The organism is Pseudomonas sp. PLMAX (genome assembly GCF_046042685.1).
Taxonomy (GTDB): domain Bacteria; phylum Pseudomonadota; class Gammaproteobacteria; order Pseudomonadales; family Pseudomonadaceae; genus Aquipseudomonas; species Aquipseudomonas putida_AE.
Genome location: NZ_CP064950.1, coordinates 623,272 through 674,214 on the forward strand (window position 1 = coordinate 623,272; position 50,943 = coordinate 674,214).

Below are 50,943 nucleotides of genomic sequence, written 5' to 3' on the forward strand. Positions count from 1 at the left end.
ATATCCTGCTTTTCAACAGGCTTTGCTTGCTTCTGCGGTTCAGCAGGAGCCTTTTGAACTTCAGGGGCTGGAGCCGCGACCGGGGCAACTGCTTCTTCAGAGAAAGCCTGAGAGCAAAAAGCCGCAGCAACGATGCCCGCCAGTAGTGCTTTTTTGAATGAATGCTTCATTGTCGACCTCATAAGTCTTGCAGTGTCCCGGTGAATTTCCAAACAAAGGCGCCATCGACTCGACTTACATCGATTGTTTCAGGCGTCATGTTATCAACTTGCTGAAGTATGTTCATAAGCTTGATGTAGCTGTCTACATCTTGGCCGCTGATTGCAAACAGCCACTTCTTGACCGTTAACTGAGGAACGCTTTCCAGGTTCTTATCCTTCAACCCTTCAATAGTGCTCTTTCGCTCCGTCTTAGTCGTAACAGTGACTCCGAACTCCAGGTTTTCTGCGAGGAATATGTCCACCAGAGTGTGCTGACGCATACCGCGAGTTTTCAGGAACGCTTCAATGTCCTGAATGCCTCGGTCTCCCAGGCTGATCTTATGGCTGGCATTCGCCTGCTTGAAGTCCGAGGAGAAGAAGACATTACCCTTGCCGGCCAGCGCGTCCTTGATGCCCTTGAGATTACCGCCGTCCCGCTTCCAGGCCGTGCGAAGCTCTCTGAGGTTCTCGCTATTGAACGAAATACCCTGAAGCTCCCAGCCTTCCTCACGGATTGGCATCGTGCTACTCAACACGTAGACGTGCTTGAGGGAGTTGATGAGGTTCTTTTGATTGAACTCGTCGCGTAACCAGCCAACCTCTTCCTCTCTGGCTTTCGCCAGGATTTCATCGTCCGTTGGGCCCTTTTTGATGCCGGCCAGGCGTGCTTTCTCAGCCGCCTCAGCCTCCATCGCTTCGAGCGCCATTTGCTCTTCATATTCGCGCTGACGGATCTGGTCGGTGTACTTCCAATACCCCCCACCGCCAACCAGCATGATGCCGATGATCGCGCCCAGAATCGTGGTGTTAGAAACGCCCACCAGGTTCTTTAGCTTGAGGTTATCGCCCGGTGGCGTAGTCTCAAGCAAGTCGAGGGGACTGATATTCTCTACAACACGGCCAATCGATAGCGTTTGGGCGACCTCTTCGGTCATCACAAGACGCATGTAGTCGAGCTGGTAGTCTTCCGCGAGATCGTTGAACAGCCGTCTGACCTCAGAGTCCGACGCAACTGCGTCATGCCCTGGCAATACACGGCCATTGTCTGTCACGCACAACCAGTAGAGGTCTTCACTCAACCGGTCGATTGCGATCATGGAAGGGGAGATGTTGGCCAGCTGTGCAGCACCAGCCAGAATCACCCCTTTGACTTTCTTCTGAGCAAGACCGGCTTGGTGGATTACCTGCCCATCACCGGTGTTGATCGTCCTCAGAAGCCCCAGGGGGCTCTTGCGAGCCTTGGCCAGGGTTCTGGCAGCCAGCAGGGGATCACTGCCTGAGAGAGGGTTCCACTCAAGCCCAATGATGTACCGCTGGCCACCTACCTCGAGAATTTGCTCCATGAGGAATCTCTTATTTCTGCATGATGTAAGGAGTCAGCACGATCATGGTCATGATCTTGCGCTTGCCGCCTTTCTGGGTACCGCCGAGGAACCAGGAGTAACGACCCAGCATCGAACCGATCTGTGCAGTGTTCTCGGTACGCTCAAGGCCGGCGATCATCAACGGCTCACCACTGTGAACAGCAACCAATTGTTGGTATTTGTTCGTCGAGCGGTTTGGCAGCTGGATCTTGCCCTGCTGCTCGGTGCCGTACTCATCGATGGAGTTGATCCGCGAAGAGTCGACAGCGAAGTTCATCATCACGCGACCGTCCGAGAGGATCCTTGGGAGAATCATCATCGAGAAGCCTTGGCTGGTCTTGCCAGGGGTCAGAGAGGACTGAGGGTTCACGTTCTCGCCCTGGGTCACAGTCACCTGTGCAAGGTAGCCGATCTCGTCCATCTGCTGGAACGGAGTAGCTTGGCCGTTCATGGCGTAGATGGTCGACGAAGTCACCAGGCTGGCGTTCTTGTTCGTGCGCAGCAGGTTCACCGCCGCATCAGCTTTGGTGAATTGGTTGTTGTTCGTCGTGTCGCGGTTGCCTTTACCGATGGTCAGCTTACCGCCATCGACGCCAATGTTCAGGATGCCTTTCCAGTCGTACAGCGCAGTAATGCTGCTGTCGAAGTCGCCGTTTTCATCGGAGGTGATCTCGAACACGTCAGCCTTCACAGCAATTTGCTTGCTGGAGATGTTGTTGATGCTCTTGATGAACTCAGCAACACGAGTCTGTACCTGAGGGGTATCCGTGACCGTGATGGTGCCCACGGCTTCAGCGAAGGCCAGTTTGCCGCTCTCACTGAGGATCGTGTTGAGCGACTTCTCAAGCGACTCCCAGGCGCCGTCAGGCTTGATCTCGCTCTTGGTGCTGTGAACCGAGCTACCGGTCTTGTCATCACCAGAGGCGAGGTCGGACTTCATCTCGGCTTCGAATTCGGTCTTGCCAGGCGTGATGTCCAAAACATAGGTCTTGGTTTCATTACGCTTGATCACGATCTCGCCGTGTTCCCAGCGCCAGAACAAGCCTGTTTTGCCAGAGATCACGTCAAGAAGCTGTGCGACCGAGCCTTTGAAGTCCAGGGTAAATTTGGTGTCAGAGGCCAGGGACGAACCGGTCGACATTTGACCGAAAACGCTGGACTCAGCATTCCCGCCAGGGATTACTGCTGGAGCGTCAGACTTTTCGTTCGCTGGATCGCCGCCACTATTGGTCGTCCTCGAGGTGTACTCGATGGCATCCTGGGTCAGAATGATCTTCACGCCGAGGTCGACGCTGAGCATCGTGACCAGTTCGCCGACAGAAATCGGGTCGATCTGCTTGAACGATACAGTGCGCTTCAGGACTGCAGGCGCGTTCTGTACGTCGGAAATCTTGAAGGCTTCGCCACCCAACCAAATATCGTCGGTCTCGAGCACGGAAGATTTTTTGACTGCGCGGTTCTTGGCGATTTCCTTTTTAACCCCGCCCATGTCGTCACGGACGGTGTCATAGGATTTGTCGACCACGGAGCAGCCGGCCAGGAGCATGGCAGTAGACAGCGCTGAGAGGGTGGCGATCTTCTTGATTGTCATTCTTCGGTACCTTGAGCCTTATAGAGATTCATCAACTTCAACGCGGTCAGCTTTTTCGGCCTTGTAGCCAGCTTCCCCGATGACAACCACGTGGTTTCCGCTGTAGAAGTGCCCGATCAGAGGGGTCTCACGGTTGCTTGTCGCATTCAGCAGGCGGTCAACAACGCCACCTTTGCCCGAGAACTGGCCAACCATGGTGGCCGGATGGTCGATTGGGTAATCGACCATGGTCGACGACCAGTCAACCTGCCATCCAGCTTGCTTGCCCCATGCGATCAGGTTTTCACGCAGCGATATGCCCGACTTCAGCTGCCAAACGTTGGTGCCTGGCTGAATCAGCTGGTTGGCCATGGCAGGGGAGAAGGACACAGCGAGACGCTTGGCCTGCTCGTTCATGCCGATGGTCATGTTGTGGTTGTTGCCAATTTGTTTGATCGCATCACGCCAGTCGCGAGCACCTTTCCAGGAGACCTGGCGCACTTCAGTGCCCGGCTCATAGATCACTGTCCACGAAGAACGGTCTGGCACGAGGTTTTCCAGCGCCACGGATAGCGGAACGCTCTTCCCGTACAGGGAGCCACCCTCAAGCGATGTGACAGGCGCCTTGATCGTCGCAGGAATAACCGTCGCCGTTACGGGCGCTACAGGTGCCGGAGCAACGGGCGTAGGTGCTACTGCCACAGGGGCAATTTTCGGCAATTGTTTGATCGGGGCAGGCGCGGAAACAGCCGGCTGAACAGCGGATCGCAGAACAGGGGAGATATACAGCTCAGCGCTTGCCTGTTGAGCACAAACCAGAGCGGCCAACGCGGCAGCAATCATACTTAACTTGTGGGCCATTCCGGATGTCCTCTTATTTAATTGGCTCATAGTATTATGTAAGTTGAAATAAGCAAAGTTCATTTTTGCATAGCAATTGGCCTTCTCCACGGAGATCTAATGCCTCTTCGCTCACCAACTATCCAACGACGGACAATGCGACCCATCATCATGATGTTGATTCCCTTCTTCGACAGATACCAAAGAAAGATAACCATGAATAGAAAGAGATAGAGCGTCCACATCCTCGGGTGCATCATCAGCAGCAGAAGAGGGTAAACAATCTGGGCATCAATAGGCCCGAGGCGAGCACGGCGAGTTACGTAGTGAGCGACCATGATTAAAACCCCACCTCTGCAGCGTTCGACTTGTGAAAGTCCAGCACTTGCGCCATTTCCTCATCCGAAATCCAGCCCTTTGCATGTAGCTTTAGGGCGGAGACGTAGAAGCTTTGTCCGTGGGTCTGGCTGAGAACGTAGGCCGTTTTCTTGAGGTTGTCCGAGTCAGCCAGGGCCTGCAAGAGCTCTGGATCAAGGGCCAGGAACTCGCGGACGGCGACTTTTTTGCCATCTTTGCGGGTCAGCAAAAACTGCGAGACGACCAGCACGTTATGCAGCCTTGGCAGTTGCGATTTGTCGATCAACTCGCAATAGCGCTCCAGTGACGAAGCCACTGAATATGCATGCAATTCCGCAATAGCTTTAGTGCCAGACAAAGCAATTTGAGTCGACCAGTTGCCCTTGGCTTTATCACGAATTTCACCCAAAAAGATAACATCCGGGTCGTTTGCCATCGCCGCACGAATTAGTCGCTGATATGGATCTCTTGCGACTTCGATGGAGATGACACTGCCTGAATCAGCATCGTTATAATCATAGCGATTTGATACATCAATCGCCCTATGCCAGGCATTCGCCTTACTGCATTCAACCATCAGGTTTGTGGCAGTTGTGGTAATTCCTGAGAACCCAGTGCCGCCAACCAGGATCAGCCCAACTGGGTACTTGCTGGCCAACTCAAGAAGTTCAGGTTCGATATACGTGTGATCGTAATTAGCCATCTTAAATGAGCTCTTTTTTCGTAGCGTTGTAGTTCAGCTCCATGCGCTTGAACGTCTCCTCGCTGATGATCCCGTCCTTAAATTTCTGGTAGGCATCGGCAACCATCGGCTTGCCCTTTGACTCCACAAGCTTGAAGGCTTCAGCCGCCATATCCTTGGCAGCAAGCAGGCGCTCTTTGTCTTCCTGGTCGAACGCGCAGATTTCCCTGCACGCTGTACGCCGGCCATCCACGGTCGGAATCAGACGCTGGGCCATTATCAAGCTCATCGGCTGCAGGACGTCGAGCTTTGCCTGGGTCTGCATGTTGCCTGGATATGCGTATACGAGACGCTGGAACGTTGAAGGGATGTCATTCGCGTGCACGGTCGAGAACACGGTGTGGCCCGTCATAGAGGCTGACAGAGCCGCCTGTACGGTCTCGAAGTCACGAGCCTCACCTACCAGGATCACGTTAGGCGCCATACGTAGGGAGTTTTTAACGCCGTGGTAGAAGCTTTCCACGTCGAGACCTACCTGCATCTGGGTGATCAATGCGGTTGGTGTGTCGACCTCGTCGTACACGAATTCGATAGGCTCTTCGATTGTCACGAAGTTGGTGTGGCTGTTCGGGCCTTCAACACGATCTCGAAGAATTGCGCCAAGGGCCGTGGACTTACCGTTACCGGTGGCCCCGACCATCAGGATCAGGCCCTGGTCGAGGTTACGGGTGACCTCGATGATTTCCTTCTCGATTCCGTACTTCTCCCAGTGGGGAGGGGTCGACGGAATGGTACGCATCGTGATCGTGAGGCTGTTTCGACTATTTCGCAGGCAGCCCACGGCGTTTACCCGGAAACGGTACCGCGTGCGCAGGTACTCATCGCCTTTCTGCTGTTCGACATAAAACTCGTAGGAGGTGTCGATAGGCTTGGCGGCGCCGAGCATGGAAGGGGCGTTGATGTTGTAGATCTGGCCCAGCAGGCTCTGGACTTCGTTATCACTGAGCCGGCGATTGGTCAGCTTGTACTTGCGGCCATAACGAGAGACCCATACCTCACCGCTTCCGAGAAGGAACATGTCGGATCCGCCGATTTCAACCATGTGCTTGAGCAGCATGTTGACGGTGTCCAGGGAGTCCGCACGAGGCGGCACTTCAATTCGAAAATCTTCCACGGTGAAGGCCTTTTGTTTTTATTTTTATAGGCTCGGGCGTATCGGTGTAGCGGTAAAACAGGTGTAACTGGCAATTAATTGCCATTGTTTATCGCACGAACCTCATCAGGTGTTCTGTAACCGGCGCGTGGATCAAGGTTTAGCGGTACCCAGTCGTTTTCGTTGCCGTTGAACGCTGCCGGCGCTGTAATCGCGAAGGCACGCTGGTTCAAGTGCATGCTGCTGCCCTGGTTAACCCGGTTTCTGTACTGCGATGCCACGTAGGATGGAGTCATGCTGCCCGATTTCACCAGGCGCAGGTATTTGGCCATCCCTACGAAGTCGGTACCCAGGTTACGCACTCGCGCAGCCATTTCAGCGTTGGCCTGGAGGATGCCAGCTTCCCAGCCCTCTGCGGCCCAGTCAGACCACTGCTGTTGCTCTGCTGGTGTTTTTGGGAGCAAAGCACCAACCGGCTTAGAGACGTCCACGGGCAGATCGATCATCAGGTACTCACGCCAATCAGGCGGGTTGGTCACCAGGCGTGATTTCTTCAAGATCTGGTAGTACTTACCCGAGACCAGGATCCGGTTGTTGTCATCGGAGTGTGAAGTCACGTCATCCGACTCAATGACCACTGGCGGCAGGAAATACAGAGACTTCTCACCAGGAGTGGCCAGGCGCATCAAGTCTTTAAAGACCCAAAGGTTGTCCAGGCTCTTGGCCTCGGCGTTCCAACCCATGCGCAGATCATTCATGGTCTTCACGTAAGCATGCTGAGCACCGAAGGCCATAGCGGCATCGTGCATCGCCTTAAGCCGCTTGTTCGCCATGTCGTCATCGCCAGCCATCGCCATGCCAGGGGAGTAGTGCAGCCCCTGAAGCTCTTGCAGCGACATACCACCAGACTGAACGCCCGGCACCATTTCAGCGAACGCAGAGGTAGAGCCGATCATCAGACCGATTGCAATTGCCAAGGGCTTAAGCATGCTCAACCTCATTTTTTGTAGACCAAGACCATACGCGGAGGCGTGCTTTCTTCGTGGATCTCAATACGCACGGCAGTACCGGACTGAACGCCAAGCTCTTTCAGGGCTTCGTTCAGAGGCACCTGATTGATACCGATGGTCACCCATGGCTCGTTAGGCGTGCGCTCGCCCAGGGTGCGGAACTTGTAGCCGGCAACCTGTGCCAACGCGGCTGCAGCCTTGCTCACAGGGCCGGTATAGGCGAACTGCGAGATCTTCTCGAAACCAAGTGGCACATGAGCTGACTGGAACTCACGCTGTGCGATCTGCTCCTTGGTCAGGCTTGGCGCGGTGGTGGCATCAGAAATTTTGGCCAGCAGGCGAAGCTCATCACGAGCCTCGACAGCAACCGCACGCATCTCCGTAATGGGGTCAGCCGGAGGCGTAACCATGACGTTCGTAGCCCGAATGGTTTGATTCGATGCGCATCCGGACAGTGCAATTGCAGCTGTGATCGACGAAATCAGGAAGCGAAGTTTCATTATTATGTTCACCTTGAAGAGCTACAAACTCTCTCTTGTCAATAGCCGCAATATTAGGGGATAGAGAACTATCCAGCAACCGAGATTTTTGCGGGGTCAATTAAGTCCGCATGCTCCTTGATTAATCTATCGACAAGAACATCAAACAGGTTGAGATCTTCATCTCCGGATTCTAGATCAGCCGCGTTTTCCGCCAGGATTTTCTGGATATCCGCTTTAGCGGAACCTTTTGGATACGCTTTTGATAGCACTTTAAGTGCATTACTCAAACCAATTCGGTCAGACATCCTTTTACGCAAAGATACGTCTGTCGGGGTTGTTGAGTACGCCCAGATCTCGGTAGGGCCGAGCGTCAAACGCAGCACCTGTTCGATCTTCGGGGCCGTCTCCGACGTCAGCTGGCCGATGTACAGCATGCTGGAGCCTTCAGGGCCAGGGCCCGTCAGCCAGCGGTTCATGTACTTGATGGCGTCCTCGGATGGTGCGAAACGCGCTCTGATCTCGTTGAGCGACATCTCGGAAATACCCTTGGACAGGATGATGATGTTGTTAACCAACTTCACCATCGAGTCATCGAAGTCTTCCAGCAACTGAGAGAGCAACGACACGTGAACGTCGTATTTACGGCCTTCACGAATGTCAATTGCAGCTTGTTTACGAACTGCTGGCACTGCACTAGTACGGTGGAATTCGTCCATGCAGAACTTTTTAGGAACTGCTTCATCGCGCTCAATGATTTTACGGTGATAGCTTTTGTACTCTTCCGGAATTTCCGGAATCGTATAGATGGCCTTTCGATAGAAGTCTTTCGAAAGAATCTGGCGACCCAGCAAATACATTACAGCGGTCTTTTTCTCCGCTTGTGCAGAGCCATCACGCGCAACGCTCATCAGGTCGATGGACACGATTCGCGCCTCGCCCAGGAAGAACACGGTCGGCTGCGACAATATTGGGAAATCGTTTACCGATGAGGTGATCATCGTTTGCAGGTACTTGATCAGCGATTCCTGGCCGTTGTCGACCATCGACTCGCCATACACGTCCTTAATGCTGCTCGACCTGGCAAGAACGGCGGTCGCATCGTTGAGCGTCGGCACAGCGAAGCGCTGAGCCAACGTCGCCTCATGCGATAGCCCCTTCAGGTGAAGGATACGAACCAACTTCCACCAGCTGACACCGTCATGCAGCTTAAGGTTGTGAGCCTCAATGGCCTCATCGACCTTAGGTACTAGCCCGCGCTCGTAGATGTTCGGGTTCTTCTCCTCGGAGAAGTACTCGTACATGGCGTCCACAAGGTTGGATACCAGCTCAGAGAGCCTTCCAGGAGCTTCCTTGCCTGCCGGGGTGCAGAGCAGGGTCATCATGTTGACCACAAACTCACGGTCAACCTTCAGCGGGATCTGACAGCCCAGTGGGGTGTCGAAGAAGTTAACCGCGTAGCGACGATCCATTTCCAGGCGGAAGGACTGTGCAAGGTGCTTCTGGTTCGGCGGCAGGGCATCACGCACCATGTCCACGAACATCGCACTGGAGAAGCCGATGTCGAGGATACCGATACGCGGCAGGATCTCGTTACCAGGCCGTGTGATCAAACCCATGTTGGCCGCAGCCAGATAGAACGACTTACCGAAACCTGGTGGTGCGAACACGAGCTCCATGTTCGCGTTCTGCAGGTTGGAGCCTGGCAGGTACGGGAACACCTTCTCGTCGATTGTCCGGTACAGCATTGTCCCGTCCGCCCACGGCGATACAGGACGGGTTAGCGGTGCCAGGCCGAGTGCCTCAGTAACCGTGAAGGGGATCGGAGTCGCAAGGTGGTTCGCAGAGAAGCCGGGAAGGGTGTTAAACCAGGCCTCGATGGCATCGCCACGCTCTTCGATGATCTGGAGCTGGCCCCAGGCCTCGACCGCAGATTTGAGCTTGGAGCGGTTACGGCGGGTATCTTCCAGCGAGCGGCCCCAGGTGGAGAACGTGATCTGGCCAGAAACCAGGGTGTTGTCCGTCGCAGCTTGAAGCAGGATCTCTGCAGCATCGCGAATGAGCGCGTTCTCACTGGACGCGAACGCCACGAATGAAGCGAACGTCTTGCGCTTGGAGATCATCGATTTGATGCGCTCGTGGCCAGAGTCGATAACAAGCGACATCTGCCACGGCACGTTACGGTCAATCGAACCGAACAGATCCGCGAAAGGCTTAGGATCCTGTGGACGCTGGTCAACCATCAACGGGGCAATGACCCAGTCACCGATGTCCACCAGGGTGCTGTCCTTCTCATGAGTCTTAGGCTCACGCGTGAACAGTTGATGACTTACCTCTGGCCACAGCAGGTGCGATAGATCGCCAGCCGCTGGAACCTCTTCAACAAGCCTGTTGGATGGAGACTGATCGCCGAACAGCGTAGCTTTCCACTGGTCGCTGGTATCGAACTGGGTGATCTGCTTTTTGATGAGGTGGACGAACTGGTGCGCATCCATTTCACCGATGGAGATCTTCTCCTGAAGCTTGGAAATGACCTGGGTAGTAAAACCCGAGTGAATCATTTCAAGGCCCGGCATCTCGATGTTCGGCGACTGAGCCATTGCACCTGGCTTCAGACTGCCGTTTTTGAGGCTGTTAGCCGCCCGCTCTTTACCAGATTCCTTGAGGATGTCCGGGTGCAAGGCAGAAGGGTAGGTGGTGATCACCAGGTGACAGGTTTCCAAAACTGTCTTGCGCTCAAGGAGAGAACCGCGTTCGGTAATCATCCCCTCAAGGTCAAGGTTCAGCTTGGTCATCGTTTGGATGGCGCCCCTGATCGACTTACGCAGCGCTTCCTTCGAGTTCATTGGGTCTCGGCGGAAGATGAACTGCAGGCGATGGCCAGGCCTGGACAAGCCGGAGGATAGGCCGTTGACCATCGACTCCAGTTGCTGCAGGAAGGCGTTCTCACCAACGATCCCGAAGGTACCCTTGATCTCATAGATCGACATGAGACCGCCTTCGCGAGTCACCAGGTTGTTCTTACCTGACGAGGTCTCGATTTGGCAGTAATTCATGACGTTGTTTTTGAGGACTTTGCTGATCCAGCTGGAAATCGTGTACCCGATACTCATTGCGCTTCCCCTTGGTCAGCTACGAGATTTAAAGATTTGCTCAACAGCTCAGCCACGAGCTTCTCTCGCGCATCTGGGTCAAGCACCAGGTCTGCCGGGTAGTCGGAGATCTGGTCAAAAGCACCAAGGGCCTTGAGCGAAAGCGCATTCGCCTCAAGAGCCTTGACCAACATGAAACTGGTACTGGCTTCGCAGTTTCCTTTCAGCGCCAGGAAGGACTCATCAAAGCTGTGCATGCTCAGGCTCCTTCGCAAGCGGTGGAATCATGCCCAGCTCAAGCGCCAGCTTTGCAGCTCGCTCCCGCTGGCCATCGTTGAGGAACAGCAGCACACGACCTGAGCTGTAGGAGCCGACCACAAACCCTGCGTTGTGGAATGCAGCCGCAACACGACCACAAGCAGCACGGTCATAGGCCCTGATGTAGGCCCCCAGAGCCGTATTGCGCTTGTTTACGGGCGAGGCGAGGGCAACGTAGAGGTTTTCGAACAAAAGGCCCTCAGCGATGCCAAAGCCCGTTGCTTGGCAAAATTCAGGCAGATGCTCACGAATCGTGCCGGCACTCGTGCTCAGCGATTCGAATACCTTGACGACGGAGTACTCCAGAAGCTCTAGCAGTTCCGGCCAGGTCACCCAAACACGAGGATCTCTTGAGCCAGCACCGAAGGTCGCGAACGCCCGGTGAGAAGCCTCGTGGCTCATCACGGAAATGCGGAAGAACGTAGCCCTGGCATTATTCTTGAAATAATCACCGATCTTTTTGATGAACGTGTCGGTCAGAGCGATCTTCTTGCCGTCTCGGGTGCCGATGGTGAACTCACGGTTGATACCGTCGTTCTTCCACACGTTGCCAACCGGGTAGACCCTGGAGAGCAGCCATTGACCATAAGCATCCCGTGGGAAGCAGAAGGTAACCGGGCTGGAGCGATCCGGGCGCTTTACGCCGGTCATCGCTTGGTTCTCTTGCGTCGAGTGGTCGATCACCAGTTGAACCGCAGCCTGATCCAGGCCCTGAATCGGCTCATGCATCCCAGGCACGTGTAGCCTTGAGCTGAGTGCCTGGTGATAGCGGTAATTGAAGTTGGTCGGATCTACGCCAAAGAACGACAGCCCGGCCTGAGCGGTTCTGGTGAACAGCTTGGACAGGAATTTCGCGAGGTTTTTGTGATCGGTGATGCCGAATTCAGACTGAAGCAGTCTCAGGCTCGTCCTGAAATATTGGTCTTGGGTCAGATGACGCAGACGCAGAAGATTGAGCTCCTTAAAAATCGGGAACTCGAGATTGGTGACCCAAATGGTCTCGGTGCTTAGTTCGTGATAGCCCGCAACGTAAGTAGGATCACTACCATCGACAGAGCAAAATCCAGCACGCGGAGCCTTGGGGTCATCGAATATGCATACACCTATTGTTATTCTTTTCATATGCAATCGGACGCTGATCAATCATTGTCCGATCCTCCAAAATGAGGCCCTACAATCTCCATCTACGTGGAGTCATGATCACCGGGGCATGTTATAGATTTTCCGACCACTGCGCAAACTTCTCAGAGGCTTTCTTCATCCAGTCATCCGGGCCAAATTGTTTTGCATCTTGAACCCAGAGTTTTAAGTACGCGGTATAAGCCGACTTCTTTGGTAGCAAATAGACACCAGCAAGTGCTTTATCGCGAGCGAGATAATCTTCCTCTTTCATGCTGGACATGAAATCGCCCAAAACACTTGGATTTGAAGTGCCAATCACTTGTGTTGCGAGTATTTCACCGCGTTCTAGGCGAGAAAGAATTTGGGATGCCGTACTCTTAAGATCACCCCTGGCCAGCTCCTCGGCGATCCACAAGGTGCGCACGAGTTGGTTAAGCCCGCCCTGGTCGATTTCAGCCTCGTGCAGATAGATCAGAGAGCCACGATCCCTGGTGCCGGCAAACGCAATGTGGTGCGCCATATGGCAGAGGACGCAGGCCGTGATCAGGTTCTGCTCAGAGTGGTCGTCATGGTTGTCGTTCGCATGGTGGGTTTCGTTCTTCGGGTGTCTGAACCCGCAGAACTGGCAGGTGAAGTCATCACGTTTGAGGACAACCTGCCGTGCCGCACGGTAGACAGCGTCGGAGCCTGGAGGGGAGGGTTCATCGGAGCGGAAAGCCCCGCGTTTAACGGAGAGTCTGATTGGACGTAGATTCACTTTGATCACCTCATATGAAAAAGGGTGGCCAAAGCCACCCTTTTTTTAACACTGGCCTTAGATATCGGAGCCCTGTGTTTTCGTAACTGCCTTGTCACCTTCACCGGTCGCAACCGATTCAGTGAACAGACCCAGGAGCCACGGGATGATCATCAGGCCGGTACCCACGAACATGGCGATGATGCCCGTCTTGAGGTGACCCTGACCTTGCTGTTTGTTGTCTTTGTAGAAGTAGAACAGGCCAGCGGCGAACATGAAGAAGCCGACAACACCGAATACCAGCTTACCGATACCCAGAATGGCGTTGAGTTGGACTTTCCACTGACCGCCGACAGCAGCCATGTTTTGAGCAGCGCTCGCGTCACCGGCAAACATAGCCAGACTGGCACCGACAGCAACCGCCGTCAGCACAGCAGCATGCTTTTTGGACATATACATAGATAAAGCCCCTCTTTCTTATTGTTTTTATGCAGGTCTTTAGCAGAACTTCAATATAAGCTAAATCAAACTCTTTGTATTGGCAATAGGCATGTAAACAAAAAATCTGCTTACATGCCTTAGTTAACTAAATCAGTAAACTGATTCGATAACGCAATCACCAGCGTTCAAGTTTCCGGCGCCATCAAGACCTTTAACAACACCAACACCTGGCATGTTATCGCCGACCTTGTAGCTATTGAAATCACCGGCACTTGAGACCACACCGAACGACTTACCTGCGTCGTAAACGGCGTTCAGAGTGAATTTGCGGCACTGCGCTACCGGCGTTGGCTTCGCCTTAACCTCAGGCTTAGGCTGAACCTCACGCTTAACCGGCGCCTTCTTGGCCTCAGCCTTCGGCTCTGGCTTAGGCTCTGGCGCAGCCGCAGCCTTGGAAGAAGACGACCACTCTTCGGCCACGGTGTCGATGTAGTACTTGTCGCCGAGCAGCAGCAACGAGCCTTTCTCCAGGACTTCGGTGATCTTGAAGTTACCCTTCACGGTGCCGATGTTCTCACCCTTGAACATGGTGAACACGCGACCGTTCGAGACCTTCTTGACGATGGACATATCGCCATTTGGCGTCGTGTTGACCACCTGGAGCCCTGGGATACGCGTACGACCTTCGGTAAGCGGATTGGCAGGGGCCACCGCAGCAGGAGTATCGTTCGTTCCGGCTGGAGCCGCAGAAGGGGAGGTGGCTTGGGCGACGACGGGCTTAGCCGCAGGCTTGAGACTCTCTTTGATCTCAACGACCTGCTCAGACAGAACAATCTGCGCTTCGCGGGACTTCTCAACCACTTTAGAGAGCTTGCTGAGCGCCTGGGTGAGAGCAGCATTGTTTTTCTGCAGCTCTTCGGTCGTTTGCTGCTGTTCAGCAATTAGCTTCTTCAGCTCCTCCTCATGAGCAGACACCACCGGAGGCAGGGGTACCGGCACCGGAGCAACCTGTACAGCGACAGGAACGGTTTCAAAGCCCTGAGGTTTAACTTCAGTCAGGTTAAGCACCTGAGCAGCTGACTTCTCAGGAGTAACAACCGCTGGCTTAACCTCACGGGCCTCGGCAGAAACAACAGGTTCCTGCTGTCCGCCACCGAAGTCGACTTCCGGTGCTGGGTCGTGTTTAACCGGCGCCGGGGTGACTTCGCTGGAGGAGTCGGTCATGTCCTCGCTCATAGGCGGATTCGTGACCTTGTAAGCCGTGACACCGACGCCTACGACGCCCAGAACCGCTACACCACAGATCGCCATACCGAATGGGGTTTTCAGGAATGGCTTTGGCTGCGCTGGAACTTGGTTAGCCGGAGCGTTGTGCGCCTGGGTTTCGTCGTGTTGAGCCGATTGGTCAGGCTCGAAATCCGACACGGGCTCATCAGGGAAATGGTCATCAGACTGCAAAAACGCCTGATCATCATTTTGGGGCGTGTCGCTGTATTCATCGGCAAATTCAGCACCGAACTCGTCATGCTGGTTTTCAGCCGGAGTCGTTGGAATGTCAAACGGATCGTCTAATTCATTGGTACTCATGAGTACTCCAGCCAACAGCGTGTCAATTTATGGATATTAATCATCTTTGCAAGTCAATACAACAGAGGCCAAATGATTGGCCTCTATTGCCCTGGAGGCTACATTTCTTTGTCCAGATCGACTTCCTGCATGAACATGATGATGATGTTCTTGTTCGGCTCGACGGTCACTGTTGGTGGACGATCAAACTCTTTCTGGAAAATCGGAGACATTTTCCGGCCAATCTCACCGATACCCACTTTGACTTGCGACGAGGAATCCGGCAGAGGATCCTTCGTCTGAGACGAGGAGCCGTCCGTATTGGTCGTGGTTTGCGTGCCAGAGAGCGCATCGCCATAACCCTGAACGAAGGACGAGATGAAAAGCTTCGAGTAACGTTCAAAGGTGTGGTTGTCGACGCCATCAGCGATAGCCGAACGGTAGGTATCAGGATCCAGGGCAATCGCATTGACGTTGTAGCTACGTCCTTTGAGGCTCATGCTCGTAAAGGTCAACATGGCCTTTTCGCCGGTACGCTTCGGCTCACCGGTCAACACAGCGCCTTCCAGACGACCTTTCTCGATAGACACTGCACGGATCGGGCTGATCTCGTCAGTGTTAACTCCAATCTGGAGCACCGAGTAGAAGGTTTGGCCCACAGGGATCTTCCCGGTAGCGACCGGCGCCCTAACGGTAGCCTTGGCAATTCGCTCACTCGGGTAGTCCAGTTCGTCCTCAACCTCTTCCTCGTCCTCGACAGCCTGAACCGCACGTGTCTTCTTGTGGAGTGCCACCTGTGGCTGCTCGCCACGAAGAGAGCGTTGAGCGGAACCCTGAACAGGCTCGTTAACGTTGGAGTTGCCGGTCAGGTATTGCTCGTAGCCGCCACTCGAGGACGATCCGCCAGACGACCCGGATACTGACCCACGGGCGCCGGCTTTACCGCCAGCTTCGTTTGCCATGGCATCGTAGTTCGGAGTCGGCAGAGGTTTTGCAGCCTTCAAACCCGTGATCGCGGAAGACAATGCGGTCTCGTAGTCCGCGTACTGGGCTTTCTCAGCGTCCAGGAACGACTTCCAAGGGTTTTCCTGGAAGACAGTCTGGGATTGCCTGGCAGCCTGGCTTTGCTGCTCACGCTGCGAAGCCTCTTCGGTTTTACGACGCTCAGCCTTCAGCATGTCGAGCTTCGACTGCGCGGACTCAACCGGCTTAACGGGCTCTGGAGGCTTAACCGTCTCTTGATCCAGGCGTAACCGGATCTCGTCCACATGACTTGTGTTTTTCTTGAGCGCCGTTTCAGCACGGTTCTCTTCGTCTTGCTTGTAGATCTGGCCAACAGCCGATTTGTCGTCAAAACGGACTTTATCCAGCGGCTTGTCGCGACTGATTTCTTCTTTGGATGGCGGCAAGTTCAGCTTCGCAACACCATCGCTGTTGGTAGGGGCCCCAGAGCTGCCAAGGCGGATAAACGAGTAGCCAACCACTCCGACGATACCGACGACGGTAAGTCCAAGCATCATCCGGGCTTTGGGCGAGATGTTATTTTTAAGATTACCCAAGGTGCTCATTTATTATTGTTCCTTGTCGAAAACGCTTCTAGCTCTACGGATTTCCGTCGAGAAGACGGACTCAATTGTTCCGCCCTTCCTCTCACCATTCACAGAGACCGTGATGTACGGAGTAGGGGAGACCTTGTAGAGGTATCTGCCCGTAGGTGAAACGGAGCTACTGATTGGAGGCGGTAACAGCAACCGGCCAGGCAGCGCGAGGTAGAGGTATGAACCGTCGTACCAGGACTCTGCATTCGGGATACCCGCTACGCGCAGCGGCTTACTGCCGGCAGGCGCGTTACCCCCTTGCAACCTTACGAGCTCAGGTGACACGTTCTCGATCTCGTTTTGATAGATCGGCATGATCTCGGCGTTAGGCCCAAGACGAGGCAGTGTTACCGTCATACGCCCATCGACCGTAGACTCCGTGCCCTGCAGCAAAACAGGAATCGAAGCTGATAGGCCTTCCAGGACTACAGAAGCGTTGGACTGCTTGTAATTTCGACTGAGGGTAAAAGAGGCGATGTGCCTGGTCTCACCCATGATGCGCTTGGAGAACGATTCACTATCGCCGACGACACCATCCTTACGGATCGGCCAAGGTTTGCCAGAAGAATCGTAGAACTCGACCTGGGCCGAATAGCCTGGCGCGACGGAAATCGATAGGGGTTTATTGGCATCCGGATCATAGGTGATGTTACGAATCCGGAAGGAAGTATCGCCATTTATTGGCTCGTTCGTGGCCTTCTCGACCTTTGCGAGCTTTTTTCGCAGGGCGCTGATCTCATCCGGCTCAAGAGGCATTTCTTTGCGAATGACTTTCTCTTTCGCCTTGCGCACCTCTGAGATGTCGAGCAATTTCCTGAGATCCTTCATCTGCTCGGCCTCATAAAGAGTACCGGTCAGTGCGGATTTCTTACCCGCCGTCATGTCTTTATCCCAATTGCTGACATCGTTGGGATTGATCTTCAACTCTTGCTCAGGTCGTTCAGCGGCAGCAGCCCCCAGCGCCTTGTCGAAAGTATCGGCAGCATGCGAGAGCGTCCCATAAAGGGTTAAAGCCATCGCAATCACCAGCGGCGACTTACGCATCTAGTAGACCTCCGGATTGAACATTGGCAGTACATCGAGTGTACAAGCATAATGCTCGTCAATTTACATCAATCCTTTTTGGAAATAAAGAAATTAAAACCCCCGACTAAGCGGGGGTTTAAACAACTCAGAGAAAGAAACTAGCGATTTGTCATCACTATCTTGGCAATGCCCAATCCTTGTACGTTATCCAAGACCGAGCGGCGTTCTACAGCAACAGTGAATCGCACTTTCTTGGAGTACTCCTTACTCTGCGTTCTGAAGGTTAAGACCGCATCAGCCTGCATGCGCCAAGTGTAGATTCCGGTGTCAGGGGAGGGCGCCGGTTTCGCGTACAGGACAGGGGTATGGTCAAGAGTCAAACTCATGATCATTCTGCCATCATTAACTACGTCCATGTGCCCAGAGCTTTTCATCTCCGACAGGAACTGTTCACGACCGCTTGGCGTAAACCATTGCATCGTCGTTTCACTCAACCTGGTATTCATGTTGGTGAAGTTGAAGCTGAAAGTGTCGACCAGGGCATTCTGCATCCACTGCGCAACCACTTCATCTTTCTGGTTAGGTTGACCCAAGGGCCACAACTTAATCAGAGAACCGTTCTTGTCAGTGGCGAAGTACACGCGCTCGTTCTTGGCCGTAAAACCAAGATAAGCAACGAAGACCTGAAGCACCAGGGCAATCAAGGCGATGCCGGCAGCGACGTACATCTTCTTGTTGCCATCCCTGTAGTAGTCGTTGCGGTGCACAACGTCTTCACGCCCCGTAGACGGCGCAGGCCCCTTAGAAACAGGTGCCCCAGGCTGCCTGGCAGGAGGTCTGGCTTGCGCAGCAGCTTGAGGACGAGGCGCAGCAGGTTTGGACTGAGTGGCGACTGAGTCGCTCTTATTATTCATGCTGAGTAACCTGGATCGGAGGGAGATCAATGATTTGACCTTCCTGGGTTGTTATATAAGCCGTAGGGGAGGGAATCGTTAAGTAGGCAACCGCGCCCAGCAACAAGACCACAGAGCCAATGATTGTGCTCCAGTAAACGAGGCTGACCGAAAACCGGTAACGATCACGAACTTCCTCGAAGGTAGGTTGAGCCTCGATGTAATCACCAGCCTCATCGCTCATTTGCTTCAGGAAAGCTTCAGCAGCAGATTTTCTTTCTTTGGCGTCTTCCTGCGGGAAGAGTTGCTGCTTAACAGGCTTGGGTATCTTCATTCAAAGATCCTTCGTTCTTGTTCTTATGCTTGAAGAATACCACCAAGGCAGAGTTTAGTAATTCACAGATTAATCCATGGATTACAAAACCAAAAGTCACGCGCAATCCAACCGTGCATAACACCTGTAAATCCAAGCCTTTTCTGACGTGCAAACCTAACGAGCAACACGAAGATTTTCTGCACTCTATGAATGTGAGGAAAAATCCAATTCGCAGTCCCATTCTGCGACATTTAATTGGGTTCGCAGAGCATAAGTGCAGATAAATCAGGGTTTCGCAGAGGATGAGTGAGGTATTCCAGGAAGGTGATGCAGAGCTTCAAATCTTGGCAATAAACGAGTGCAAACCTGCCGGCTTTTCACGGAGAGTTTTTGATATTAAATTGATAGCTCAATGCCTGGAATTGACCTTCAGGATTTCGACTGAGAAGGGGTCATCGAGTAGAACGGTAGGTATGTATTGACACGCAGAGTCCGGGTGCGAGGTTTTTGAGGGTTTGCTGAGCGCTAAAGTCGATTCGCACTCGAAATGGGCCCGCTTAAAGCCAAAGGCGTCCTGCTTTGAGCCCGCATGGGCTCGTATGGAGCCGGTACTGGCCCAAGCCGAGCCAGCAGGTTTTAAACCGGAGAAAAGGAGCGGTGATCCTGGAGGGCCGCACCCTCATTTTAGTTATAATTTATATAATTCATACAATAATTATAAGACTTATAACCTACCCAACAGTTTGGAGAGCATCAAGTCGTGTTTTTTGGGCTTTTTGGATGGCGGCTTCTATCCCATCCTCTGAAATGGGGAATCTCACTCTTTTGGGCTTTCCTTCAGACTGGAAACTGGCGACCACATACAGCAAGCGCCCTCTGTGATAGCCATAGGACAAGCCAGGGGGAAGGGTTGGGAGCAAATCACCAGTCTCAGGGTGTCTGTGCTCCTTCTTGACCTTACGACGCTTAAGCTGGTGAACCCGCTCCATAACGGGAATACCAAACCTTCGCAGATGCTCCTGGTCTCTCCATACCCTGGCAGCTGCTTTGGCGTCGGCAAGGGTTCTGTAGTTGCGGATAGGGAAATGCTGGAGGGAGGGTTGATCATCCCCACGCTCAATCTTGATCCTAACGGTTCCCTCGCACACCGTTAGGTATTTATCGCTGACTGAGCCACCTTCAGGCATGTTACTGGGCATCGACAGTCCTCTCTGGGTTCAGAGCCATGTTTGCCATATCGTCGTAACCGACCCCTGAACCGAGCTCAAGGACTTCGCGATCACCTACCAGGAGGGTTGGAACCCCTTTAAGGTCGATGCTGCTGGAGAGGGCCTTGGAGGCTTCGATCTTGTAATTGACCTGCGGAGAGTCGATCAGGGACATAACCTGACCGACATCAGCAGCAAAGGCGGAGTTCGACTGGCTCTCTACGGAGAGAATGCCACTGGCAAGGAGGCGCTGAAGCTCGTCAGGGGTTCGAGGGAGGTTAGCTTGGATCGCCTTCATCATTCTGATGTGGCCGGCCTGGCTGTAACCCAGAGCTTCGAGGGCATAGAACAATCTGGCGTGGAGTTCCCAGGTTGGATTCAGAGCAGCTGGGATGTAAGCCACACTTCCTGATTGGCCCTGGTCGGAGCCAGGGCTAGCCGTGGACGAAGCACCGATGTCCCTGATCCTCTCTTCTACCTTTAGGCAGTGAGCGCACCCGTACCAGAAGAAGAGGGAGGAGTCTGCCTCAGCTACGACCGGGGAGACGGTGCGAAAGTGCGAGGACGTGGACGTCGCTTCTTGGTTGGAGGCGGAGTAGCCAAGCCAGAACAAGCCACCCCCAACAATCATCATCGCGAGGCCAGCTGTCATGAATCGTTTTCCGCGACTTTTGCTCAAAGCAACATCCTCATTATTAACCGTCAAAGACTATCCAATAGTTGCCTAACTGACAAGTTAACAATGACTTACGAGGAACCAATTCGGCGCGTTAGCGCGGCTAGGAAGCCCAGCCACCGAAAATGTTAATTTGAAATCATTTTGAGCCATTCGGCGCGTAGCGCGGCTAAAGCTTCTGTGCTGCGCGGAGCGCGGCTCTGCTTTTTGCACTTCGGCGCGATAGCGCGGCTAGGGGCCCATGGGGAGACGGCTATCGAGAATTATTACCAACAAGCCATAAAGGGTGATGAGGGATGCCGAGAATCGGCCAGCCCGATGGGTCAAAAACACAACATGTAGCGTGGTATATCAAAACGGAAGTACGACATGTGGTGGGTTGCTCAAAAAACGAGCAGCGCGAACAGTATTTGAGGTCAAAATCTTAGCTGCAGCCTATCGGCTGCAAAGAATCCGATTACTTCCCGGCCCCTTGGGCCACCACATCCCCTCAAGCTCTCTCAAAAATTCCTAAACAAGATCAAAAGCTGAGATCCGTTGCTTCATGCAACGTGCCCGCCAGGGCAAATCTGTGTGATCGGAACGTAGTGCTTTGTTGTGTCAGGTAGGGAAGCGTCGTCTGGAGGAGAGCTGCTTGGATTTTGAAATCAATATATACACTCCGTTTTCAAAAAAAGAATTCAAGGGGGCCCCCTCAAAAATAATTGAAAAAAGATGAAAAAAGTCCGAATCAGGCTGAAAGTATGTCTCTAGAGGTGTACAATGATGTCAATCCACTATTCTTGTGGCCAGCTATCAGTGGTGAACGCAGCGCTCGATCCAGGAACGTAAATGACCTTTTCCAAGACCTCGTGTGAGGGTGAATTCGGCTCGGCAGAAATTCTGTCGATGCAGATCGCTCGCTGATCAGGTTCTCTACATCTCGAGCAACGCCCTGGCATGGCCAGGCTGCGAAATAGTTGGTGCACGACAGCACCTTGACCCTGGCCAATGAATTGGCGACCAGGTAGGAATTGATATTGTGGACATGACGTACGTAGATAAGCGCCTTCAACAGGTGACGGCTGGTATTGCGGCTGCCGGCTTGACGGTCGCCTCGGTATCCGCGAGATCGAGCATCCCCGACAACTGTGGCCCCTTCACGGTTATCTTTAACATCGGCGTTCTCGAGGGTGGCTCTCGTTATGGCGTCAGCATGCTAGGTCACGGAGTCATGGTGATCGAAGACTACAGCGGAGAGAGTCCGGTCATCCTGCGCCGGTTGTCGACCGCAGCCCAGGCCATCGACATCCTCCTGGCACTCACCCACAATAATCTCTTCGTTCACCTCGAAGGGAAGAAAGTGGCATGAAAGAGAATCTGTCTGAGGCTTTGGCTGTCAGGCTGGCTGAGATCTGTCTGGGCATGGGGTTGGATGACACGGACGAAGACCTGCTGTGGAAGTACGTGGCAAGTCTGGGTAAGGGAGCTCGCCTGGCCAGGCCGATTGCTGCGGTGCTGGATCAGAAGGCTGAGTTCGACCCGGTGATAGTCGAGGGGTACAACTGGAGGGCCACGATGCCAGAGCGCTTCTATACCCCAGAGAGAATGGTGAAATCCCGTTGGGGATTCGGTTTAAGGGCCAGAGGTACGATGGAATCTGGCAGCACCGGGCTGTACACCAGATCGGCAGAGGCCTACACCACCGATCTCACCCAGCGGCTGGGTAGGGCATGCTTCGAGAACTGGAGGGATGAAATCACTGCCTGCCTGCGTCCAGATGGCAGGAATTGGGAGCCGCCAACCGATCAAGACATCCAGCTCCAGCTCCACGTAAAGGTGGCTTCTTTGTCGGAGAAACTCCGTCAATTGATGTGAATCGTTGCCACGGCTTGGCTGGCTGGGGGACAATGGCTCTCAAAGAGGGGTGACGAACCCCGTTCTGATTTGTAATGGAAGTCCAGTTCCTGGATTTCCTTATTTTTTCTGGAGAGAGCAATGCTTACTTGGGATGAAACTGAAACCAAGGAACCCACCGCAGGCCAACAGCACGGCAAGATCGATGTCGTCAGCCTCGCAATGCAAAACCTGAACAACCTGGACATCGACGCCGGCGAGCAGGAGCTCGATGAGAGCTACAAAGGTCGCGTTGAGGTTGATCAGAAGCGCATGATCAATGCCCGCGCTGACGTAAACCAGCTTGTCCCGTTCAAGTATGAATGGGCCTGGCAGAAGTATCTGGATGGTTGCTCCAACCACTGGATGCCCCAAGAAGTGAACATGACCGCTGACATCGCCCTGTGGCGCTCAGCAGATGGCCTCAGTGAAGACGAGCGCCGAATCGTCATGCGCAACCTGGGTTACTTCTCTACCGCTGACTCCCTGGTGGCCAACAACCTGGTACTGGCGGTTTATCGACACATCACCAACCCAGAATGCCGTCAGTACATCCTTCGCCAGGCCTTCGAAGAAGCGATCCACACCCACGCATACCAGTACTGCGTGGAGTCCCTGGGTATCGACGAAGGCACCGTCTTCAACATGTATCATGAGGTTCCATCGGTAGCCCGTAAGGCTGCGTGGAGCATCAAGCACATGCAGGACATCAACGACCCGACCTTCAAGACCGGTACCGTTGAGGCTGATACCCAGCTGCTCAAGAACCTGATTGCGTACTACTGCGTTACCGAAGGCATCTTCTTCTACTGCGGCTTCACCCAGATTCTTTCGATGGGCCGTCGCAACAAGATGATGGGCGTCTCTGAGCAGTTCCAGTACATCCTGCGCGATGAGTCGATGCATTTGAACTTCGGCATCGATGTCATCAACCAGATCAAGCTGGAGAACCCGCATCTGTGGACAGCTGAACTCCAGGCTGAGGCCACCATGATGATCGTGGAAGGCACTCTGCTCGAGATCGCGTACGCCAAAGACACCATGCCTCGCGGTGTGCTGGGCATGAACGCAGAGATGATGGAGGAGTACTTGAAGTTCATTGCCAACCGTCGTCTGTCACAGATCGGCCTGGCGAATGCACTGGGTGAGGCCTCCAACCCATTCCCGTGGATGAGCGAGATCATGGACTTGAAGAAAGAGAAGAATTTCTTCGAGACGCGTGTCATCGAGTACCAAACGGGTGGAGCGCTGTCCTGGGACTGATCACCAGGATCTGATCCGCAAGCACCCTGGGCGAGAGCCCAGGGTTTTTTGTGTCTGGTTGGAGGGAAAAGCGTTGTTCGACATCCATCTGCAATTCAACGCAATGATTGGTGTGCACCGGGCGTGGGTTCAGAGCAGCTGGAGGGGAGAGGGCTGTGATGGTGGTAGCATTTTTGATTGGCATATATTGACAGCGTGTCAAAGAATCACTAATTTGCTCTAAAGGCTCCCGCTACCAAGGAGCCTTTTTTGTTGTTCGTAATCAGTTAATTTACTTGCTTTATTTTGAATGATAATGAATATTTCTTAATCGTCAACTGCCACTCAGAGGTTCAACTCTTTCCCGAGCTTGCGAATAATTCCTTCATCCACTTTTTGGCCCGGAATTACGTCACAAAGCGACATTCTTCCTTCGCTGTTCAGCTGGTAAAGCAAGGAGATATTTTTGTCTGTTGCCTGGGCAGGAATCACCCGCAGCACGACAAGGGCGTGATCACCAGAGCTCAGCTTGATGCTCGAGACGCGCACCAGATCAACGGAAGCCCCCGGTCTAGACAGCTCGGTGTTGAACTCCTTGTCGAAGCGATTACCCGCTACCTTGGCAACCTCGGCTTTCATCCCCTCAAAGCCATCCTCTGGAAGATTGATCAGCTCCTGGTAACCACAGCTGTCATCGATCTGCTCTGGGAGCTTGGTCGTAAGAATGTTCTTCCAGGAAACACCTTTCTCCCGATGCTGTGACATTTGAACTAAGAGATCTCTTGCGGCAGTTTGCGCGTGTCTTTCAGTTGCCTTTTCGAAATCACCGCTGTGAGCTCCAAATGGCAGCAAAAACAATGCTGTGAACAGGGTAAAACGCTTCATAAAGAGCCTAATTTACTTGACAAATTGGTGCTCCAATTTAGAATCAAAGCTACGAAATTACAAGTTTTAGGAAAGCGACCTGATGAGCGCCTCGAAAATCACCATAGCAGCATTTTCTGCCCTTTTTTTAGGGGGCTGTGCGTCTGGTGGATACAGCGAGCCGACTCGGATGGAAGCAGCCCGAGTGCTTGATGTGCACCAGGTTGCCAGCAATGGCAGCTGGGCTCCAGGCGCTGCAATTGGTGGGGTCGCCGGTATTTTGACAGGTGGTGGCCACTCAACAGAATCGAAGGTCATACGTGGAGCCGGAGGAGCCCTCATCGGGGCTGCCATCAACAAGGTTCTCACCACTGGCAACACCCATACCAGTCTTGTTCTCGAGACGGGTAAGGGTCAAATGATGCAGGTCGACCATGATGCCAGTGATTTGGTGCCGGGCGATTGTGTCGTAATCAATACACGATCTGACGGTGACGTCAGCATTCAAAGAACCAGTGCAACCCAATGCCAGTTCTGACAAGGATACGGAAATGAGCTCTACCATCAAATGTGAAATCCCCATCCAGGATGGGTTCGAGAAGCCGTGTACTGCGGTCTTCAACTCTGCCTGCGTGTTTCTGATCGCGGACGACATGCCACTGGGGGCTGAGCTCCCGGATGAATTCTTCGTGGAATTCGAAGGCAATCGCTTCAGCGTCCGCAAGGAAGGTGAAGAGCACGTGGTGCTGGACGAAGACAGGCCCGCGTTTACGGCACTGGTGTTCGGATGAAAGCTCATCAGCAGTCCTCGGGTCATATCGGCAGTACAAATGCGATGATCATGGAGCTGCTGGGCGGTCTTTCTGAAGACCAGGATCTGCCGGCGTTCAATCGGACAGCTGAAGCGATGACCTTTCACGGGAAAACCGCAACGGTGAGTTTCGACCTGAAAAATGCATCGGTGCAGATCTACTGCAAGGGTCAAAAAACTAGCGTTTACGACAGCCAAAATCCGAAACAATGCCAAAATATTGACTTCGCTGAGCAGCTTGGGATGGAGGCGATTTCTGAAATGATTGCTGCCACCAGTGCACAGTCGGAAAAAGGTCGCGCTTACATGCTGGCAAAGCTCGCCAAGCGTCCTTGGTAACCATAGGAGTGGTCTAAATGGGCTCTATTTCAGCAGCTGCATCGTCTGCCGGTTCATTACGGGCAGCGGTTTTTAACCACATGTGTGAGGTTTCTTGCCTCAGTGCGCATGCGGCCCACGAAATTCTAGGCCGGTTCCCGGAATACCGACCCGCCAAGGATGATCCAAAGCATGCATTTTGGAAGCAAAACGCTCGCGAAATGCTCCAGGAATTGCAGAAATGCGAGGAGGCCCTGGTTGGATCGATTCACTGATACCCACTACGCTCGACTCAAAAGCTCTTTTCAGGGCTTTTTTGCTGTCTGGTGGTTCGAAATTCACTGAATTGTTTGGATGTCATTACCAAACGACCGGTGAGAAATGGCAGCATCAGCGGGATCTTAAAATGCCATATCAGCCAGTACGGGCGGCGTTTTAGTCAGCCCGGTAACAGCATTGTCAATGCAGACATGAATTGAAAAGGGGTTGTATTTTGTTAAAGAAAGTTGCACTGATGGCACTCTGCTTTACTGCGTCAATTAATGCCTCCAGTGTGAGTGCCGAACCGCATTTTGCCGACTCATTCCAGGAGGCGAAGCGGCAGGTCATGAGGATCTACGGCGATCACCTGGTCGATCAGTACTGTGGTTGTACCTTCAACAGCAAGAAGCAGGTGGATCTGGCCAGCTGCGGCTACGAGCCCAGGAAGAACCTCAAGCGGGCCGAGCGTATCGAGATCGAGCATGTCATGCCCGCAGAGTCGATAGGCCGGCAGCATGCCTGTTGGAAACAGGGCGGAAGAGAGTTTTGTAACCAAACAGACAAGTCCTTCGCCAATGCTCACAACGACCTTCACAATTTCATGCCGGTCGTAGGTGAAGTAAATGGCGACAGGTCGAATTTTCGCTACAACGAGGTGCCACAGGGCTATGGGCAGTACGGTGCCTGCAAGTTCAAGGTCGACTTTGCTGGCCGTAGTGCAGAGCCGCCACCGAGCCTGAAGGGCGATTTGGCCAGGATCTCCCTGTACATGCGCGACCAGCACGGCATCAAACTGTCTAGACAGCAGGAGCAGCTGTTCTCAGCCTGGAACAAGATGGATCCGGTGGACAGCTGGGAACTGGAACGTGACCGCAGGATCGCTAGGATTCAGGGCAACAGCAACCCATACGTCACGGGCAAGGCCGCAGCCCCTGTCGCCCCGTCTGACCTCAGCAAGCCATTCCCGCAAGAGAAGCTGATCCTGACCCAGGCAGAGCCCGTAAAGGCTGCTACGGTCACCAAGGCTGTCGGGGGAGGGTGTGAGCAGCTGAAGAGCTGCAAGCAGATGAGCAGCTGTGAGGAAGCGAAGCATCAGCTGAACGTCTGCGGGAACACGAAGATTGACGGTAACCGCGATGGCGTACCGTGTGAGGCGCTCTGCCGGTAATTCTTTAGGGCAATAAAATACCCGGACTGTTCGCGACCCCAGTCCGGGTTCTATCTGTCTGCCCTGACAGAATACATTCCCTATGTAGCGAGATCAGCAGCCTTAAACGCTGACCTTCGCCTGGTTGGGCTTGGCAGCACCCGGCCTTTGAAAGTGAATTTTGATGACGTTATCGCCCATGCTGGTCGTCACGGCCTTGCCGTTGAACGCAGGATCCTGGGTTTTCTTGGCATCTTTGCTGCTGGTAATCTCACCGATCACCAGGTCTTTGAAGAGCGAGATAACACGGGTGTCGTCTTGCAGCCGGGAGGTATTGTTGACCAGTGCACGGGCCAGCAGCATCGACAGATCTTCAGGGTTTTTCCGCATGTCACGGCGGATGCCGGCAGCGAGTTTTGCTATCAGATCTTCGTGCTGACACATAGCGATCATGTCGCTGGACTTGAGCTGATCCTCATCAGACGGCTTGTTGATCAAGCTGTCGATCAACATCTCGTCCTTAATGGCCTGATCAGCCGCCTCCAGGCGGGATTCAGCGCCGATCTGGAGCAGAGACATCGACTCACGATAGTAGATCGCGATGCTGGCTAGCTGGGCGCGGGTGAGCTCTGCGTGATAGAGGTCACCGTCTGCCTCAAGCTTCTCAAGCTTATTGAACAGAGGGCCGAAGGCTTTTCCCAAGCCGGCCATCTGAAGCAGCACACGGTCACCGCCGAAATCGCTCTTTGAAGCTGAGCTCACGAACTCCGTGACCACCTCATTCATCGGCTTTAGGGTCTTGACGACCTGATTCATAATTTCGCGTGGGGCAGACATGTAAATCCAATTCATCCTGATTAGTTTTTGCTGCGGGGCGCTTCCTAGACCGTTCGTACGTGACGCCAATTATTCGCCGGTAAAACCTCGTGGCGTGATGCCAATTTAATGCCGGGTCGAAAAATATACCGAAGCTGTTACAGAGGGTCAAATAAAATTTCCGCGATGATGGAACTCATCCGGAGCCGCTCTGTCCAAGCCACCTTTTCCCAAAACTGACCACGAAGGTCAACTTTTTTCAAGAAAATGGTGACACGACCCATATGGTGCATTTATAACTATGTATTGACAACAACTAATAAAGGTTTTGCCTTCATGGCCAAAGATTTTGAGATTTCGCAGGTTGCGCAGGGCAACGGCATGTACATCGACATCCGTGGCAAGGAAGACGGTAAGTTCACCGCTTTCCTGGCCGATGTGGTCGACAACGTGCGTCAGCCTACCCGCATGGGCTTCCTGGATCTGGTCAAAACGGCCAATCCGTTCATGACCATCCGTGCTCCTATCCGCGAAGTCGGTGAAGACGGTCAGTTCCTGACCAGGCCCCGTCAGAAGGACGGGAAATTCATCGATGCCAAGGGCAAGCCAGTCGAGACCGAAGCCGAGGCCGGTCGTGAGTACGTCTACAAGACGCAAAAGGACGACTCCTCAAAGTTGGTTTATGGCCAGGTTGCCGTGATCAACGTCAAGAACACCAAGCAGGGCGGCGAGCCTACTGCTATGACGTTGTTCAACACCAAGGTCTACTCGGACGATGACGCCCTCAAGTGCGAGCGTGTCTACTTCAAGATGAGCCAGATTGACCAGGAGACCGATGCCGGCAAAGCTGAGCACACGGCTCTCAAGGCCACTCTGAACGGCATGCGCAAGGATCTGGGCGAGTGGAGAACCTTCTTCCTGGGCAAGGGTGCTGACACCCTGCGCGAGATGGGTTTCGAAATCCGCGAGCGCGAGAAGAACGACGGCCCATCACCGAGCTGATAGCCGTAGAGAAAGGGAGCCTCCGGGCTCCTTTTTTCTTTTCGAAAAAACAATGAATATGTATTGACCAACCGGTATAGCATCCCTATACTGTGAACCGTGAGCTGATGACAACGAATCAGCAGCTAGACGAAACCAACGCGAGGAACACCGTAATGTCTCTGAACATCCAAATCGTATTCGGCAACCTGACCAAGGCAGCTACCATCCAGAAGATGGGCGAGCGTGACAAGCTGTCCTTCACCATGGCCGACAACAACGGTGACTTCACCGAATACTTCCCGGTGTCCGTCTGGGGCAAGTCTGGCGCGTTCGACAAGGTTGCTGTGCACCTGGTCAAGGGCAAGTTCGTTACCGCCAAAGGTAAGCTGGTATGGCTGGAGCAAGGCGAGTCCAACGGCGTCAAGTACGACAACGTTCTCGTCGACTGCCTGGGTGCTCGTTCCGTCAAGCTGGGCCCGGATGGCAAGGGTGCTGAACCGTCGAAAGACAAGTCGCAGGACGCTCCAAGCCCACTGACCGAAGAGCAGCAAAAGCAGGCTGACGCGGCTCTGGCGCAGGCTCCACAGCCGGCTCCGGACGTTGACCTTGAAGAAGACGATATCCCTTTTTAGTCGATAATCATTCTCATTTGAGAATGAATCGAGTCTAACATAAAGCCCTGATTTTCAGGGCTTTTTTGTGCCTTGAATTCTGTGATTTACACATTTTTTTATCCGTATCCCTGGATCAACAGGTCAAAACCGAGCCAAACGATTGCCATTAATTGCTTCAGCCTGGGCAGTCGTGTATTTTTGAGAAAATAATGGTCAATTTATGCAATATGTTGTTGACCAACGAGTATAGGATCTCTATACTTTAATTGTGAGTCGGGAACAGACCTGACCATCAACCAACGCGAGCGAGGAGTTTCAATCATGGGTCAATTCACTATTCTGACTGGTATGGTAACCGACGGCACCCGCTGGAACGAAGCGGGCGACCAGGACGCGGTTAACTTCACTCTGGTGACCAGCGAATCGCGCAAGCGCAAAGACCCCAAGCCGGGTGAAACGCCGTACGAGCAGTTCCCTCAGTTCCACAAGATGGTGCGCTTCACCAAGAAGGGCTCCGGTGCCAAGCTGGCTGAAGCTCTGAGCAAGGGCCGCGCTGTGGAAACAGTGGGCGAAGTGCGTACCGGTAAAGATCGTCCAGGCGAAGACCGTGCCGGCAACAAGTGGATCTACCGCAACAAGCATGTTCAGGTAGAAGAGCTGAACTTCACCAACAAAGCGAAAGATCAAGCCGCTGCCTAATTCAAGGTAGCTGACCAAGGGGGTTGCCGAAAGGCTTCCCCCATTTTTGCGTTTTAAAGGAGATGTAAATGAGTCTGAAGAAAGCCCGTCCCCTGGTCGATGAGTGGCTGGCCGGTGATGATGCGAAGCGTACCAGCGTTGTGCAGTCGCTGAAGGGTTCCAAAGCCATGCTGGACTTCCTCCAGTGCCTGGGTGCGGTCGTTCCCCAGAAGAAGTAAGCACGGTACACGCCTGTTGCATTGCAGGGGGATCGCTACTACTGCGCAGCAGGCTACGCTCCAACGATGATGCGGTATTACAGAATCGAGTACACGAATGGCCTATATTGACAATCTTGACGAAAATGAACTTCGCATCACCGGTGTCATGGTGGGCGAATCCAAGACTTTCCCTCACCGCGACAACCTCCTTACCCTCAGCATCTCCGCCAGGTCTTACGGAAAAACCTTCTACGAAGACAAGCGCGAATCCCGTCGCGAGCGCCTGATGATCGAGCTGCATGACAATGCTGCCGAAAAGGCCGAGTACTACCGGGCCGGCGACATCCTCCACATCAAGGGCCAGCTGGTCACACGCCGGTGGGAAGACTCTCACAACGTGCAGCACATCCGTACCGTTATCGTGGTAGACGACCCTCGTAAGATCAACAAGATCTCCGAGCACCGTCCTCAAGCCTCCTGCGCCGTTGCAGAGCAAGACCAGGATCAGGACAGATCGGAATCCGATCAGGTTTAACTGCCTCCAGCTGATCAAGCCCCCTTGTGAAACATAAGGGGGTTATTGCCTTCCCCAATCGGTATATTCAAGGTATACTCATAACTCGTACCAACGCCGGGTTATGTCATGCTTACTCCCACACCTGCTGTAGACCTCATCGTTTCCTCACTTGTCGATGACCAGGGCGAGATGATCAGCGTGCGTTGCACTCCCCATGGGTTTATGGGGGATGTGATCACCCTGCGGTACAACCGCAAGCGTTCCGCTCCGATTGACCGTGGCCAGGTGAGCTTTGAGCACACCTCTATGCGTGATCCTCAGGTGAGCGAGTTAACAGCAGCTGCATGCTTCGTTGAAGCCTATGCCTTCCTGATTGACCTCGGGAAGTGGGTTGTTGATCAACGGCTGTCTGGTACCGGCGTACAGCGGATCGAGCAACTGATCCAGCGTATGGGTTCAATCGATCAAAAGGTGGCTTGATATGGCTCAGAAAGACCTTCCAACATCGTTCACCTGCACAGGGTGCAACCAGGTTCATGAGCTTGGTGCCTGGGTGTGTGCTCATTGGTATGAAACCATCACCCACAACTGTGACTGTGGTGCCAAGCATGACCTCCTTGAAGGGCTGGTTACCCGTGCAATCCTGCCCGAGCCGAAAGGCGATAAGGCTGCTTCGTGATGGAAAAGATCAAGCGCATCGAAGACTACGACCAGGTCATCTGCCTGGTGTCGAACGAGATGATCCTTACCCTGGATGTAGACAAGGCTCCGGATTCGGCTGTGTACCGTGTCACCCGTATCAAGTGCAAGAAGCTGGGTAAGCTCTATGAGACTACTGCCGGCAAGCGCATCAAGTTCGACAAGCTGATGAAGGTCAGCACCCCGTACTTCGAAGCCGTACCCTTTTTTGAGGTGTACTGCGAAGAGGGTGATGTAGAGACTGCGGTAGACATGCTTAAGCAGCGCCTGACCGCCATGGTGGAGAAGTGGCAGCACTACTTCGCTCACGTGGCTCTCAAGCTCGATAACGAGCCAAGAATTGTTCATCGCGACGAGCTTTAGCAGCGTTGACTAATGGCGCTGAGGCCGTAAGCTAGCGGGCTTGAGTCATTAAGAACCTGGAGCACGTTGTGATCAAATTGCTACCCATGGAATCGAGCACTCTCACCGGTGCTCTGGTCTCCAGTATTGAATTGGAAGGAAAGGGCGAGAGCAGGATTCTGCACTGCCTGATCCACAAATCCGGTGATAAGGGGACACTGTCCCTGGACTTGCCAAAGGTCATTCAGCACGGCGACCTGACGAAGATCGCCGATGAGCTGTACCGATACTCGAAAGCTCTAGAAGAGCAAACCAGTTAAGCCCAGGAGGGCGTTATGAGAATGCCAAGCAAGCCGCCAGTGTTGATCGCCGGCCAAGTCACTCTGTCTCACTTCGAGAAGCTGAAGAGCTTCGGTACCGACATTCGTAGCGAGAAGACAATCAACGCGCTGCGTGAGCACCTGGTTAATGGAACCCAGAAGACTAAGGCATGCAAGCAGCACTTGGCCTCACCATCCCAGTTCTCGGCCAACCTCAAGGTGATGCAAGAGGCTGCTCAGGCGGCTCTGGATCTGTTTGCCGAGGACTTTTATCGTACGCGGCTGGCAGGGCAGGAAAACGCCCAGGCTGCGACAATTTAGCCCATATATTTGTTGAAGGTACTTTAAGAGTACCTTATACTGCGCCGGCACCCACCACAGGATGCAGATGCACAGATTGGATGTTGGTGACTGGGGTTGAAAGACTATCGCGACCAGGGCACCGAGGGGTTCAAATCCCGACATCACGTAAGCAGCGCTGGGGAGTAACCGCTCCAAAGTGCTATGAAATTGTCAATCGCGTTGGCATATGCTTGGGGTTGATTATTGACCCACACATGACTTTTTGTCGTTGAGCCCTATAGTTCAGTCATCTCTATAGGGCTCTTTTTTTGTCTGACGGAAACAAATACCAAAAAATGCAAAAAACCTGATGAATTGACATCAAAACATTTGACAACAATTCAATATATACATATATTTGCCACCACTTAGCGGCAACAAGCCGCACTAACCAACGCGTATGTCGAGGATGACACAATGAGCTTGATCAACGAATACAAAAGCACCGAAGCAGCAATCAAAGAACTGGAAGCACGACTGGCTGCGATGAAGCCTGGCGTGGCACCAATCATTGAAATCGTTGATTTGGTTAAGAGCGAATGTGCTGATAAGCAAATTGCTCTGCGAGACATCGCTCTGGCTCTGTGCCCGGAGCTGGCGAACCGTAGCGCCAAGGCAGCTGTAACCGAGAAGGCAACTCGTAAAGTACGCGTTGTTAAGGTTTACAAAAACCCGCACAACGGCGAAGTCGTAGAAACCAAAGGCGGCAACCACAAAACTCTGAAAGAGTGGAAACTGAAGTGGGGCGGCGACGTGGTTGAAGGCTGGGTACAGAAGTAATTCAAGTTTCAAGCAAAAAGGCCCTTCGGGGCCTTTTTTGTTTTTAAAATTCGGTGCCTGGGCATTCATTCTGCAACTCACATGGCTGTGTTAATCTGGTGTGGGACATAGGCATCAGCCAAGAGGATCGAAGTGATGAATGTAGTTGCCCATGCAATTGGAATTGAGGGGCTAGGGGAGAGCTCTGCGGCCCCTGACGATCTCATGAGGGCGAATGTCTTCATCAAGAAGCTCATTCAGCAGCACTACGCAGCTGTGGCTGATCAATGCGCTGCTCTGACCTCACAGCCCGGCTCAGAGCCTCACACTCGCCATGCAATGGCCAAGGTTCTCGGCCAGCTCCAGGTCATGCGAGAGATCGGGGATCACTATCAACGCAAAGTCATCACCCGCAAGGGGCTGGTTACCGGTCTGGATGCAATCAAGGCGTGCATGGGGTTCTGGATCGAGGATCTTCAGTCCTTGCTCACTATCAGCCCAACAGCCAAGCCTCATGAGCTCCTGGGAGCGTTGCCAGCAGAGATGGCCAAAGACCAGGAGGAAGAACACACAATCATGAATGCCCAGCTGCTGAGCATTTATGGGGAGATGCTGGAATCGTCCCGTGGGTGGCTGGCCACCGAGGTCGGGTAAAACCAGGGAACAGCAAAAAGGCCTCTCGCGAGGCCTTTTTTGTGGATGGTCGGTTAGTGCATCACAACATCGGGTTCAGCAGCTTCAAGCTGCGCCCGTACGAGCTCACGCTCGCAATGGATCACTGGGCGACCACCGATCAGCCCACCTTCAGAAAACGCCTGGCTGATGGACTCGGAGCGCTTCTTGACGGCGCTCAGTACGTCATCAAGGCTTTTCAGCTGGCCAGACTGGATGGCTGCTGCGATATCGCAGGATTCCATCATTCGCCCGTACATCTCGTCGACGTCGTCTTTCTTGATCTTCATGTTTCTCGGTACCGACACGACAGGAGCCGTGTTTACGCATGACTGGTTTTTGTGGACAAAAAAGCCTGCGAGAGACTTTATCTGTAGCTCGGCGTCTTCGGCGCCTTAAGGGGCGACTGCCCTCCAAGGATCACCAGGTCTTTTGAATCCACTTTTGAGCCGGGTTCTTGATCTCGTCCTCAACAGCGTCGGCAAAGGCGAGCATCTTGGCAGCCAGGGCTCTAACTTCTTCCAGATTGGTGCGAGTTGGAATTTTCAGATCGACCACAGCAGTATCGAGCGCTCCGTCGACCATGAACGTGTGTTGCAGGACGGTTTTATCCTTGCCCTTGATGCTGACTTGCGCACTCAGAGTGCCGAGAACGTTGCCGCTGGGCTCACCAAACATTGTTTTACTGATCACTTGCCAGCCTCCTGGTTTTCCATGGCCCTGAGAGCTGCAACATCCAAAGCTGTTTGAGGGTCGAGTGTAAAGCTAATGACTCGATCATACGACTCTCGGAATTCACGATAGAATTTCATGAACTCTTCTTTTGGCATGCGAGTGGTTTGAGCACCTTTCATTACTTTCCACCCATCATTGAGATCTTGTTCCACATAAAGCCCATAAGATCCTCGGAATCGATGGTGATGCTGTGATAAGGGCGATCACCATAGAGATCCACAAGCACTTTCCAAGTTCCATCTTCATCATCGTGATGAATGGAAATGACAATAGGTTCATCAGGGATGCAGAGATTTTCATGGTTTGCCTTCAGGTAACTGAGGACAAGGCCATTGAATCCAGGAAGTTCTTGCGGCATGGGTGCACTCCGATTGCTTTGATTCATTCGTCTTCTGCCATCAGGGCTGCCTGGTACCCATTCAAGTACTCCTGGCCAAAGACACTTTTGTCTGGTGGGCTGGAAGGGCGGTTTGCTCGCGCATCGCTCCATCCATCAGCGTAGAAAGTGCTGTCTGTGGTAATAGGGGCAACAACAGGCTTGAAGTCTGTATGCCTTATTCCAGAGCTGCGGAACACAGTTTCAGGGCTTGCTGTTGCAACAGCGATCTCATGAGCATCTTCACTGGTGACCCAGTAGTCCCGCAGGGTGGTCACAGAGCGACCCAGGAGCTCAGCTGCACGCTTGCGAGTGGGAGCTGCGACGATGGTAGGCCGTTGGACACCGATGACCTTGATCAAACCTGAGAAGACTTTCAGCTTCATTCGACTTACCTTCCTAGGGCCGAAGTGGATACGCGTGCAGCTATGTTAGTGGTATACCCTGAAGGACACAATAGTCAAAAAGCAAAAAGGGCCCGTAATTTGGGCCCTTTTGGCGATGGCAATAACCCTTGATCGTTTTAGGCGACAGCGTTAGCGATGTGCTGAGAAGCGGCTCCTATTTTCTCATCCAGAATCTGGCGAGCAGCGAGAAGAGATGACCGGATCGTAATCCAGGCCGACTTCTCGTCTAAGTGGATACCATCTTCTGGACAGAAGTGTGGCGAGCACGGCGTCTCTAGCGATTTCTTGAGCACGTACTTGTTGAGCCAATCCGGGTAGTTGAGGACGATGAATTTTTCTGGGGTCTCATCGCGGACAATCCAGACTTCTTGATGCAACTTCAACGACAATGGGCCGATGGCGGTGTTCTGATCAGGTGTAGTGGTAGGGGTCATCGCTCAGTCCTTTTTCTTCTGGGTTGGTGTTGCTTGTTCGATTGCATACAGCGCCGCTCGCAGCGCTGTTACGTCGCCGGCATCAACATCCAGGCGCTTCATCGTGTTTGGCTCGTAATCGCCTTCAAGAAGGTCTGCGAGGGGCTCAGCGGCCTTGATCAGGTTCGTGAAGAGACCAGGGAACGCGCCGGCCAAGGTGATCATCACCTGCTGAGCCTCCTGGGAGTTGAGGCGCAGCGACTCGGAGTGGCTACCGCGAGTGATCACCAGGCGCTTGATCGCGCTCTGCGTCAGTGCGAATTTCGATGCCTCTACCGACACTTCAAAGCCCTCACTGTCCAGGAAGCCTTCTTCGATGCCGCCGTTGCTCTTGTTGTCCATGCGAACCTCTGGGTTACTTGCGTTGGCCGTAGGGGCCGCGCAGCTTATTGTGCTTTGGAGGGCGCGTTTTCTCGCGCTTTTGCTTTTCTTCGAAATCTAGGCGCTCAGCCTCAAGCACTAAATCACGACGAATCATTCTCCGGCGATAACCGCCTGCGTAGGGGTTTTCGGTGAGGAAGAACATTGCTCGATCCTTCAGGTGAGTTTTCGAGGATATGTCGCTGGGCAATGCGCCGAGAGCTTGTCGAGGCCACCGGTAAAGGTGACGTCGTAATCCATGCCAAAGCAGACCTTGACGATGTGCTGCACGGTTTCAGTCGCACCATCGATGATGAGACGACCTTTGCCCAGGAAGGTGCCGAACAGCTCGCGCTGCTCTTGGGCCTTGAGACGGCCAGTCCATTGACCACAAACAGAGCCAGTCTTCTCCAGAAGGAAGAAGGCCAGGTTGGCTGCCATCTCGAACTTACCCATCGGTGACCCTCGCAGAAACTGGGGCCCGGCCAGTGCCAGGCGGCTTGTATTTCTTAATGGGTATATTAACACTATACCCTGAAATAACAAGCCTTCGGATCGGATTTTGCCCGTATTTATTTGGCTAATATTGTCTCAGCGAGGGCCATGGCGGAGTCGCTGTTTGTCATTGCGTCCTGCACTTCATTCCACTGCGGTTCGTTGAAGCCCGGCTTCGATGCTTGCAGGGCGCTGACTGCCGAACGCAGGGCCAGAAGCTGGCTAGCTGACTTGATCAGGAGCTCCAGGTTTTCCTCATTGCTCTCGCATAGCTTTGAAGCCGCGTTCTCAAGGGCTGACGAGATAGGCCCAACGGCCTCAGAGTCACCATGCTCCTCACTCCAGCACTGGCCAGCGGCAATGGATGCTGTAATCGCCTGGACTGCGACCAGCTCACCTGCCATCTCGTCAGCAGGGAGTAGGGGGCCCTGCCACTCGAACTCATCGTTGTTCATCTCGCAGATGTACTGCCAGCCGTCCTCGAAGTCACGACCCATTGGGGAGCCTGAGATGTTGACCATAAGGCCATCCGGAGTCTCAGCCACCTCAACGACAAACGCCTGGGTTTCGCCGGCAGGGCGGGCAAAGTAGGCGCCTGGAACGCCTGGCAGATTGGTAGTCCAAGAGGTGGCTGGAGCGGTCATGGTGGATCCCCAAATGAAAAGTGAGAGCGCGGTACTGCCAAAGGCCCAATCAAGGGCCAAGGGCGTGTAGCGGGATTGAGCGGGCCGGCCTGGATATCAGTCGATATCGTCGATCTTATAACCGGCTTCTTCCATCACCTGGGCGATCTCTTCCAGCGTGTCAGGCGTCCATGAAACGCCAGACATGAGTTCTTGGATCTTCAACAGTGCGTCTTCAGGGCTCATCGGTCTCTTCCTGTCTTGGGGCCCGGCTATACCAGGCGGTGTTGATCTCTTAGTGAGTATATTAACACTATACCCATAAGTTGACAGCAAAAAGTTACTTTTGACTCTTAAAAACTGAGCAATCCAAGCGCTATTTCTTCGCCGGCTTCGGTCAGCTCGATGCTCTCGGTGAAGGTGAACATGAAGGGCTCACCCTCAAGGCTCTTAAGCTCTACTGGCTCCTCAATCGTCTGGAAGCACAGCCCTTTCTTCTCCAGGCTCCGGAAGGCTCGCAAGGACGGCACGGGGTCGCCAAAACAGTCGGTGCCTGGTGTGTCATCGATATGGCTGACCAGGATGGATGATTCCCCCTTGAGCTTCAGCAGGGCGAATTGTTCTGCTCGGGTCAGTTTTACGGAGCTGGTCATCATGCCTGCCATCCTTAAGCTTAAAGTCCGGAGTGCTCTGGAACCCCAGTATTTTAGAGGGTTTCAGGGTATACCACAAAGTTAATTTGGCATGAATCGCCCGATCTGCTGGGCCTTGGGAGGGGGAATCGTCATGTTCTGGCGGAGCCAGGCTCGAGGGACTTTAAACAACCACCAAAACGGGATCAAAGTGCCATTCGACGAAGTTCGTGGCTATAGGGGCCGGGGGATCCGGCGACGGGATGTCGCCGGGCGGGCAATCATGCCCCGTGGGTGCTCTCAATCAGCGCACGCAGGGAGTTACCAAGCTCTTCCTCCTCTGGGGTAGGGGGAATGTCAAAACGCTCTGGGCGGCCTTCTAGGGCCAGTGCCAGCATCAGGGTCTTAAGTCTGCAACCTTTGCCGATGGTGGTGGCTGGGGGCAGCTTGATTTCGCACGGAAGCATGAAGTCGGGGCTGATGCCGGCCTCTGGTGCGTTAATGTGGACAGCTCCCTTGTTGCGGAGCCACTCCACCACAGGCCAGATGTCCAGCTTAAAGCGCTCCTCAAACTCTGCTCGGAGCGCCTCGATCTTCTGTTCCGGCGTCATTGCGCCTCCTTTGCCTGCTTTAGAGCCTCGCGGGCCAGGGTCACACAAGCCATGGTCTCAGCCCGTTCGGCATCGCCGTACTTGTCGACTGCGTACTGCCGGTTCATTTCGATGATCTTCTCCAAGGCTTCGGACAGAATCTGCTCGGGCCGGCGCTTTTTGGAGTAGCACTTCGGGTTGGTGCATTTGATCCGCAAGACCCCAGGTGAGGCCTCCAGTTGCATGCCTGGGGCATCACAAATCGGGCAATTGGTGGTAGCCATACTCAAACCACCGCCGTGAAGAAGCCGGGGCCGTATTCCACGGCGCAGGCGTTGATCTGTCGAACTGAGCAGGCAATCTTTTTGTCTGCCGGGCACGTGTACCGAGCGCAGTCTGGATGGCTGCAAACGGTCAAACCATCAGGATCTGGAGTGACGATGCCATTTTCCTCGGCGTATTGAATTACTTCCTTCAGGCGGACGATCACACTCTTGTCCAGGCGGCGGAACTCTTCAGTGTCCTCACGCTGCGACAGCAACCACAGAGCCTGTCTGAAGAGGCGGGCAAGCTCCTCCGGTGTTACAGAGTCGGGCCGACCACGGAACTCAACGAATCCCTTGCTGACTGGGCCAACTTGACGACGGTACTCATCATCAAGAACCGGGGCGCTCATGATGCGACCCCAAACGGTGAGCGCGAACTCTCTCTGTAAGTGAACCTTTGCCCACAAATCAGAGCAATAGGTCTGCTTGCTTGGGTGGGTCTTGTTCCAGGTTTCGAAGGCCTTTTGGGTGGTGAAGCCTCGGATGGTCTCCTCACAGGTGTTGCACATGGCAATGCCACCCGCTGCACCAACGTCGGCATGGCCCATCTTGCAGGGGTGCATATGCCAGTCGCGATCTGGGGATTCCTCCACCTGGGCAACCTCAGGGCTGGCTGGCAAGCCGAACTCGTTCTTGATGTCCTCGCAAAGCATCAAAAGCTGTGGGCCGTCCAGCGGGGACTCGCCGTTGTAGATCCCAAGGGACTTGGCCACGTCAGCAATCGCCTGGGCAAGCTTGTCTCGCTCGACAGCCATGGCATCGTAGTCAGATGCGGCAACCGCATCGATTTCGACTAGCGTGTGCCGTGTCGAGATCGGTTTAGAGGCGTCCGGGTTGCTTTGTACATCCGGGCGGACAGCCTTAAAGCGAAGTACGTCACCTGACATGGGCTTAGCCTCGAATCTGTTTGGGTTGCACGAGCAAGCGCAATTGCGCCAGTTCACGCTTGAGTTGGTCGCGCTCGTCTTTCAACTGGCGCAGTTCATCACGACGGATCGTGACGTAGAGGGTTAGTACTGGCTGTGCTGGCTGTAAAACGCCCATTTGCTCACCTCGCAGATGGTTGATCTTGTGTATACCGGCACCGGGCAGGGGTGCTGGTACTGCATATTCGCAGTATACCCTGAATATGAGCCCGGCGCAGCAATTTATGGCTATTGTTTTTTGGGTAAAGCGAGCCCAGGCGTTGCCTGGAAATGGCGATCCATATCGAACGGGCGCTGGGTGCGGCTTCAGGCTTTACCGCTTGCCATATCGAGGGCTGTACCGAGTTTGGTCTTCAGCTCCTGGGCAAGGGTGTCAACTTCTTGCAATGCCGCTTCCAAGGCCGCAGGGGATGTCTCTGGGGCGCAAAGGCTGATGATCTCTCTCAGGCGTGCAACTTCTTCCCAGAACCGCTTCAGGCGCACCGAGAAGGCTGGAGCCAGAACCCCGTGGGATTCATAGGCCGTCTTGGATTCGATGCCGTGAACCAAGTGATCACGCAAGGCCTCTTGAACCTTAGGGCTGGTGATCCCCGTTCCCTTAACGATCAAGTCAAAAACTTGATTCGTGAATGCGCCTGGGGTGGTGGCGGTGTTGAGGTTTACTCGCATCGTGGGTAACTCGCAAAGCAACGCTGCAGGGTTGGCCTGCAGCGGGGTAGAAGGGCGGGGCTTAAGCGGCTGTCTGTTCGTCAGCCACGTGGGTCGCTTCGCCTTCGATCAGCTCGCCTACAGGAGCATTTGCACCTTCGACCAGCTCTACCTTGGTTGCTTCACCGTCGATGACGTCGCCATCGTCTTCGCTGTCTTCAGCCTTGGCCTTGTCGAGGGTGGCCAGCAGATTTTTCAGCAAATCTTGATTGGCCTGCGTCAATGCTTTGAACGCTGGATCTTTAGATACAGTGCTGGCTGCGTCGTACAGATCCATGCTGACCTTTTTCATTGCCTTTTTCAGCTTGGCACCACCGGAATGCTTGCTGGTGGCTCGCTTGCTGCCAGCCAGTGCGGCACGGGCGAGCATCTTGCGCAGCACTTCAACCGCTTTCTCTGGGTGCTTCTGGAGCAGCTTGATTGCTTCAGTTGCCGAAATACGGTCTTGGATTACCGCGTCACGGACTTCCATCGGGCTGCTGACCAGCATGATCAGGTTTTCTGTGTACTGAACGCCAAGACCCATTTTGGTAGCAATCGCGTCGATTTCCCAGTTGAAGCGCAGCAGGCGTTTGCAGTTCAGACCCACCTCGAATGGGGTGAAAGGCATACCGGTGTTGCTGCGGTGCAGCTTGACGATCAGCTCTTCAAGAGTCGTGAAACGGTCTTCGGTAACGGCAGGGATGGTTGCCAGTTCCTTGCCAAGCGCAATTGCCTGCAACGCTGCCTTGGTACGGCAGTTACCGCCGCTGACGTAGTTCACGTCAACACCGTTTTCACGCTGGACGAACACGGTGATCGGCTGGTCGATGAAGAAACCGTTGACCATGATCGATTGGCACAGCTGGTCGATGTGGGCCTTGAGCTTCGGGGTGTCGATACGGGTGTTGAAGTCCGGCAGGAAGCGCAGGGTACGCGGGTCAACGTTCCACAGGTCGCGGCTGGAAACACCCTTCATGCTCTTCTTGGCGCTGCCTGGAATCAGCTCCCGGTCGAACGCTTCCATGCCAGCGATTTGCTGGAAGGTAGCGACTTCGGTGCCGTTTGCAGTGCTGATGGCGGAGCTGAGTTCGGTGGTCATTGCGGTGAGTCCTTGGTGGGGTTTGTAGGACTCATTTTACGCCAAACAGTTAACCTGTCAATACATGTTAATTGTTTGGCGTTAATTTTCTGCAATTATTTACGGTTTGCGGGCAACCGGGGTCAGGCTCGGGTGAAAGCAGTGCGCACCCTTGAACTCGCCCAGGTCACGCAGGGAGCCAGGTACATACGACTCGGAGGCCTTGAGCACCTTGATAACCTGCACTTCGAAGTGAGCCGGCTCGGTGATGCCTACCTTCTCGTTGAACCGATCCATGGCGATACCTGCCTGATCGGATGTCTGAAGGTTCCCAGGCACCTGCACGCGGTAGGTGCCGGTGATGTTCAGATCCTTACACTCCAGGCGGCTCTGGGGCACCGTGGCTTCAACGTTTACGTACACGTCGACCATAGGGCTTTCCTTCTGGGCAGCCAGTGCCTGGGTGATCGCGGCGTGATCTTGAGCCAGCACAGCGTCGGCGTGCTCAACGTAATCATCAAAGGACTCGCCTTCGCCACGCGGGATGCCGTTTAACTTGTCATCTTCGCCGAACCCCTTGGCGGAAATGTACAAAGGCTCAGCTCCGATAGCGGCATGCGCTTCGTTCAGCACTTTCAGGTGATCTTGGTAGATCATCGCGTCACCGTTGTCATCCCAGGAGATCGCACCGAGGAGACGCTTCAGGATGTCCTCAAGCATGGTGGCTTTGTCGACGGTCTGCACCGGCTTGCCGTTGATCAGTGTATTAGCTGTAGCGTTCGTCATTTTTTGCCTTTCCAGAATTCGTTCGCAGGCCAAGCGGTGGCTGTGCGGGTTAAGTTCGTAGCCGATGGCTTCGCAAGCTGAATTTACTTCGTCGCGAATGTTGGCCTTGGTGTTTTTCCGATAGCCATTTTTCGATTTCCAATCCATCAAGTAATCGATGACTTTTTCGGTGTCTTCTTCATGGTGAACATAGGCACGAGCGGCGATCACAGCTACGGCTGGGTCATTCCAGAAGCGCTGCCTACCTTCGGCATCCAAGAGAGACCAGGCGGCTTTAAGGGCTGCTCTGAGGGCCCTCACTTCCTCATTCCCATCCCAGGCATCATGCTCTATGCGCATGACCGTAGCGCCGTCGATCACATCGCGCAGTATGGGAGTGCGGTGTGGTTCAACAGGGGCGAGCTTAGGCGGGTCAATCCGTTCGCCGGAACGGGTGAACGTGGTGCCGGGGAATAAGCCGGCGTCATATTCTTCTGCGGCCACGCAGCGCTTGCAAAATTCATTGTGTGCGCCGTTCGGCTCATCGTCCAAGGCGAGCAGCTCGGTGTGGCAAAGAAGACAGTTTCCACGGTCTTTATCAGTCATGCTGACGCTCCTCAACGGGTATATTCGTAGTATACCGATAAATACGAGGAGCGCAACGATTATGGCAATTTAATGCATTCGTTTAGAGCTGGACACGTCGCCACGCTTGTCATCGATCACTGGAAGGCCTTTGTAACGCTCTGCCGGCTTTCGTTTTAACCCTCCAGAATTCGTTCACAGGCCAAACGGTGGCCGTGCGGGGTTAGTTCGGTGTTGGTGACGAGGCAATACTCAGTAACGCAGTCGCTGACGTTGGACTTGTCGTTCTTAAAGCCATATTTCTTTTGCTGATCCAGCACGTGGTTGACGATGTCGTCGACGGCTTCCTCGCAGTAGGCATAAGCATGCCCGGCGATCTCAGCTACTGCTGGGTCGTTCCAGAAGCGCTGCCTGCCATGGGCATCCATGATCGCCCAGGAAGCTGTCAGGGCCGCTCTGAGGGCCTTAAGTTCCGCATTCACCTCAGGGGTTTCAGACTGCTGGGCCATCACCGTAGCGCCGTCGAACACATCGCGTAGTGTACGCGGTGGTGCAACAGGGGCTGGTTTAGGCGGGTCAATCTGTTCGCCTGATCTGGTGAACGTGACGCCGGGGAATCGGTCGAAGTCGTGATCTTCTTCAGCTACGCATCGCTTGCACGACGCATTGTGCGTGCCGTTCGGATCATCGTCCATGGCGAGCAGGTCGGTTCCGCAGCCAATGCAGTTTCCACGGTCTTTTCCAGGCATGGGTAGTGCTCCTTAATGTATTAGTTTAGAACGGGACGTCGCTAAGGCCGTCATCGATCACTGGAATACCTTTGTAGCGCTCAGCCAGCTTTTGGTTCACCCACTGCTCATAAGTAAGGTCTTCCGGGCAATCAAAGCGTGCATAGCCTGCGACCTCGATCATGCTGACGGTCTCGACGTACACCGGGCAGGGGTCTTCAGTAGCGCGGGCGACATCGGTCAGCAAGCCCATATGCTTGGCGCTGATGGTTCGGGTTTGAGGGTCGATGGCAGCCATCAGTTTGATCAGCAGGTCTCGCTCTCTCGACGATGGGCCCTTACGCGGATCGGAAGGCCGGAAATTCCAGTCCAGAGCATGCCCATCATGGTCACAATCGTCTTCTGGATCCCGTGGATACACACCGTAGTACAGGCAATCGACTTCCTGAACAGTCGCGTCAAGCACCGGGTAGGATTCGGTGTAGCCGGCCCCCAGACTACGCGTGGCGGGTTTGCCGGTAACGGCGATGGCTTGAGACAGATCCGCATCGTTCGCGATTCTGGCGGCGTCTGTGGCGCTCACAGCGCGGATCCGCTCGATGGTCACACGGACAGTGTGAAAAACATCAACGTTGAAGAGTTTCAGGGCGGCTCTCATGATCTGCATCCTTGTTTGATTGTTATGGCGGCTGGGTCACTGCTACGGGCGGATACTTCCGGTTCCATCACACTGGAGGCATCGACCTCCACGAATGTGGCTATAAGCTCGGATCAGTCCGCTACCAGCGCAACGAGGGCAGTTGCCAGTAGGGCGCTCTGTTTTGGGCCCAAACGCCTGACGAACTGCTTGCATGGCGTTGTGGTGTTCGTTCGGCCCCAGGCAATCCCAGCTCTGATTTTCAGGATCAGCAAGCTGGTTGCTCAGGGCTCCCAGGTAGGTCTTTACCAGGGGCTTGAGATCAGCAGGCACTGCACTCATCCGAACCCGCGTGATCAGGACGCGGTTCCGGTACTGGTCAAAGCTGCTGATCAGCTCGGCACTCATGATCAGCCTCGCGAGTTGCCGATGTGGCCGACGCAGTCATTGCAGACGCAGTCAGCGGAATGGAAGCTTTGCACAAACGCCAGGACTTTGCCGTCCAGTACCAGGCCGTAGCCAGTGTGGTTCGGTTTCTCGATCCATTCCTCTCTCGCAACTTCCGGCCACTTCTTCAAAACGTGGCGACCATTGTCGAGGCTTTCAACAAGCTCGTAGCCGGCTTGTTCGAGGGTCTGGCGGATTGGCTTGGCCATGGTGAGATCCTGTCCTTTGGTGTGTTCGTAGTATACCGTGAATTAAACCAAGAATTCAACATATACCATGAATTGACATGGATCTTTTTGAGCCATCCGCGCCGGTGCCGATGGCTCACGGCAGGGTGCCTAGGCCTGCTGGGGCTTGATGTGGTTCACAGTCCGGGCGTACTCGGCGAGCAGGTAGTAATCGCCAGTGTCGTTGTACTGGCGCCCGGCTTCTGCCCGGTTGCGGAATTTGAACTCGCCGAACTGCTTACCTACGGAATAAACGATGTCTCGCGGGCCAACCCACGCGAAAAACTGATCTTTTGTAACCCGCAGCCAGCCGTGTGGGGCCTGAGAGACCGGGATGCAGATGCAGATAGGTGCGTCGCACATTGGACGAGTCCTTACTTGGAGGCTGGGGTTTTAGCGGTCATACGGGGTTTTGCCGTCTGGTGGCAGGCCGCGATGGTAGCGGAAGTTAGCGGCCATTTCCCGCATCCGCATATCCGACAGAGCGTCGAACTCACGCCGATACTCTGGGTTGCAGTCACCGGTTTTTGCGTAGGCATCACGCACTTTCCGCACCTGGGCCGTTTCTTGGCTGCTGATGATCCTCATCTGATCAACCTCCGCACGACTTGTTGGGGCAGAAGATGGTGCAGACGTTTTTCACCATAAGGTGCGTGCCGCAGATTCGGCAGTAAAGCCCCGGTTTTTCTTGGCGCTCGCTCATCGCTTTTACTCCTTTCAGTAGCAGAAAAGCCAGGGAATCCCTGGCCGTTCATCTAGTGAGTATATTAACACTATACTCTGAAATGGCAAAGCGATATCACCGGTCAGCTCTTGATGACCATCAAGTTGTCCTTGGCGTATTTAACGGCTTCAGCCTTGTTCTTGAAGTCCGGGCCGTAACCACCTTTGCCATCGGCTGCGATCAACACCCAGCCATGGGATTTGTCTTTGGTGAGCGTGACTACGATCACAGGATCTGGCCCGGACTCCACACGGCCAATGACGTGTTTGCGAAGGTTTTCCGGCAGATCGAGCCAGCGGATTTTCTTGAGGCCTTGGCGATGAGCCTCGCATTCACCCCACATGCTGACACCCATGTTCGGGGACGTAGGGTTTTCGTTAAACCCCAGGTAAGGCACGTTGCGGCCCATGCGCTCTTCCCACAGTGGCCAGCCGAAGCAAACGGTGTAGCGGTCGTTCACTTCAGGGCCTGCGTCATGAACGCTCAACACGTAAGCTGGAGCCTCTTCAAGCCAGCGGGAGGTTGCACGTTTAGGGCGGTAGTTACTCATGGGGCTCTCCTAGCAAGGACAAAAAGGGATCAGTGGAAATCAGCGAGTGGCAAGTCTGGGTTTGGAGTGTAGGACTCCGGCATCAGGGCCAACAGGCCGCGCTCGAATTGTTCAAGGTCTGCCATGTCCTCTTCATGGTTCAGCCCGCCCATCCAGTTCCACTTGCCAGAATGGGGGTTCAGGAAATCACCTGATGTCCCAAGTTCGGCTGTAGCTCGCGCTACATCATCGAAGCAGCACATGATTGAGGTATCCCAAATCGAGATCCGCAGGGTGCCCAGACGGGTTTCGAGGATGTACATCCGGTGGGTGGCTTCATCAACCTGAGCGCCACATTTGCGCAGAATCGCAAGGGCGGTGGTGCGGTAAAGCTTGGTTTGCTTGGCTGTACGCTTGCGCATAACGATTACTCCTGCGCTGCGGTAGTGGAAAGCTGCGCTTCAGCTTCACGCAAGTCGTCTTCGGTCAGATCTGCCTTCGAAGGCACGCCGAAGTGGGTAACGTCGATGCGATCCAGGTCGAATCGTTCGGCGTCACGGTTTAGCACCTCGAGGACGCTGACATTGTTCTGAATGCAATCCAGAGCTTCATCAGCATCGATATCAAACTCAGCGGCTGGCATGCCGTAATGCTTCATGCCAAGGATATCGGCCAACGCCACAAAGTGGGCTGCTTGTTGGTCGAGAGACTGAGTTTGATTGGTGTTCATGAGGCTGATCTCCGGGTTGAGGGTGATCTGTAATCACCCTTGCTGGTATATTCGTAGTATACCGTGAAGTCCTAAGGACGGCAAACAATTACATTGAATTGACATCAACTTTTTGCGATTGTTTTTATGCCCCTAGGAGTGAGCGCCCGGCGCTGGATCAGCTGTAAACGTAACTCGCCTCCAGCACTGCGGCACGGTCTGCCTTGACGGAAAACTCGTACTGATCGTCCGGCAACGGTGTGCAGGTGAAGAAAGCCGATTCCGATACCAGCTTGGCGCTGAGGGCCTGTGCAGCCGGCACTCCAGTGACGACGAGGCTGGCCATGTTCATAGCCCTCGCTTCCTCGTAGTGGATCCGCACAGCGGTTTTTTCTGGCTCTGGCTCTTCGCGAGTCGACATGATCATGGCGTTGTACATGATTGTCAGGGGTGTCCGTGTATCCCGAGCGAGTAGAAGAGTATCGGGGTGGACTTCGGAAACATCGGTTTGCGGGTGGTTTTTCATGATGCCCTTCAAAAAAGCGGCGTCCACCTGCATAGCAAGGATGTCCAGACCGACTTTAAGCATTTCCTTGGTAGGGATGCCGAAAGGGTTAGGAGAAAGCTCGTCCATCGCCTGGAACACAAGCAGCGTGCTGGATCCCTCTGGGCGACCAAAGTACTGGGCAACTTCAGCCGGCGCATCGGCCTTCTTCGGCCCACCGCCAAGGCCGTCTAAGGAAGAAATGCAATCTGCTGTATGGATCAATTCAGCTGTCTTGTTGCCGGCGTCGATCATGACCTGAGTGATCTCAATATCACCAGAAATCAGAAACGCGATTGTGTGGTCGGTCATTGCAGGGTCTCACGGTCTTTGTAGGGTGGAGGATAGGATCCCCCGAATGGTTAGATCAGCGGCCAGCTCGCTGGGCCAATACGCGGCGTCCAGAGTGGTAAGCGATCATGTATTCGGTCACCGGGATGGCAGATCCACCCGGAAATTCAAGCTTGCGAACCTCACGCGTTAGAACCGCACCGGATTCGTGGGACTGGTACAGGCTGTATCCTGTGTCTCGCCAGTCACGTGTCAACGGTGGGTTGCCAAACGTGGGGATGATCTCCAGCTCGAAGCCTTCGACCACCTGCTCACCAACGGAGGGGATCCACTGCTTTACTTTAAATTTCATGGCTTGCTCCCGATAACGCGCACCAGAGGGCCCACAAGCGTGATCACAGGCGTCGTAGGGCTGTATTGGCTGTGGTGGTCGATAAATGCCTGGGGATTGCTGAAAACGGCTTCCCGGTCGGCAGGGAGCTTTACCAGCTCAGGGTTCTGCGGGCTTTTGCAGCGGTTAGCGAAATGCACAGCGCGACCGGCACACTGAGGGGCCTTGTCAGCCTGTTCGCTCCAGTCCGCACGCTCGTAGTTGACGTGCAAGTGGCACGGCATACGGATCTCGGATTCACTTTGCTGGAGAAACTCCACGGGGGTGCTGTCGCCCAGCCATCCGGGCGCACTGTTCACGCGCCATGGGCAGGCATTGCAGGGGGCTTTAAGTTCACCGCACATCGCGGGATCCTCACTGAATCAATCGGTATATTCATGGTATACCCATAGGTCGATCGCAGCAAGGGATGATGTCAATAAACTAGCTTTATTTGCGCGGGGCAGGGGATGAATCAGGAGGGGGTGGGAGGGACGACTCTTGAGGGGAATCGTCCCTCCCCGAAGGGGCTACTACAGGTAGATGTGAGGGATAAAGCGCTCGCTATCAACATCCGTCACTTCGGAGTCAAACTCCCGGAAGCAAAGTGCTGAGGCAAATGCTGGGTGTCCTGTAGCTGTGCTACGGCTACCGGAAGCCATCCAGATGCTGAGGATGAACCGGCTTTCATCGTCCATCGATCCGCTCGGGACGTAGGCCTGGTAAACACGCTCCTGGGTCATGAGATCACCACCGGTGCTCATAACCAGACCGCCTGCCTCGTCGTAGATCTCGACGTTCGAGGACTGGTAGCCCATGGCTGGCTTGGATACGTGGGACTTACCCTCGCGCAAAAAGACGTCTGGCTGCAGATAGGTGCGAATGACCGGTACGGCGCTCCAGCGGTTGCGGAAATCCTCGTCGGTCTCGTTCAAGTGCGTGAGGTAAGCCATCATGCCCTTGTGCGACAGGAACCATTTCCAGGCCGGTTCGAGGAACGCGACGTTGTCCGCCCAGGACTGCCACGCCATGAAGCCTTCCGGGAACGCGTTGAGGACTTCATCCCAGGGCAAGCAAAGGTAGATGGCGTCTAGCGTGTCATCGCTGTCTGGCAACATCCAGGGCTTGCTTGGGTTCAGGTGCTCGAAGGAAACGGAATTGCAGACGTCAAGTACGTGCGTTTCCATGTGGAAACCGAATTGCGTAGCCATGACATCAGCAAGCGTCGTGTCTTCGGTGTACTCCAGTTCGGCGATCACAGCGATACGGCGTTCTGGGCGCAGGCCATAGGAGCCCAGCGTGTCCTGCGTCAATTGAGACCAATCATTCAACTGGGGCTCGGTGGAGCCGTGGGCCAGCTGCACAAGATCATTCTGCATGCTGGTCGACTCAAACAGCAGGCCGGGGTTCTCACCGTTGAACTCGTAAATGCCGGTGATGGACTCGCTTACCGGGTCGAAAGCGACATCAAAGCGACCACACAGTGACTGGCCGACCATGCCGCGCTTGAAGAACGTGTGCTTGGCATACGGGATGAAATAGCGACCGTGCTCGCGGATCACCTGAGAATCGAAGTACTCGTGGATCAGCTCCGGAGTCTCGAACAGGCGAGTCAAGGCCTCGATCATCATCGCGTAGGCGCCTTCGGCCTGCATCTGGGCCTTCTCTACTGACTTTTTGCCCAGGCGGTAGAACGGCAGCGCGTGCTGGTTCTCCAGTTGGAAGCCGTAGATCTCGTGAAGGGACTCTTCGCTGGCCAGATCGCTTACCGTAGGAAGCTTGTCGGTTACCAGGCTTTTGAGGTCAAAAGGAACGCTGAAGTGTTGCTTGATCATCGGCTGCTGCTCCGGCCAGAGCTACGGGCTTTCTGCGGGGAACGCTTGAATACGTTGGTTTGACGCGTGGTCATTTGCTGCGCAGGCTTGTAGTTGCTAGCCGGCGCAGTCTGGGTGTAGCTGCGTGGGGTGTTCGCTGGTGGGTTGTAGGCGGGTTGCACCGCTGCCCTGGTCGGCGAGTAGTAATTGGACGTTTTGGCCGGGGCCGAGTTCACAGTCGACGAAGACGCAGGCGCAGGCGCCACAGTACGCTTGGCAGTGGCCGGCTGTGCCGTAGGCGTCGATGCCGACGAGGTACGATTGCTCGAATCATTGTCGTAACGAGGCTGGTTGCTAGAACCGTAGTTGTAGCGCTGCTGTGCCGGCTGCTGGTTACCACGGTAACGCTCGTTCGAGCGATAGTTGTTGTTACGGGATCCGCGCTCGTCATCGCGACTGAAGTACGAGTTTGCGCGGTAGGGCGGGTTGGTGGAGGCAAATTTGGACACGCCACCACTCGACACCATGTTGGCTACCAGGGCACCTACGGCCATGCCACCTAACAGAGGCCATACAGAGCTGGTTACCGACGAAGCGCCTTCGGAGTTCTTCTCCTCGCTCACGACGTGAACTACACGCTCACCGTTCTCCCCGACACCGTAGTACATGTCCTTGACGGTAGGGTCGGTGGCCTGGAGCTGAGCCAGGGACTCTTTCAGCTCAGTCTGATCCT

Annotated in this window: 73 protein-coding genes and 1 pseudogene (2 of these 74 cut by a window edge); 20 read left to right on the forward strand and 54 right to left on the reverse strand. The window is 54.2% G+C overall.

Features of this window, described 5'->3' with window-relative positions; translation table 11 throughout:
• The 20 genes from DKB71_RS35725 to DKB71_RS35820 form a co-directional block, all read right to left on the reverse strand.
• Positions 1–170 carry the start of a hypothetical protein gene (locus DKB71_RS35725; protein ID WP_408601319.1) on the reverse strand. It extends 736 nt beyond the left edge of the window, so 170 of the gene's 906 nt are visible here — the first part of the coding sequence; it begins with the start codon at positions 168–170; its stop codon lies off the left edge, out of view.
• Between the two features lie 8 nt (positions 171–178).
• The gene (locus DKB71_RS35730) at positions 179–1,543 is read right to left on the reverse strand and encodes a hypothetical protein (RefSeq protein WP_408601320.1); all 1,365 of its coding nucleotides are present in this window, start codon (positions 1,541–1,543) and stop codon (positions 179–181) included.
• Positions 1,544–1,553: 10 nt separating this feature from the next.
• The gene (locus DKB71_RS35735; RefSeq protein WP_408601321.1) at positions 1,554–3,155 is read right to left on the reverse strand and encodes a hypothetical protein; all 1,602 of its coding nucleotides are present in this window, start codon (positions 3,153–3,155) and stop codon (positions 1,554–1,556) included.
• Between the two features lie 18 nt (positions 3,156–3,173).
• Positions 3,174–4,085 carry a toxin co-regulated pilus biosynthesis Q family protein gene (locus DKB71_RS35740; RefSeq protein ID WP_408601322.1) on the reverse strand — a complete coding sequence of 304 codons (912 nt, stop codon included), beginning with the start codon at positions 4,083–4,085 and terminating at the stop codon, positions 3,174–3,176.
• The gene (gene icmT / locus DKB71_RS35745) at positions 4,055–4,312 is read right to left on the reverse strand and encodes an IcmT/TraK family protein (RefSeq protein WP_408601323.1); all 258 of its coding nucleotides are present in this window, start codon (positions 4,310–4,312) and stop codon (positions 4,055–4,057) included. The genes DKB71_RS35740 and icmT overlap by 31 nt, the downstream gene beginning before the upstream one ends.
• Before the next feature lie 2 nt (positions 4,313–4,314).
• Positions 4,315–5,034 carry an ATPase, T2SS/T4P/T4SS family gene (locus DKB71_RS35750; protein ID WP_408601324.1) on the reverse strand — a complete coding sequence of 240 codons (720 nt, stop codon included), beginning with the start codon at positions 5,032–5,034 and terminating at the stop codon, positions 4,315–4,317.
• Position 5,035: 1 nt separating this feature from the next.
• Positions 5,036–6,187, reverse strand: a complete 1,152-nt coding sequence (locus DKB71_RS35755; RefSeq protein WP_408601325.1) for a type IV pilus twitching motility protein PilT — start codon at positions 6,185–6,187, stop codon at positions 5,036–5,038.
• A 74-nt stretch (positions 6,188–6,261) separates the two neighbouring features.
• Positions 6,262–7,155 (reverse strand): type IV secretory system conjugative DNA transfer family protein, encoded by an 894-nt coding sequence (locus tag DKB71_RS35760; RefSeq protein WP_408601326.1) that lies wholly within the window; start codon positions 7,153–7,155, stop codon positions 6,262–6,264.
• An 8-nt stretch (positions 7,156–7,163) separates the two neighbouring features.
• Positions 7,164–7,676, reverse strand: coding sequence for a DotD/TraH family lipoprotein (locus DKB71_RS35765; protein ID WP_408601327.1), 513 nt, complete (start codon positions 7,674–7,676; stop codon positions 7,164–7,166).
• A gap of 68 nt (positions 7,677–7,744) precedes the next feature.
• Complete coding sequence (locus DKB71_RS35770) at positions 7,745–10,768, reverse strand: ATP-binding protein (protein ID WP_408601328.1); 3,024 nt, start codon at positions 10,766–10,768, stop codon at positions 7,745–7,747.
• The gene (locus DKB71_RS35775) at positions 10,765–11,004 is read right to left on the reverse strand and encodes a hypothetical protein (protein ID WP_408601329.1); all 240 of its coding nucleotides are present in this window, start codon (positions 11,002–11,004) and stop codon (positions 10,765–10,767) included. Before DKB71_RS35775 ends, DKB71_RS35770 begins: the two co-directional genes overlap by 4 nt.
• Positions 10,991–12,187 carry a hypothetical protein gene (locus DKB71_RS35780; RefSeq protein ID WP_408601330.1) on the reverse strand — a complete coding sequence of 399 codons (1,197 nt, stop codon included), beginning with the start codon at positions 12,185–12,187 and terminating at the stop codon, positions 10,991–10,993. Before DKB71_RS35780 ends, DKB71_RS35775 begins: the two co-directional genes overlap by 14 nt.
• Positions 12,188–12,278: 91 nt before the next feature.
• Entirely contained in the window at positions 12,279–12,944 is a 666-nt protein-coding gene (locus DKB71_RS35785; RefSeq protein ID WP_408601331.1) for an HNH endonuclease, read from the reverse strand.
• A 57-nt stretch (positions 12,945–13,001) separates the two neighbouring features.
• Positions 13,002–13,382: a hypothetical protein gene (locus DKB71_RS35790; protein ID WP_408601332.1), complete on the reverse strand. Its 381-nt coding sequence runs from the start codon at positions 13,380–13,382 to the stop codon at positions 13,002–13,004.
• A 132-nt stretch (positions 13,383–13,514) separates the two neighbouring features.
• Positions 13,515–14,951: a hypothetical protein gene (locus tag DKB71_RS35795; RefSeq protein WP_408601333.1), complete on the reverse strand. Its 1,437-nt coding sequence runs from the start codon at positions 14,949–14,951 to the stop codon at positions 13,515–13,517.
• A 98-nt stretch (positions 14,952–15,049) separates the two neighbouring features.
• Entirely contained in the window at positions 15,050–16,498 is a 1,449-nt protein-coding gene (locus DKB71_RS35800) for a DotG/IcmE/VirB10 family protein (protein ID WP_408601334.1), read from the reverse strand.
• A 3-nt stretch (positions 16,499–16,501) separates the two neighbouring features.
• Positions 16,502–17,572: a DotH/IcmK family type IV secretion protein gene (locus DKB71_RS35805; RefSeq protein ID WP_408601335.1), complete on the reverse strand. Its 1,071-nt coding sequence runs from the start codon at positions 17,570–17,572 to the stop codon at positions 16,502–16,504.
• A gap of 140 nt (positions 17,573–17,712) precedes the next feature.
• The gene (locus tag DKB71_RS35810) at positions 17,713–18,468 is read right to left on the reverse strand and encodes a DotI/IcmL/TraM family protein (protein WP_408601336.1); all 756 of its coding nucleotides are present in this window, start codon (positions 18,466–18,468) and stop codon (positions 17,713–17,715) included.
• Entirely contained in the window at positions 18,461–18,781 is a 321-nt protein-coding gene (locus tag DKB71_RS35815; protein WP_408601337.1) for a hypothetical protein, read from the reverse strand. The genes DKB71_RS35810 and DKB71_RS35815 overlap by 8 nt, the downstream gene beginning before the upstream one ends.
• A 1,170-nt stretch (positions 18,782–19,951) precedes the next feature.
• The gene (locus DKB71_RS35820) at positions 19,952–20,623 is read right to left on the reverse strand and encodes a hypothetical protein (RefSeq protein WP_408601338.1); all 672 of its coding nucleotides are present in this window, start codon (positions 20,621–20,623) and stop codon (positions 19,952–19,954) included.
• A gap of 1,045 nt (positions 20,624–21,668) precedes the next feature.
• Here DKB71_RS35820 and DKB71_RS35825 point away from each other — a divergent pair.
• From DKB71_RS35825 to DKB71_RS35835, 3 genes are all read left to right on the forward strand, one after another.
• The gene (locus tag DKB71_RS35825; protein WP_408601339.1) at positions 21,669–21,998 is read left to right on the forward strand and encodes a hypothetical protein; all 330 of its coding nucleotides are present in this window, start codon (positions 21,669–21,671) and stop codon (positions 21,996–21,998) included.
• On the forward strand, positions 21,995–22,504 hold the full coding sequence (locus tag DKB71_RS35830) for a hypothetical protein (protein ID WP_408601340.1): 510 nt from the start codon (positions 21,995–21,997) through the stop codon (positions 22,502–22,504). Before DKB71_RS35825 ends, DKB71_RS35830 begins: the two co-directional genes overlap by 4 nt.
• A gap of 120 nt (positions 22,505–22,624) precedes the next feature.
• Positions 22,625–23,785: a ribonucleotide-diphosphate reductase subunit beta gene (locus DKB71_RS35835; RefSeq protein ID WP_408601342.1), complete on the forward strand. Its 1,161-nt coding sequence runs from the start codon at positions 22,625–22,627 to the stop codon at positions 23,783–23,785.
• Positions 23,786–24,109: 324 nt separating this feature from the next.
• Here DKB71_RS35835 and DKB71_RS35840 read toward each other — a convergent pair whose 3' ends face one another.
• Entirely contained in the window at positions 24,110–24,649 is a 540-nt protein-coding gene (locus tag DKB71_RS35840) for a hypothetical protein (RefSeq protein WP_408601343.1), read from the reverse strand.
• Positions 24,650–24,731: 82 nt separating this feature from the next.
• Between DKB71_RS35840 and DKB71_RS35845 the strand changes: the two genes are divergently transcribed.
• The 5 genes and pseudogenes from DKB71_RS35845 (at position 24,732) to DKB71_RS35865 (ending at position 27,186) form a co-directional block, all read left to right on the forward strand.
• Positions 24,732–25,166, forward strand: coding sequence for a hypothetical protein (locus DKB71_RS35845; RefSeq protein WP_408601344.1), 435 nt, complete (start codon positions 24,732–24,734; stop codon positions 25,164–25,166).
• Between the two features lie 13 nt (positions 25,167–25,179).
• Positions 25,180–25,419, forward strand: a complete 240-nt coding sequence (locus tag DKB71_RS35850) for a hypothetical protein (RefSeq protein ID WP_408601345.1) — start codon at positions 25,180–25,182, stop codon at positions 25,417–25,419.
• The gene (locus DKB71_RS35855) at positions 25,416–25,778 is read left to right on the forward strand and encodes a hypothetical protein (RefSeq protein WP_408601346.1); all 363 of its coding nucleotides are present in this window, start codon (positions 25,416–25,418) and stop codon (positions 25,776–25,778) included. Before DKB71_RS35850 ends, DKB71_RS35855 begins: the two co-directional genes overlap by 4 nt.
• 493 nt (positions 25,779–26,271) lie before the next feature.
• A pseudogene (locus DKB71_RS35860) lies at positions 26,272–26,931 on the forward strand (endonuclease); the annotation flags it as partial.
• Positions 26,932–27,066: 135 nt separating this feature from the next.
• Positions 27,067–27,186 (forward strand): excalibur calcium-binding domain-containing protein, encoded by a 120-nt coding sequence (locus DKB71_RS35865; protein ID WP_408602308.1) that lies wholly within the window; start codon positions 27,067–27,069, stop codon positions 27,184–27,186.
• 102 nt (positions 27,187–27,288) lie between these two features.
• Here DKB71_RS35865 and DKB71_RS35870 read toward each other — a convergent pair whose 3' ends face one another.
• Entirely contained in the window at positions 27,289–27,981 is a 693-nt protein-coding gene (locus tag DKB71_RS35870; protein WP_408601347.1) for a hypothetical protein, read from the reverse strand.
• Positions 27,982–28,317: 336 nt separating this feature from the next.
• Between DKB71_RS35870 and DKB71_RS35875 the strand changes: the two genes are divergently transcribed.
• The 12 genes from DKB71_RS35875 to DKB71_RS35930 all read left to right on the forward strand — a co-directional run bounded on the left by DKB71_RS35875 (position 28,318) and on the right by DKB71_RS35930 (position 34,111).
• Positions 28,318–28,983: a hypothetical protein gene (locus DKB71_RS35875; protein WP_408601348.1), complete on the forward strand. Its 666-nt coding sequence runs from the start codon at positions 28,318–28,320 to the stop codon at positions 28,981–28,983.
• A gap of 155 nt (positions 28,984–29,138) precedes the next feature.
• Positions 29,139–29,597, forward strand: coding sequence for a hypothetical protein (locus tag DKB71_RS35880; protein ID WP_408601350.1), 459 nt, complete (start codon positions 29,139–29,141; stop codon positions 29,595–29,597).
• A 303-nt stretch (positions 29,598–29,900) separates the two neighbouring features.
• Positions 29,901–30,278, forward strand: a complete 378-nt coding sequence (locus tag DKB71_RS35885) for a hypothetical protein (protein ID WP_408601351.1) — start codon at positions 29,901–29,903, stop codon at positions 30,276–30,278.
• A 68-nt stretch (positions 30,279–30,346) separates the two neighbouring features.
• Entirely contained in the window at positions 30,347–30,496 is a 150-nt protein-coding gene (locus DKB71_RS35890) for a hypothetical protein (protein ID WP_408601352.1), read from the forward strand.
• Between the two features lie 97 nt (positions 30,497–30,593).
• A complete protein-coding gene (locus DKB71_RS35895) occupies positions 30,594–31,013 on the forward strand; it encodes a single-stranded DNA-binding protein (RefSeq protein WP_408601353.1) in 420 nt (139 codons plus the stop codon).
• A 108-nt stretch (positions 31,014–31,121) separates the two neighbouring features.
• A complete protein-coding gene (locus DKB71_RS35900) occupies positions 31,122–31,475 on the forward strand; it encodes a hypothetical protein (protein ID WP_408601354.1) in 354 nt (117 codons plus the stop codon).
• A 1-nt stretch (position 31,476) separates the two neighbouring features.
• Positions 31,477–31,674 carry a hypothetical protein gene (locus tag DKB71_RS35905; protein WP_408601355.1) on the forward strand — a complete coding sequence of 66 codons (198 nt, stop codon included), beginning with the start codon at positions 31,477–31,479 and terminating at the stop codon, positions 31,672–31,674.
• Entirely contained in the window at positions 31,674–32,057 is a 384-nt protein-coding gene (locus tag DKB71_RS35910) for a hypothetical protein (RefSeq protein WP_408601356.1), read from the forward strand. Before DKB71_RS35905 ends, DKB71_RS35910 begins: the two co-directional genes overlap by 1 nt.
• A 68-nt stretch (positions 32,058–32,125) precedes the next feature.
• A complete protein-coding gene (locus tag DKB71_RS35915) occupies positions 32,126–32,356 on the forward strand; it encodes a hypothetical protein (protein ID WP_408601357.1) in 231 nt (76 codons plus the stop codon).
• Positions 32,357–32,371: 15 nt separating this feature from the next.
• Entirely contained in the window at positions 32,372–32,677 is a 306-nt protein-coding gene (locus DKB71_RS35920; protein ID WP_408601359.1) for a PapB/FocB family fimbrial expression transcriptional regulator, read from the forward strand.
• A 438-nt stretch (positions 32,678–33,115) separates the two neighbouring features.
• Positions 33,116–33,478: a histone-like nucleoid-structuring protein, MvaT/MvaU family gene (locus DKB71_RS35925; RefSeq protein WP_408601360.1), complete on the forward strand. Its 363-nt coding sequence runs from the start codon at positions 33,116–33,118 to the stop codon at positions 33,476–33,478.
• A 135-nt stretch (positions 33,479–33,613) separates the two neighbouring features.
• Positions 33,614–34,111 carry a hypothetical protein gene (locus DKB71_RS35930; protein ID WP_408601362.1) on the forward strand — a complete coding sequence of 166 codons (498 nt, stop codon included), beginning with the start codon at positions 33,614–33,616 and terminating at the stop codon, positions 34,109–34,111.
• A gap of 53 nt (positions 34,112–34,164) precedes the next feature.
• Here DKB71_RS35930 and DKB71_RS35935 read toward each other — a convergent pair whose 3' ends face one another.
• The 32 genes from DKB71_RS35935 to DKB71_RS36090 all read right to left on the reverse strand — a co-directional run.
• A complete protein-coding gene (locus DKB71_RS35935) occupies positions 34,165–34,419 on the reverse strand; it encodes a hypothetical protein (RefSeq protein WP_408601363.1) in 255 nt (84 codons plus the stop codon).
• A gap of 130 nt (positions 34,420–34,549) precedes the next feature.
• Complete coding sequence (locus DKB71_RS35940) at positions 34,550–34,822, reverse strand: hypothetical protein (protein WP_408601364.1); 273 nt, start codon at positions 34,820–34,822, stop codon at positions 34,550–34,552.
• Positions 34,819–34,983, reverse strand: a complete 165-nt coding sequence (locus tag DKB71_RS35945) for a hypothetical protein (protein WP_408601365.1) — start codon at positions 34,981–34,983, stop codon at positions 34,819–34,821. The genes DKB71_RS35940 and DKB71_RS35945 overlap by 4 nt, the downstream gene beginning before the upstream one ends.
• A complete protein-coding gene (locus DKB71_RS35950) occupies positions 34,983–35,222 on the reverse strand; it encodes a hypothetical protein (protein WP_408601366.1) in 240 nt (79 codons plus the stop codon). Before DKB71_RS35950 ends, DKB71_RS35945 begins: the two co-directional genes overlap by 1 nt.
• A 23-nt stretch (positions 35,223–35,245) precedes the next feature.
• Positions 35,246–35,626, reverse strand: a complete 381-nt coding sequence (locus tag DKB71_RS35955; RefSeq protein ID WP_408601367.1) for a hypothetical protein — start codon at positions 35,624–35,626, stop codon at positions 35,246–35,248.
• 137 nt (positions 35,627–35,763) lie between these two features.
• Complete coding sequence (locus DKB71_RS35960; protein ID WP_408601368.1) at positions 35,764–36,081, reverse strand: hypothetical protein; 318 nt, start codon at positions 36,079–36,081, stop codon at positions 35,764–35,766.
• Between the two features lie 3 nt (positions 36,082–36,084).
• Positions 36,085–36,462 carry a hypothetical protein gene (locus tag DKB71_RS35965; RefSeq protein WP_408601369.1) on the reverse strand — a complete coding sequence of 126 codons (378 nt, stop codon included), beginning with the start codon at positions 36,460–36,462 and terminating at the stop codon, positions 36,085–36,087.
• Positions 36,463–36,475: 13 nt separating this feature from the next.
• Positions 36,476–36,646 carry a hypothetical protein gene (locus DKB71_RS35970; RefSeq protein ID WP_408601370.1) on the reverse strand — a complete coding sequence of 57 codons (171 nt, stop codon included), beginning with the start codon at positions 36,644–36,646 and terminating at the stop codon, positions 36,476–36,478.
• A gap of 11 nt (positions 36,647–36,657) precedes the next feature.
• Complete coding sequence (locus DKB71_RS35975) at positions 36,658–36,936, reverse strand: hypothetical protein (RefSeq protein WP_408601371.1); 279 nt, start codon at positions 36,934–36,936, stop codon at positions 36,658–36,660.
• A gap of 116 nt (positions 36,937–37,052) precedes the next feature.
• Positions 37,053–37,619 (reverse strand): hypothetical protein, encoded by a 567-nt coding sequence (locus tag DKB71_RS35980; protein ID WP_408601372.1) that lies wholly within the window; start codon positions 37,617–37,619, stop codon positions 37,053–37,055.
• A gap of 96 nt (positions 37,620–37,715) precedes the next feature.
• Positions 37,716–37,844 (reverse strand): hypothetical protein, encoded by a 129-nt coding sequence (locus tag DKB71_RS35985; RefSeq protein ID WP_408601373.1) that lies wholly within the window; start codon positions 37,842–37,844, stop codon positions 37,716–37,718.
• A 107-nt stretch (positions 37,845–37,951) separates the two neighbouring features.
• On the reverse strand, positions 37,952–38,254 hold the full coding sequence (locus tag DKB71_RS35990) for a hypothetical protein (RefSeq protein ID WP_408601375.1): 303 nt from the start codon (positions 38,252–38,254) through the stop codon (positions 37,952–37,954).
• A gap of 257 nt (positions 38,255–38,511) precedes the next feature.
• Entirely contained in the window at positions 38,512–38,841 is a 330-nt protein-coding gene (locus DKB71_RS35995; protein WP_408601376.1) for a hypothetical protein, read from the reverse strand.
• A complete protein-coding gene (locus DKB71_RS36000; protein WP_408601377.1) occupies positions 38,838–39,104 on the reverse strand; it encodes a hypothetical protein in 267 nt (88 codons plus the stop codon). The genes DKB71_RS35995 and DKB71_RS36000 overlap by 4 nt, the downstream gene beginning before the upstream one ends.
• A 2-nt stretch (positions 39,105–39,106) precedes the next feature.
• Positions 39,107–40,033: a hypothetical protein gene (locus DKB71_RS36005; RefSeq protein WP_408601378.1), complete on the reverse strand. Its 927-nt coding sequence runs from the start codon at positions 40,031–40,033 to the stop codon at positions 39,107–39,109.
• 4 nt (positions 40,034–40,037) lie between these two features.
• Entirely contained in the window at positions 40,038–40,190 is a 153-nt protein-coding gene (locus tag DKB71_RS36010; RefSeq protein ID WP_408601379.1) for a DUF6026 family protein, read from the reverse strand.
• 188 nt (positions 40,191–40,378) lie between these two features.
• Positions 40,379–40,741: a PapB/FocB family fimbrial expression transcriptional regulator gene (locus tag DKB71_RS36015; RefSeq protein ID WP_408601380.1), complete on the reverse strand. Its 363-nt coding sequence runs from the start codon at positions 40,739–40,741 to the stop codon at positions 40,379–40,381.
• 61 nt (positions 40,742–40,802) lie between these two features.
• Positions 40,803–41,861 carry a hypothetical protein gene (locus tag DKB71_RS36020; RefSeq protein WP_408601381.1) on the reverse strand — a complete coding sequence of 353 codons (1,059 nt, stop codon included), beginning with the start codon at positions 41,859–41,861 and terminating at the stop codon, positions 40,803–40,805.
• A 99-nt stretch (positions 41,862–41,960) separates the two neighbouring features.
• Positions 41,961–43,211 (reverse strand): hypothetical protein, encoded by a 1,251-nt coding sequence (locus DKB71_RS36025; RefSeq protein WP_408601382.1) that lies wholly within the window; start codon positions 43,209–43,211, stop codon positions 41,961–41,963.
• A 155-nt stretch (positions 43,212–43,366) separates the two neighbouring features.
• Entirely contained in the window at positions 43,367–43,939 is a 573-nt protein-coding gene (locus tag DKB71_RS36030; RefSeq protein ID WP_408601383.1) for a hypothetical protein, read from the reverse strand.
• Positions 43,940–43,964: 25 nt separating this feature from the next.
• Entirely contained in the window at positions 43,965–44,576 is a 612-nt protein-coding gene (locus DKB71_RS36035; RefSeq protein WP_408601384.1) for a hypothetical protein, read from the reverse strand.
• Between the two features lie 389 nt (positions 44,577–44,965).
• A complete protein-coding gene (locus tag DKB71_RS36040) occupies positions 44,966–45,211 on the reverse strand; it encodes a hypothetical protein (protein WP_408601385.1) in 246 nt (81 codons plus the stop codon).
• A 129-nt stretch (positions 45,212–45,340) separates the two neighbouring features.
• A complete protein-coding gene (locus DKB71_RS36045) occupies positions 45,341–45,592 on the reverse strand; it encodes a hypothetical protein (RefSeq protein ID WP_408601386.1) in 252 nt (83 codons plus the stop codon).
• A gap of 30 nt (positions 45,593–45,622) precedes the next feature.
• A complete protein-coding gene (locus tag DKB71_RS36050) occupies positions 45,623–45,817 on the reverse strand; it encodes a hypothetical protein (protein ID WP_408601387.1) in 195 nt (64 codons plus the stop codon).
• Between the two features lie 218 nt (positions 45,818–46,035).
• Positions 46,036–46,503 carry a hypothetical protein gene (locus DKB71_RS36055; RefSeq protein WP_408601388.1) on the reverse strand — a complete coding sequence of 156 codons (468 nt, stop codon included), beginning with the start codon at positions 46,501–46,503 and terminating at the stop codon, positions 46,036–46,038.
• Positions 46,504–46,532: 29 nt separating this feature from the next.
• Complete coding sequence (locus DKB71_RS36060) at positions 46,533–46,904, reverse strand: hypothetical protein (protein ID WP_408601389.1); 372 nt, start codon at positions 46,902–46,904, stop codon at positions 46,533–46,535.
• Between the two features lie 5 nt (positions 46,905–46,909).
• Complete coding sequence (locus DKB71_RS36065; RefSeq protein WP_408601390.1) at positions 46,910–47,212, reverse strand: hypothetical protein; 303 nt, start codon at positions 47,210–47,212, stop codon at positions 46,910–46,912.
• A 157-nt stretch (positions 47,213–47,369) separates the two neighbouring features.
• Positions 47,370–48,047, reverse strand: coding sequence for a hypothetical protein (locus tag DKB71_RS36070; RefSeq protein WP_408601391.1), 678 nt, complete (start codon positions 48,045–48,047; stop codon positions 47,370–47,372).
• 55 nt (positions 48,048–48,102) lie between these two features.
• The gene (locus DKB71_RS36075; protein ID WP_408601392.1) at positions 48,103–48,378 is read right to left on the reverse strand and encodes a hypothetical protein; all 276 of its coding nucleotides are present in this window, start codon (positions 48,376–48,378) and stop codon (positions 48,103–48,105) included.
• A complete protein-coding gene (locus DKB71_RS36080) occupies positions 48,375–48,761 on the reverse strand; it encodes a hypothetical protein (RefSeq protein WP_408601393.1) in 387 nt (128 codons plus the stop codon). The genes DKB71_RS36075 and DKB71_RS36080 overlap by 4 nt, the downstream gene beginning before the upstream one ends.
• A 168-nt stretch (positions 48,762–48,929) precedes the next feature.
• The gene (locus tag DKB71_RS36085; protein ID WP_408601394.1) at positions 48,930–50,231 is read right to left on the reverse strand and encodes a glutathionylspermidine synthase family protein; all 1,302 of its coding nucleotides are present in this window, start codon (positions 50,229–50,231) and stop codon (positions 48,930–48,932) included.
• Positions 50,228–50,943, reverse strand: partial view of a hypothetical protein gene (locus DKB71_RS36090; RefSeq protein ID WP_408601395.1) — the 3' portion only. It continues 154 nt past the right edge of the window; 716 of the gene's 870 nt are visible here — the last part of the coding sequence; its start codon lies beyond the right edge, outside the window; the stop codon is at positions 50,228–50,230. Before DKB71_RS36090 ends, DKB71_RS36085 begins: the two co-directional genes overlap by 4 nt.

Bases quoted from the DNA above. Each gene is read 5' to 3' on its own strand.
- DKB71_RS35730 (WP_408601320.1), bottom strand. From the start codon at position 1,543: ATGGAGCAAATTCTCGAGGTAGGTGGCCAGCGGTACATCATTGGGCTT.
- DKB71_RS35735 (WP_408601321.1), bottom strand. From the start codon at position 3,155: ATGACAATCAAGAAGATCGCCACCCTCTCAGCGCTGTCTACTGCCATG.
- icmT (WP_408601323.1), bottom strand. From the start codon at position 4,312: ATGGTCGCTCACTACGTAACTCGCCGTGCTCGCCTCGGGCCTATTGAT.
- DKB71_RS35750 (WP_408601324.1), bottom strand. From the start codon at position 5,034: ATGGCTAATTACGATCACACGTATATCGAACCTGAACTTCTTGAGTTG.
- DKB71_RS35760 (WP_408601326.1), bottom strand. From the start codon at position 7,155: ATGCTTAAGCCCTTGGCAATTGCAATCGGTCTGATGATCGGCTCTACC.
- DKB71_RS35765 (WP_408601327.1), bottom strand. From the start codon at position 7,676: ATGAAACTTCGCTTCCTGATTTCGTCGATCACAGCTGCAATTGCACTG.
- DKB71_RS35770 (WP_408601328.1), bottom strand. From the start codon at position 10,768: ATGAGTATCGGGTACACGATTTCCAGCTGGATCAGCAAAGTCCTCAAA.
- DKB71_RS35775 (WP_408601329.1), bottom strand. From the start codon at position 11,004: ATGCACAGCTTTGATGAGTCCTTCCTGGCGCTGAAAGGAAACTGCGAA.
- DKB71_RS35780 (WP_408601330.1), bottom strand. From the start codon at position 12,187: ATGAAAAGAATAACAATAGGTGTATGCATATTCGATGACCCCAAGGCT.
- DKB71_RS35790 (WP_408601332.1), bottom strand. From the start codon at position 13,382: ATGTATATGTCCAAAAAGCATGCTGCTGTGCTGACGGCGGTTGCTGTC.
- DKB71_RS35795 (WP_408601333.1), bottom strand. From the start codon at position 14,951: ATGAGTACCAATGAATTAGACGATCCGTTTGACATTCCAACGACTCCG.
- DKB71_RS35800 (WP_408601334.1), bottom strand. From the start codon at position 16,498: ATGAGCACCTTGGGTAATCTTAAAAATAACATCTCGCCCAAAGCCCGG.
- DKB71_RS35805 (WP_408601335.1), bottom strand. From the start codon at position 17,572: ATGCGTAAGTCGCCGCTGGTGATTGCGATGGCTTTAACCCTTTATGGG.
- DKB71_RS35810 (WP_408601336.1), bottom strand. From the start codon at position 18,468: ATGAATAATAAGAGCGACTCAGTCGCCACTCAGTCCAAACCTGCTGCG.
- DKB71_RS35815 (WP_408601337.1), bottom strand. From the start codon at position 18,781: ATGAAGATACCCAAGCCTGTTAAGCAGCAACTCTTCCCGCAGGAAGAC.
- DKB71_RS35820 (WP_408601338.1), bottom strand. From the start codon at position 20,623: ATGACAGCTGGCCTCGCGATGATGATTGTTGGGGGTGGCTTGTTCTGG.
- DKB71_RS35830 (WP_408601340.1), top strand. From the start codon at position 21,995: ATGAAAGAGAATCTGTCTGAGGCTTTGGCTGTCAGGCTGGCTGAGATC.
- DKB71_RS35835 (WP_408601342.1), top strand. From the start codon at position 22,625: ATGCTTACTTGGGATGAAACTGAAACCAAGGAACCCACCGCAGGCCAA.
- DKB71_RS35840 (WP_408601343.1), bottom strand. From the start codon at position 24,649: ATGAAGCGTTTTACCCTGTTCACAGCATTGTTTTTGCTGCCATTTGGA.
- DKB71_RS35845 (WP_408601344.1), top strand. From the start codon at position 24,732: ATGAGCGCCTCGAAAATCACCATAGCAGCATTTTCTGCCCTTTTTTTA.
- DKB71_RS35850 (WP_408601345.1), top strand. From the start codon at position 25,180: ATGAGCTCTACCATCAAATGTGAAATCCCCATCCAGGATGGGTTCGAG.
- DKB71_RS35855 (WP_408601346.1), top strand. From the start codon at position 25,416: ATGAAAGCTCATCAGCAGTCCTCGGGTCATATCGGCAGTACAAATGCG.
- DKB71_RS35870 (WP_408601347.1), bottom strand. From the start codon at position 27,981: ATGAATCAGGTCGTCAAGACCCTAAAGCCGATGAATGAGGTGGTCACG.
- DKB71_RS35875 (WP_408601348.1), top strand. From the start codon at position 28,318: ATGGCCAAAGATTTTGAGATTTCGCAGGTTGCGCAGGGCAACGGCATG.
- DKB71_RS35880 (WP_408601350.1), top strand. From the start codon at position 29,139: ATGTCTCTGAACATCCAAATCGTATTCGGCAACCTGACCAAGGCAGCT.
- DKB71_RS35885 (WP_408601351.1), top strand. From the start codon at position 29,901: ATGGGTCAATTCACTATTCTGACTGGTATGGTAACCGACGGCACCCGC.
- DKB71_RS35890 (WP_408601352.1), top strand. From the start codon at position 30,347: ATGAGTCTGAAGAAAGCCCGTCCCCTGGTCGATGAGTGGCTGGCCGGT.
- DKB71_RS35895 (WP_408601353.1), top strand. From the start codon at position 30,594: ATGGCCTATATTGACAATCTTGACGAAAATGAACTTCGCATCACCGGT.
- DKB71_RS35900 (WP_408601354.1), top strand. From the start codon at position 31,122: ATGCTTACTCCCACACCTGCTGTAGACCTCATCGTTTCCTCACTTGTC.
- DKB71_RS35905 (WP_408601355.1), top strand. From the start codon at position 31,477: ATGGCTCAGAAAGACCTTCCAACATCGTTCACCTGCACAGGGTGCAAC.
- DKB71_RS35910 (WP_408601356.1), top strand. From the start codon at position 31,674: ATGGAAAAGATCAAGCGCATCGAAGACTACGACCAGGTCATCTGCCTG.
- DKB71_RS35920 (WP_408601359.1), top strand. From the start codon at position 32,372: ATGAGAATGCCAAGCAAGCCGCCAGTGTTGATCGCCGGCCAAGTCACT.
- DKB71_RS35925 (WP_408601360.1), top strand. From the start codon at position 33,116: ATGAGCTTGATCAACGAATACAAAAGCACCGAAGCAGCAATCAAAGAA.
- DKB71_RS35930 (WP_408601362.1), top strand. From the start codon at position 33,614: ATGAATGTAGTTGCCCATGCAATTGGAATTGAGGGGCTAGGGGAGAGC.
- DKB71_RS35935 (WP_408601363.1), bottom strand. From the start codon at position 34,419: ATGAAGATCAAGAAAGACGACGTCGACGAGATGTACGGGCGAATGATG.
- DKB71_RS35945 (WP_408601365.1), bottom strand. From the start codon at position 34,983: ATGAAAGGTGCTCAAACCACTCGCATGCCAAAAGAAGAGTTCATGAAA.
- DKB71_RS35950 (WP_408601366.1), bottom strand. From the start codon at position 35,222: ATGCCGCAAGAACTTCCTGGATTCAATGGCCTTGTCCTCAGTTACCTG.
- DKB71_RS35955 (WP_408601367.1), bottom strand. From the start codon at position 35,626: ATGAAGCTGAAAGTCTTCTCAGGTTTGATCAAGGTCATCGGTGTCCAA.
- DKB71_RS35960 (WP_408601368.1), bottom strand. From the start codon at position 36,081: ATGACCCCTACCACTACACCTGATCAGAACACCGCCATCGGCCCATTG.
- DKB71_RS35965 (WP_408601369.1), bottom strand. From the start codon at position 36,462: ATGGACAACAAGAGCAACGGCGGCATCGAAGAAGGCTTCCTGGACAGT.
- DKB71_RS35970 (WP_408601370.1), bottom strand. From the start codon at position 36,646: ATGTTCTTCCTCACCGAAAACCCCTACGCAGGCGGTTATCGCCGGAGA.
- DKB71_RS35975 (WP_408601371.1), bottom strand. From the start codon at position 36,936: ATGGGTAAGTTCGAGATGGCAGCCAACCTGGCCTTCTTCCTTCTGGAG.
- DKB71_RS35980 (WP_408601372.1), bottom strand. From the start codon at position 37,619: ATGACCGCTCCAGCCACCTCTTGGACTACCAATCTGCCAGGCGTTCCA.
- DKB71_RS35985 (WP_408601373.1), bottom strand. From the start codon at position 37,844: ATGAGCCCTGAAGACGCACTGTTGAAGATCCAAGAACTCATGTCTGGC.
- DKB71_RS35990 (WP_408601375.1), bottom strand. From the start codon at position 38,254: ATGATGACCAGCTCCGTAAAACTGACCCGAGCAGAACAATTCGCCCTG.
- DKB71_RS35995 (WP_408601376.1), bottom strand. From the start codon at position 38,841: ATGACGCCGGAACAGAAGATCGAGGCGCTCCGAGCAGAGTTTGAGGAG.
- DKB71_RS36000 (WP_408601377.1), bottom strand. From the start codon at position 39,104: ATGGCTACCACCAATTGCCCGATTTGTGATGCCCCAGGCATGCAACTG.
- DKB71_RS36005 (WP_408601378.1), bottom strand. From the start codon at position 40,033: ATGTCAGGTGACGTACTTCGCTTTAAGGCTGTCCGCCCGGATGTACAA.
- DKB71_RS36010 (WP_408601379.1), bottom strand. From the start codon at position 40,190: ATGGGCGTTTTACAGCCAGCACAGCCAGTACTAACCCTCTACGTCACG.
- DKB71_RS36015 (WP_408601380.1), bottom strand. From the start codon at position 40,741: ATGCGAGTAAACCTCAACACCGCCACCACCCCAGGCGCATTCACGAAT.
- DKB71_RS36020 (WP_408601381.1), bottom strand. From the start codon at position 41,861: ATGACCACCGAACTCAGCTCCGCCATCAGCACTGCAAACGGCACCGAA.
- DKB71_RS36025 (WP_408601382.1), bottom strand. From the start codon at position 43,211: ATGACTGATAAAGACCGTGGAAACTGTCTTCTTTGCCACACCGAGCTG.
- DKB71_RS36030 (WP_408601383.1), bottom strand. From the start codon at position 43,939: ATGCCTGGAAAAGACCGTGGAAACTGCATTGGCTGCGGAACCGACCTG.
- DKB71_RS36035 (WP_408601384.1), bottom strand. From the start codon at position 44,576: ATGAGAGCCGCCCTGAAACTCTTCAACGTTGATGTTTTTCACACTGTC.
- DKB71_RS36040 (WP_408601385.1), bottom strand. From the start codon at position 45,211: ATGGCCAAGCCAATCCGCCAGACCCTCGAACAAGCCGGCTACGAGCTT.
- DKB71_RS36045 (WP_408601386.1), bottom strand. From the start codon at position 45,592: ATGTGCGACGCACCTATCTGCATCTGCATCCCGGTCTCTCAGGCCCCA.
- DKB71_RS36050 (WP_408601387.1), bottom strand. From the start codon at position 45,817: ATGAGGATCATCAGCAGCCAAGAAACGGCCCAGGTGCGGAAAGTGCGT.
- DKB71_RS36055 (WP_408601388.1), bottom strand. From the start codon at position 46,503: ATGAGTAACTACCGCCCTAAACGTGCAACCTCCCGCTGGCTTGAAGAG.
- DKB71_RS36060 (WP_408601389.1), bottom strand. From the start codon at position 46,904: ATGCGCAAGCGTACAGCCAAGCAAACCAAGCTTTACCGCACCACCGCC.
- DKB71_RS36065 (WP_408601390.1), bottom strand. From the start codon at position 47,212: ATGAACACCAATCAAACTCAGTCTCTCGACCAACAAGCAGCCCACTTT.
- DKB71_RS36070 (WP_408601391.1), bottom strand. From the start codon at position 48,047: ATGACCGACCACACAATCGCGTTTCTGATTTCTGGTGATATTGAGATC.
- DKB71_RS36075 (WP_408601392.1), bottom strand. From the start codon at position 48,378: ATGAAATTTAAAGTAAAGCAGTGGATCCCCTCCGTTGGTGAGCAGGTG.
- DKB71_RS36080 (WP_408601393.1), bottom strand. From the start codon at position 48,761: ATGTGCGGTGAACTTAAAGCCCCCTGCAATGCCTGCCCATGGCGCGTG.
- DKB71_RS36085 (WP_408601394.1), bottom strand. From the start codon at position 50,231: ATGATCAAGCAACACTTCAGCGTTCCTTTTGACCTCAAAAGCCTGGTA.